This is a genomic window from Coleofasciculus sp. E2-BRE-01, assembly GCF_040221695.1.
Classification (GTDB): Bacteria; Cyanobacteriota; Cyanobacteriia; order Cyanobacteriales; family Coleofasciculaceae; genus Coleofasciculus.
On record NZ_JAVKEA010000200.1, the window covers coordinates 57672 to 115342 of the forward strand.

The 57671-nt window shown below is 43.0% G+C and carries 51 protein-coding genes (2 of these 51 cut by a window edge); 9 read left to right on the top strand and 42 right to left on the bottom strand.

Annotated elements, in window-relative coordinates; genetic code table 11:
- From RIG66_RS25495 to RIG66_RS25530, 8 genes are all read right to left on the bottom strand, one after another.
- Nucleotides 1-532, bottom strand: the 5' portion of a protein-coding gene (locus RIG66_RS25495; protein ID WP_446381865.1) for an enediyne biosynthesis protein UnbU. 395 nt of this gene lie to the left of the window's left edge; only the first 532 of its 927 coding nucleotides appear in the window; the start codon lies at nt 530-532; its stop codon lies off the left edge, out of view.
- 120 nt (nt 533-652) lie between these two features.
- A complete protein-coding gene (locus tag RIG66_RS25500) occupies nt 653-1528 on the bottom strand; it encodes a hypothetical protein (protein ID WP_446381593.1) in 876 nt (291 codons plus the stop codon).
- Between the two features lie 137 nt (nt 1529-1665).
- Nucleotides 1666-2433, bottom strand: a complete 768-nt coding sequence (locus tag RIG66_RS25505; protein WP_446381595.1) for a hypothetical protein — start codon at nt 2431-2433, stop codon at nt 1666-1668.
- Nucleotides 2434-2553: 120 nt separating this feature from the next.
- Nucleotides 2554-3357, bottom strand: a complete 804-nt coding sequence (locus RIG66_RS25510; protein WP_446381597.1) for a PEP-CTERM sorting domain-containing protein — start codon at nt 3355-3357, stop codon at nt 2554-2556.
- A gap of 414 nt (nt 3358-3771) precedes the next feature.
- Nucleotides 3772-4530, bottom strand: coding sequence for a PEP-CTERM sorting domain-containing protein (locus tag RIG66_RS25515; protein WP_446381599.1), 759 nt, complete (start codon nt 4528-4530; stop codon nt 3772-3774).
- Between the two features lie 165 nt (nt 4531-4695).
- Nucleotides 4696-6609 (bottom strand): CRTAC1 family protein, encoded by a 1914-nt coding sequence (locus RIG66_RS25520; RefSeq protein ID WP_446381601.1) that lies wholly within the window; start codon nt 6607-6609, stop codon nt 4696-4698.
- A gap of 124 nt (nt 6610-6733) precedes the next feature.
- Nucleotides 6734-7732, bottom strand: coding sequence for a DUF1702 family protein (locus tag RIG66_RS25525; protein WP_446381603.1), 999 nt, complete (start codon nt 7730-7732; stop codon nt 6734-6736).
- A 227-nt stretch (nt 7733-7959) separates the two neighbouring features.
- Nucleotides 7960-8778 (bottom strand): hypothetical protein, encoded by an 819-nt coding sequence (locus tag RIG66_RS25530; protein WP_446381605.1) that lies wholly within the window; start codon nt 8776-8778, stop codon nt 7960-7962.
- A gap of 507 nt (nt 8779-9285) precedes the next feature.
- On the opposite strand from RIG66_RS25530, the gene devC reads away from it, so the two are divergent.
- The 3 genes from devC (at nt 9286) to RIG66_RS25545 (ending at nt 10884) form a co-directional block, all read left to right on the top strand.
- Nucleotides 9286-10440, top strand: coding sequence for an ABC transporter permease DevC (devC, locus tag RIG66_RS25535; protein WP_446381607.1), 1155 nt, complete (start codon nt 9286-9288; stop codon nt 10438-10440).
- 88 nt (nt 10441-10528) lie between these two features.
- Nucleotides 10529-10729, top strand: coding sequence for a hypothetical protein (locus RIG66_RS25540; protein WP_446345940.1), 201 nt, complete (start codon nt 10529-10531; stop codon nt 10727-10729).
- On the top strand, nt 10726-10884 hold the full coding sequence (locus RIG66_RS25545) for a hypothetical protein (protein ID WP_446381609.1): 159 nt from the start codon (nt 10726-10728) through the stop codon (nt 10882-10884). The genes RIG66_RS25540 and RIG66_RS25545 overlap by 4 nt, the downstream gene beginning before the upstream one ends.
- Here RIG66_RS25545 and cphA read toward each other — a convergent pair.
- The 3 genes from cphA to RIG66_RS25560 all read right to left on the bottom strand — a co-directional run bounded on the left by cphA (nt 10845) and on the right by RIG66_RS25560 (nt 15062).
- Nucleotides 10845-13526, bottom strand: a complete 2682-nt coding sequence (cphA, locus tag RIG66_RS25550) for a cyanophycin synthetase (RefSeq protein WP_446381611.1) — start codon at nt 13524-13526, stop codon at nt 10845-10847. The genes RIG66_RS25545 and cphA overlap by 40 nt on opposite strands.
- Before the next feature lie 391 nt (nt 13527-13917).
- A complete protein-coding gene (locus tag RIG66_RS25555) occupies nt 13918-14772 on the bottom strand; it encodes a cyanophycinase (RefSeq protein ID WP_446381613.1) in 855 nt (284 codons plus the stop codon).
- A gap of 101 nt (nt 14773-14873) precedes the next feature.
- Nucleotides 14874-15062, bottom strand: a complete 189-nt coding sequence (locus RIG66_RS25560; protein ID WP_446381615.1) for a hypothetical protein — start codon at nt 15060-15062, stop codon at nt 14874-14876.
- Nucleotides 15063-15137: 75 nt separating this feature from the next.
- On the opposite strand from RIG66_RS25560, the gene trmD reads away from it, so the two are divergent.
- A complete protein-coding gene (trmD, locus tag RIG66_RS25565) occupies nt 15138-15857 on the top strand; it encodes a tRNA (guanosine(37)-N1)-methyltransferase TrmD (protein WP_446381617.1) in 720 nt (239 codons plus the stop codon).
- A gap of 44 nt (nt 15858-15901) precedes the next feature.
- A complete protein-coding gene (locus tag RIG66_RS25570; protein WP_446381619.1) occupies nt 15902-17050 on the top strand; it encodes a hypothetical protein in 1149 nt (382 codons plus the stop codon).
- A gap of 26 nt (nt 17051-17076) precedes the next feature.
- Here RIG66_RS25570 and RIG66_RS25575 read toward each other — a convergent pair whose 3' ends face one another.
- The 5 genes from RIG66_RS25575 to RIG66_RS25595 form a co-directional block, all read right to left on the bottom strand.
- Complete coding sequence (locus RIG66_RS25575; protein ID WP_446381621.1) at nt 17077-17496, bottom strand: ExbD/TolR family protein; 420 nt, start codon at nt 17494-17496, stop codon at nt 17077-17079.
- 252 nt (nt 17497-17748) lie between these two features.
- Nucleotides 17749-18171, bottom strand: a complete 423-nt coding sequence (locus RIG66_RS25580; RefSeq protein WP_446381623.1) for an ExbD/TolR family protein — start codon at nt 18169-18171, stop codon at nt 17749-17751.
- Nucleotides 18172-18255: 84 nt separating this feature from the next.
- Nucleotides 18256-18969, bottom strand: coding sequence for a uracil-DNA glycosylase (locus RIG66_RS25585; protein ID WP_446381867.1), 714 nt, complete (start codon nt 18967-18969; stop codon nt 18256-18258).
- A gap of 212 nt (nt 18970-19181) precedes the next feature.
- Entirely contained in the window at nt 19182-19571 is a 390-nt protein-coding gene (locus tag RIG66_RS25590) for a RidA family protein (protein WP_446381625.1), read from the bottom strand.
- An 11-nt stretch (nt 19572-19582) separates the two neighbouring features.
- Nucleotides 19583-20197, bottom strand: coding sequence for a class I SAM-dependent methyltransferase (locus RIG66_RS25595; protein WP_446381627.1), 615 nt, complete (start codon nt 20195-20197; stop codon nt 19583-19585).
- A gap of 225 nt (nt 20198-20422) precedes the next feature.
- Here RIG66_RS25595 and RIG66_RS25600 point away from each other — a divergent pair, with 225 nt between their 5' ends.
- Nucleotides 20423-21358 carry a DMT family transporter gene (locus tag RIG66_RS25600; protein ID WP_446381629.1) on the top strand — a complete coding sequence of 312 codons (936 nt, stop codon included), beginning with the start codon at nt 20423-20425 and terminating at the stop codon, nt 21356-21358.
- Nucleotides 21359-21397: 39 nt separating this feature from the next.
- Here the strand turns inward: RIG66_RS25600 and RIG66_RS25605 are convergent, their stop codons facing one another.
- Together RIG66_RS25605 and RIG66_RS25610 are read right to left on the bottom strand one after the other, a co-directional pair.
- Complete coding sequence (locus RIG66_RS25605; protein WP_446381631.1) at nt 21398-22138, bottom strand: PEP-CTERM sorting domain-containing protein; 741 nt, start codon at nt 22136-22138, stop codon at nt 21398-21400.
- Between the two features lie 536 nt (nt 22139-22674).
- A complete protein-coding gene (locus RIG66_RS25610) occupies nt 22675-23139 on the bottom strand; it encodes an ABA4-like family protein (protein ID WP_446381633.1) in 465 nt (154 codons plus the stop codon).
- Nucleotides 23140-23265: 126 nt separating this feature from the next.
- Here RIG66_RS25610 and RIG66_RS25615 point away from each other — a divergent pair, with 126 nt between their 5' ends.
- Complete coding sequence (locus RIG66_RS25615; protein ID WP_446381635.1) at nt 23266-23868, top strand: DUF1517 domain-containing protein; 603 nt, start codon at nt 23266-23268, stop codon at nt 23866-23868.
- A 165-nt stretch (nt 23869-24033) separates the two neighbouring features.
- On the opposite strand, the gene RIG66_RS25620 is transcribed toward RIG66_RS25615, so the two are convergent.
- The 10 genes from RIG66_RS25620 to RIG66_RS25665 all read right to left on the bottom strand — a co-directional run bounded on the left by RIG66_RS25620 (nt 24034) and on the right by RIG66_RS25665 (nt 41663).
- The gene (locus tag RIG66_RS25620) at nt 24034-24243 is read right to left on the bottom strand and encodes a glycine zipper family protein (protein ID WP_446381637.1); all 210 of its coding nucleotides are present in this window, start codon (nt 24241-24243) and stop codon (nt 24034-24036) included.
- An 85-nt stretch (nt 24244-24328) separates the two neighbouring features.
- A complete protein-coding gene (locus RIG66_RS25625; protein ID WP_446381639.1) occupies nt 24329-27253 on the bottom strand; it encodes a response regulator in 2925 nt (974 codons plus the stop codon).
- Nucleotides 27254-27388: 135 nt separating this feature from the next.
- Entirely contained in the window at nt 27389-28573 is a 1185-nt protein-coding gene (locus tag RIG66_RS25630; RefSeq protein WP_446381641.1) for a SpoIIE family protein phosphatase, read from the bottom strand.
- A 14-nt stretch (nt 28574-28587) separates the two neighbouring features.
- Nucleotides 28588-28971, bottom strand: a complete 384-nt coding sequence (locus tag RIG66_RS25635) for a response regulator (protein WP_446381869.1) — start codon at nt 28969-28971, stop codon at nt 28588-28590.
- A 251-nt stretch (nt 28972-29222) separates the two neighbouring features.
- On the bottom strand, nt 29223-34697 hold the full coding sequence (locus tag RIG66_RS25640) for a trifunctional serine/threonine-protein kinase/ATP-binding protein/sensor histidine kinase (RefSeq protein ID WP_446381643.1): 5475 nt from the start codon (nt 34695-34697) through the stop codon (nt 29223-29225).
- Between the two features lie 112 nt (nt 34698-34809).
- Nucleotides 34810-35901, bottom strand: a complete 1092-nt coding sequence (locus RIG66_RS25645) for an amidohydrolase family protein (RefSeq protein WP_446381645.1) — start codon at nt 35899-35901, stop codon at nt 34810-34812.
- 199 nt (nt 35902-36100) lie between these two features.
- On the bottom strand, nt 36101-36661 hold the full coding sequence (locus tag RIG66_RS25650; protein ID WP_446381647.1) for a hypothetical protein: 561 nt from the start codon (nt 36659-36661) through the stop codon (nt 36101-36103).
- Nucleotides 36662-36843: 182 nt separating this feature from the next.
- Nucleotides 36844-39132, bottom strand: a complete 2289-nt coding sequence (locus RIG66_RS25655) for a TOMM precursor leader peptide-binding protein (protein ID WP_446381649.1) — start codon at nt 39130-39132, stop codon at nt 36844-36846.
- A gap of 403 nt (nt 39133-39535) precedes the next feature.
- Nucleotides 39536-40672 carry a sensor histidine kinase gene (locus RIG66_RS25660; protein ID WP_446381651.1) on the bottom strand — a complete coding sequence of 379 codons (1137 nt, stop codon included), beginning with the start codon at nt 40670-40672 and terminating at the stop codon, nt 39536-39538.
- 280 nt (nt 40673-40952) lie between these two features.
- Nucleotides 40953-41663, bottom strand: a complete 711-nt coding sequence (locus tag RIG66_RS25665) for a response regulator (RefSeq protein WP_446381653.1) — start codon at nt 41661-41663, stop codon at nt 40953-40955.
- A 398-nt stretch (nt 41664-42061) separates the two neighbouring features.
- On the opposite strand from RIG66_RS25665, the gene RIG66_RS25670 reads away from it, so the two are divergent.
- Nucleotides 42062-42898 (top strand): Rpn family recombination-promoting nuclease/putative transposase, encoded by an 837-nt coding sequence (locus tag RIG66_RS25670; protein ID WP_446381655.1) that lies wholly within the window; start codon nt 42062-42064, stop codon nt 42896-42898.
- 284 nt (nt 42899-43182) lie between these two features.
- Here the strand turns inward: RIG66_RS25670 and RIG66_RS25675 are convergent, their stop codons facing one another.
- Nucleotides 43183-44088, bottom strand: coding sequence for a CoB--CoM heterodisulfide reductase iron-sulfur subunit B family protein (locus tag RIG66_RS25675; RefSeq protein ID WP_446381657.1), 906 nt, complete (start codon nt 44086-44088; stop codon nt 43183-43185).
- A 129-nt stretch (nt 44089-44217) separates the two neighbouring features.
- Between RIG66_RS25675 and RIG66_RS25680 the strand changes: the two genes are divergently transcribed.
- Nucleotides 44218-44412, top strand: a complete 195-nt coding sequence (locus RIG66_RS25680; protein WP_446381659.1) for a hypothetical protein — start codon at nt 44218-44220, stop codon at nt 44410-44412.
- Nucleotides 44413-44849: 437 nt separating this feature from the next.
- On the opposite strand, the gene RIG66_RS25685 is transcribed toward RIG66_RS25680, so the two are convergent.
- The 13 genes from RIG66_RS25685 to RIG66_RS25745 form a co-directional block, all read right to left on the bottom strand.
- Nucleotides 44850-44978 (bottom strand): hypothetical protein, encoded by a 129-nt coding sequence (locus RIG66_RS25685; protein WP_446381661.1) that lies wholly within the window; start codon nt 44976-44978, stop codon nt 44850-44852.
- A complete protein-coding gene (locus RIG66_RS25690; protein WP_446381663.1) occupies nt 44965-46104 on the bottom strand; it encodes a DegT/DnrJ/EryC1/StrS family aminotransferase in 1140 nt (379 codons plus the stop codon). Before RIG66_RS25690 ends, RIG66_RS25685 begins: the two co-directional genes overlap by 14 nt.
- A 46-nt stretch (nt 46105-46150) precedes the next feature.
- The gene (locus RIG66_RS25695; protein WP_446381665.1) at nt 46151-46747 is read right to left on the bottom strand and encodes a sugar transferase; all 597 of its coding nucleotides are present in this window, start codon (nt 46745-46747) and stop codon (nt 46151-46153) included.
- An 84-nt stretch (nt 46748-46831) separates the two neighbouring features.
- Nucleotides 46832-47710 carry a sulfotransferase family protein gene (locus RIG66_RS25700; protein WP_446381667.1) on the bottom strand — a complete coding sequence of 293 codons (879 nt, stop codon included), beginning with the start codon at nt 47708-47710 and terminating at the stop codon, nt 46832-46834.
- A 6-nt stretch (nt 47711-47716) separates the two neighbouring features.
- Nucleotides 47717-48940: a glycosyltransferase family 4 protein gene (locus RIG66_RS25705; RefSeq protein ID WP_446381669.1), complete on the bottom strand. Its 1224-nt coding sequence runs from the start codon at nt 48938-48940 to the stop codon at nt 47717-47719.
- A gap of 111 nt (nt 48941-49051) precedes the next feature.
- Nucleotides 49052-49894, bottom strand: coding sequence for a glycosyltransferase family 2 protein (locus tag RIG66_RS25710; RefSeq protein WP_446381671.1), 843 nt, complete (start codon nt 49892-49894; stop codon nt 49052-49054).
- Between the two features lie 223 nt (nt 49895-50117).
- A complete protein-coding gene (locus tag RIG66_RS25715) occupies nt 50118-51332 on the bottom strand; it encodes an O-antigen ligase family protein (RefSeq protein WP_446381673.1) in 1215 nt (404 codons plus the stop codon).
- 117 nt (nt 51333-51449) lie between these two features.
- A complete protein-coding gene (locus tag RIG66_RS25720) occupies nt 51450-52199 on the bottom strand; it encodes an FkbM family methyltransferase (RefSeq protein WP_446381675.1) in 750 nt (249 codons plus the stop codon).
- A gap of 45 nt (nt 52200-52244) precedes the next feature.
- A complete protein-coding gene (locus RIG66_RS25725) occupies nt 52245-53510 on the bottom strand; it encodes a glycosyltransferase family 2 protein (RefSeq protein ID WP_446381677.1) in 1266 nt (421 codons plus the stop codon).
- Between the two features lie 49 nt (nt 53511-53559).
- Nucleotides 53560-55083 (bottom strand): oligosaccharide flippase family protein, encoded by a 1524-nt coding sequence (locus tag RIG66_RS25730; RefSeq protein WP_446381679.1) that lies wholly within the window; start codon nt 55081-55083, stop codon nt 53560-53562.
- A gap of 53 nt (nt 55084-55136) precedes the next feature.
- Entirely contained in the window at nt 55137-55877 is a 741-nt protein-coding gene (locus RIG66_RS25735; RefSeq protein WP_446381680.1) for a cephalosporin hydroxylase family protein, read from the bottom strand.
- Nucleotides 55864-56937 (bottom strand): methyltransferase domain-containing protein, encoded by a 1074-nt coding sequence (locus RIG66_RS25740; RefSeq protein WP_446381682.1) that lies wholly within the window; start codon nt 56935-56937, stop codon nt 55864-55866. Before RIG66_RS25740 ends, RIG66_RS25735 begins: the two co-directional genes overlap by 14 nt.
- A protein-coding gene (locus tag RIG66_RS25745) for an NAD-dependent epimerase/dehydratase family protein (protein ID WP_446381684.1) crosses the window boundary here: on the bottom strand, nt 56934-57671 show its 3' portion. It continues 99 nt past the right edge of the window; 738 of the gene's 837 nt are visible here — the last part of the coding sequence; the start codon falls outside the window, past its right edge — the gene reads right to left on this strand; it ends in the stop codon at nt 56934-56936. Before RIG66_RS25745 ends, RIG66_RS25740 begins: the two co-directional genes overlap by 4 nt.

Genomic DNA, 57671 nt, shown 5'->3' on the forward strand with positions numbered 1-57671 from the left:
ACGTACCCGAAATTACAATAATTCCCGGTAAAATCCAATCCGCCGCCCCATCTAAATTTTCGGTGAATTGGTAGGGGGGAGCAATACCCACCCAGGGAAAAAGTAATAGGGTTAGGGTAATCCCAAAATTAGAAGGGTTGAGGAAATGACGGCTACGGTTGCCAATCGGGGCGTGAAAAATCGCTTTTGAACCAATCGCCACCGCTGTCGCAAACGCGATGGGGAAAAGTTGGTCATTAGCATAGAGTAACATAGCCACGGCTAACCCGGTAATATGGGCGGGGAGCAAGAAATCGATCAGATTTTGGACTCCGCCAGCAAAATGGAGAGGGCGCTGGTTAAGTTTGGCGTCAATTAGTTCTAGAATTAGTTCCGTACTGTAGGCGGTGAATAGAGCAATTAAAGGTTGCGCCCAGGATTGCTCAAAGCCTAAAACCGTATGTCCTAATAGGTTGAGAAAAGTAATCGCTATAGCGAAACGGCGTAATCCGGCGAGGCGGATTGATTTATACCAATTGTTGTTTGAATTCATCATAACGATTGATGGTTCAGTTTAGTCAAATGCGTGGAACGCTTAAATTAATAGATTCATTCACATCGTAGGGGCGCAAGGCTTGCGCCCTAAAAACCGCTGTAGTAATGAGATTACAGTTTAGTTAAATAGCCGTTTTTGCATACCCCAAACTCCAAGCAACCCCAATAAACCCAGAGAGACAACGGCTGAAGGTTCAGGGACTTTTTCCGCCACTGTAACATCTGAGCGACTGGTAAATTCGTAGCTATCGCCCCCACCTGAACCTGTAAATCCTAAGCTGAGTTTTACACTGCCACAGCCAACAGTATCACAGGTTAGTGTACCCCCTCCAGATAAAGGTTCATAGAGATGGGTATCTCCACTTCCGTCTGGCGCACCCGCCGGGAAAGATGCTTGAGAACCGAGATTAAATGAATCTACAACCGTACCCGTTGCATCCAAAAAGTCATACTGCAATAATCCTGGAGTTGTTAAACTTACCCCGTTCTTAGGTGTGCTACCATCAGTTAGCACACCGGATAGAGAACTCGCGATGGAAACATTTGGAGCAAAAGGAAATGACGTAAATGTCAGATTAAATGGACTCGGTTCGGCAAAATCTATGAAAGATGCCTCGAATTTCAAGACGGGATCGAGGAATACTGACACTTGATTAAGTTTAACCTGATCTCCATCTGCACCCGGTATGGTTACCAGAACTGGATTCAATAAATTGTATTCAACCTGATTTATATCTGAATGATAAGTCGTTGCGTGCAAATCTAACAGCAGGGGTAAACCGTTCACGCTTGTATCAAAATTTATCCCACAGATTTTGTTGGCTGGGATAAAAATATCTCCCTCTGGACAATATTGGGTTAATGGTTCAATTGTTATCCCCTGGGCTGCGCTGGCAATCATCACAGTAGCAGCCGCTAGGGTGGCAGAATGTCCAATTCTGTTCATCCTGATAGCATCAAAAATGGTTAAGGTTGAAAAATGTCTGGGTTTCATATTCTTGTCCCCTATAAATAGTGAATATACATGGGTTTAAGTGGTTTTACGGAAGCTCCCTTATTCACCCCGCCAGACAATACAGGGTTGGTTTATCCCTAATCAATTCAGTTAGAATACCGCTCGTGATATTAATCTTACTTCCGGGATGCTTTTTGCTTCAATCCCCAAAGTCCAGCTAGTCCAAATAAAGCCAGAGGTACGACAGCTGAGGGTTCAGGAACCGACTTAGAAACAGTAAAAGGAGGAAGCGGATATACCTCATGAATTTCTTGAGGATGAGGCTCTGAAAGACTCGGATCAGTAATAAAAGGTCCCGTAAATATACCCATAGCATCAAAGGGTTCAAGGGTGGTAAATGTGCCAGTTCCAATTAACTGTTCTGACTCAGCCGTGGCATAAAATTCTAGAGGACCAAAACCAGGTACTACGATGGGGGTACCATCAGGAAATAGGGCAATAGCTTCAACGGGTAAATTAGCCCTCCAAGTTTGGGAAGACTGGTTGATGGTAATATATCCTGTTTCTTGCTCTCCCTCAAGCCGAATGAGAACGATAGATGGATCAAAACCATAAGGGGATAAATCTACAGGGTCAACCGATTGCAGATTTAGTTCATGAATTAGGAGTGGAACGGTACAAGAACCTTCGACAAAAGTGCAGTCTTCTAGTCGCTCTAGGGTTGTATCAGAAAGGGAGAGTTCTGGGTAAACTGGAGTACCGACGAGAGGAACTATACCAATTTCCGGTAGAACTATTGAACTCCCACCATCACCAAAGGTGAGGAATTGGTCAAACCCTTTCTCCAAATCTACAGCCTTAGCAGATTGGGGAACACTCAAAGTCGCCAAAGCGCTTAATCCGACAACTCCCAAAACCGATGCAGTCTTACCCATAAAATTCATAACAATGCTCCTGATTGTTGCCAACAATTTTCTGATCAAACGCCATGTAGATAAAAATGGCATTTCTTTTTTGAGTAATTCTCTACATGACGCCGTAGCTTAACGCCTCAATTGACGAAATTAAGACACATCTTTTTTGTTACGCTTTCTTGAAGATTGTTTTTTGAAGAATGCACCAAATCCGAGAGCTGTGGCTGAACCAAGGATAGTTAATGGTTCGGGGGCGATTGCATTACTAGTCGGATGAATTCCTCGATGTGGAACCACACCCACCGTAAAGAAACCCTTATCTGGCTGTATTGCTGCGGATGGGGCTTGACTAGTCCACATTGCGTTGTCAGCTCCAAGAGATTGCGGGAAGTTACAGCTATTCAATAATTCAGGGCATATAGCATCTTCCTTTGTCCCACCTACTGGTACAAATAAAGCAGTGAAATTAAAAGTAAACTCGGAATTAAAGGTTCCTTTGGCAACATTCCCGTTCAAGCTGTCAAGGGTTATAGTCATCTTGCCGTCTGGTGAATCATCCGGTGTGACTTCAGTAAAAATGTCGAACTCCTCTTCCCCAATAGTGACACTTTGTTTACTCTTCAAGGAGAGAACCCTTACTTCAATGTCAGTCATACCGGAATCACCCACATTATCTAAAGTCACATCTTGTTTTCGCTGGACGATTGTATCGGCATTTCCTACATTAATTGTTTCAGATGAATCCGGCAAAACAAACGTACCGACAGGAACTCCCTCAAATTCAATTTCGCCAAAGCCATCAAATTCAAATTTAGCACCATCTCCGGTTTTAAAAAAATCAAAACCTGCCCCTACAGTTACAGCACTAGCAGACTGCACAACCCCCAAAGTCGCGATGCTCGCACTCAACCCAACAACCCCAAAAACCGATGCAGTCTTACCAATAAAACCCATAAGTCAACACTCCAAATTTATACAAACACTACTTGACACTCCCAAACCTAAAATCCAGTATTCCCAGGCTCAGACAGCCATTAAAAGGACTAACAGTCTGATATCGAGTCATCGCAAACTCATCCTTGGGCGTCACTTTCCGGGTGTCTTCCGGTAGCCGAATTATCAACCCATTATTTCCGCAGAATTTACGATACCCAAAAGCGAGTCGCGCTCAATCCGACTACTCCCCAAACCAACGCCACCTGAGCAACACAGCTTTTACCCAACGTAGTCTTACTGACAAAATTCATCTGTTTATTCCTGATTGTTGTAGTCAATTTTCTGATTAAACGCTATGTAGGAAAAAATATTATTTATTTTTTATGACAATTACCTACATAAAGCCGTAACTTAATGCCTCACTTGATGAGATTAAGACATATCTTTTTTGTTACGCTTTCTTGAAGATTGTTTTTTGAATAATGCGCCAAATCCTAGAGCAGTGGCTGAACCCAGAATAGTGAGCGGTTCAGGAGCAGGGGTATGAGTAGCATTAACTAACCGTGCCACCTCGTCGTCATTTTCATTAAATAATGAAATCGGATTAGGAATGTTATGAGTATAATCAATACCAATTGGAGGAACTCGATTAATCATCGCTGATTGGCGGAGCGGCACTTTATTATGCAATTTACCCAATGAGCTATCGATTTCAAAAAAGATATCAAAGTAGCTAATAGCTAATTTTGGATCATTTTCCTTCTCCATAATTTTTCCTGGTGAATATAACGCTCCATCATCATTCAAGTTACCAGTACCGTCACCTGCTTTAAGGGTGAATCCCCCTCCAGACAACTCTAAAGAAACAATCTCAGTATTAATTTGATTCAAGTGTGGGGTGAATCCATCAGTTCCATCTAAAGGATCTGGGGTATCAATTGGATCTCCCCGGAATATGGTAGTTGGACCAGACAAAACTATTGTCGAATCTACTTGATTATCAAGATTTGTATCAATTCCAATGGTTGCAAAAGAACCGAATGAATCAAAGCCACTCGTGCATGTATCTACCCAATGTTCGCCTGGTCCACAGGAATCTGCTGCAACCCCAGGTTTAGCGACACCCAAAGTCGCGATCGCGCTCAACCCAACAACCCCAAAAACCGATGCAGTCTTACCAATAAAACCCATAAGTCAACACTCCAAATTTATACAAACACTACTTGACACTCCCAAACCTAAAATCCAGTATTCCTAGGCTCAGACAGCCATTTACAGGACTTACATTCTGATGTCGAGTCATTGCAAACTCATCCTTAGGCGTCACTTTCCGGGTGTCTTCCGGTAGCTAAATCATCAACCCGTTATTTCTGCAAAATCACCTAGCACAACCTTATGCCAACCCGGTGATAAAACCAACCGTTCCTCATGCACATCACCCTTACTATCTCGCCACTTCAACTCAACCGGAACTACTGTATTCTTAGCCACTTCACCCAACCCAAAATGTAACTCCGGACTGCGGGCGCCAGAATGACCATTTCCCCCATCCACCTGCGCTACCAATTCTCGTCCATCTGGCAAATAAACCGTCGCCGCTGCACCAATTGCTGGAGAATTTTCCGTTGTCATTCCTGGAATATCTCGCACCAAATGCAACCCCAGAAACTCGCCTACCTTTTCACTCTGATTGCGATAGAAATAAGACTTATCCCATTGATTGGCAATAGCAAAATCCAAATCTCCATCCCCATCCACATCAGCCGTCGCAATCCCCCGCGTCACCTGGGGTTTATCCAGTCCCAAATCTGCGGCTAAATCATAATAACGACCATTCGCGGCTTGCACAAAAAACGGATTATGCTGATGACCACTTAAATCATCCCCAGCTTGCAACTGAAACCAACTACTCGGACGACTCAATAATTGGTCATTTCCCATCGCCAACTCCTGTAATTCGGGCCAGCGATTCACCTCACCTTTAGCAAAACCTGTCGCCTGAAGTGCCTCCAAATTCCCATCATTATCAAAATCGCCAAACTTGGTTTCCCAACCCCAACCACTGCGAGATAAACCCAAGGATTCACTGCTGTCAACGTAGGGGGCAATTCCTCGTTTCATCTTATCAGTCTTTCCCGTACTTGTAAACAGAAAATGACTTTCTTCCAACGCATATTCTGCGGCAATATTACTCACATAAATATCTAGCAAGCCATCTCCATTCACATCACCAAAATCGACACCCATCCCTTTAAAGCCATCACGCCCCAACACCTTAGAATTAGGCGTCGTCAACCCCTTCTGCCCATCCAAAACCGCAAACGCCAACTGCCCCGGTTGAGAACGATTATGCAGCAAATGATCCGGACCAAAATCATTAGCAAAATAGAGTTCTGGCAACATATCCCCATCCAAATCAGCCGCACCAGCCCCTAACGTCCAGCCATGAGCAATAATCGGATCAAATACTCCCTCAACCTCTTCAAAATTCACCGTTGGCTGAGTTCCTACGCTTGCCCCCACCCACCGCAAAATCCGATTTTTCCCCCCGTTATAAGCGCGAGTCATGGAATGCTGCATCGCCTCCACTCCCGTACCCTTGTGATTGAGAATTTCTGCCCCATCCTGGAAATAATTCCCAATAATCAAATCCTGATGTCCATCTCCATCTAAATCCGCAAAAGTCGCCGCATTCGTATACCACCGTTCACCCGTTGAAACGATTTCCTGTTGAACATAATTTCCCCCTTGTAACGAGGTACCTTGGCTCAGAAATGCAATCGGCGTGCGTCCCCAATAATAAACCAGAACATCCATCACCCCATCTTCATTTAAATCCCCTGGCAAACACCCCATCGGTACCATTGTTGAGGAATCGTAAGTTAAAGCAGGCTCCAATCCAAACGGTTTATACCGTTGAGATGTCCCCGGTACAGGAGCAATAATCGCTTGGTCAGTACGCGGATCAACATAACAACTATCATTGGATAACCCATCCCCATCCAAATCATTCAGCGCCACTGCTGCACCCACTGCCGAAATCCAGCCCGAATGACGTTCTAAACTGGGATGAACTGAGCGTATATATTTGCGGGGATATCCAGTTAATTCTGGTAATGGCGTAGTAGTGAAATTAAAATGAGATGCTAAAACATTCCGCTCAGTTGCTGACAATGCGGGTAAGCGAGTTAAGCCAAATAATCCGATAATTATCGTAATTGCCACTAATCGTTTAGCGTGGCGTTTAATAAACTTATTGAAAGTTCTCATAGTTTTATTCCACAGTTTTAAATTGAAACTCGCTTAAGTTTGTAGTAAGCGCTAAAGCGCTTCCAGAACCCATGGTGCGTTACGCTTCGCTAACACACCCTACGCACTACGAACGAACAAGGAGCTAAAATTGAGCTTGAATGCGTCGCCGCCAGATTTCATACGCGGGTAACATATCCCCTAGCTTTCCTTTCAACTTGGCTGGAGAACTTTTTGGTAAATCTTGAAGTGCAATATCTGTAATCTCAGCCGCTGCTTCCGCCGACATCCCCCATAAAACCTGACAAGCCATTTGGGTATGGGCAGTTAAATTCCTCGCCCGCAACCGAGTTTTTGCCGCAAACGCAGCGCCTTGAGCTAATTCCGGCTGATACTCTCCCGCCGCTATCTTTAATGCAGCAATCCCGTCACTGTCTACGCCGCCTGCATAAGTACAAGCCAAACCAATCCCACTCCACAAATCAGCGCGTCTCACCGGGGGGAAATTCTCAAGGGTTTGGGGAATGCGAGTCAAATCTGCCCCATTGACAAACCAAATACTACGACCTAAACCTTGGTCAAATACATTGCCAGCATACCCTGAAAGTCGTTTGGGAATGGCTATCCCTGTGACAAAATCTCGCCCGTAAAAATACCCTTGGTGAAAGCCGTACCCGTCAATGGCTAGCCAACTCAGCAAGGGGTCAAGTTTAGCTAAATACTCATCCCTCAACCAAGGTAATCGCGCGATCGCCCAACCCACACCGACATGTACCATGTAGGTATGATTTGCCCCAGCCTCTCCGAGAAACCGTTCTACGCGCTTCCCTTTCCAAGGCGTCAATCCATCCAATAGCGCCAAACCCATCGCCGCCCCTTCAAACGCAAACCCGCGCCATTCAGGGGAAACGGTGTTGAGTTGGGTGAGAAGAAGGTTAGAGTCGTCGTATGCGATCGCGCTATGGTAGCCTTGCAAGAACGTATGACCCACTCGTTCTAACTGTTGCTGGGTTTGAGCATCATCACATTGAAACCCACGACGGGCAAACGTAGCTTCCTCTGGGGAAATACTCAAGAGAGACTTGCGAAGAGAGTTCAATGAAGGAACTCTATCGGTTCTGGCTTTTGTTAACGTTTGCAGCATACAATATCCCTGACTCCTGTAGATATAGTCTTTGAAGTTAATATCTGTCAGTCTGAACCGCTCAATGAACTAATATCTTGGACTCGTCTCAAGCCGACAATTTTATGTAGGGTGGGCAAGAATTACAAACCTTGAAACGCTTATATTATCGTTGGTTGCTCTTGCCCACATCACGGTAACTTCCAGTCACCATACATACAGAGGTAGAGAACTCCTTCTATTACCAGTTACTTACCCTGCTTCGGTAGCCGCTTCTTGGTAAATCCCAGCATTGCCCCTAGTCCAAAAATAGACGCGATCGCTGTTGCAGGTTCTGGAACTGGATGAACGATGTGAGTTTCATTTAATTGACCAACCTGATAAACAATGCCATCTACTTCTGTAAAGAGTAATCCATCACCACAATAGGTAATTGCTGCATCGGGAAAGAGCTCAGCATGAGGGCATTGCATATTTACAGCACCATTTTCTACCATGTCTGGAGAAACCCCCTTCAGCTTGCGATCGCCAACTATTGTCGTACTGCCGAAGAGAGACAAAGCTCCCGCATCGATTGAAAAATCAACATCAAAGAAACTATCCGCCATGCCATCCCCATCTGGATCTTGAATTTCCCCTGTTCCCGATGCTGAAAGGCTGATGTCTCCTAAAAAATTATCACTACCGGTTAAGGTATGATTGAGTACAGTTTTAATTATCCCATTTTCTCCTTCGTCTCGATCAACCACAACTGGACCAGAAAGCATTAGTGCATTATCGCCGACACGATGCCCTGTGAAATTCTCAGGAAAAATGTCTTGTTGCAGAATTTCCTCTAACAAGGGTACATCCAGCCACAAATCAATGAAAGCCCAGCTATTGGGGAAATAATCACGTCCCTCTGGACATTCATTAACCCAATTCACGCCATCTTTGCCTAAGCTACAATCAGCTGCTGCCTGCGCCGACTCCGGAACTCCCACCAGCGCGATCGCACCTAATGTTACTGCTCCAACTATCGGTGTCGCTTGGCTAAAAATTTTTCTTGACCATGAAGTAATTGCCATTTGAGTTTTCCTTTTTTGACTTTTCCTTTTCGCTTAAACTAATGAGTAAAAATACTTATTCAGAATAATTCTCGTCTTGGCTGACAATCTCTAGGGTCTATTTAAATACAGATTCAAGAAAAAGCAATCGTCTTTAAAGAATCTTCATAAAGTTACATTTACTTTACATTTATGGATGTAAAGACATGTTAAGTGTAAAGGTTTCATCATGTAACGTTACACCCTAACGACTTGATAAAAGTCAACCTATTTTTTGTATAAGAATCAATAAATATAAACTTTTTCAAAGATATAGCCAAAAATCCTGATCATAACCTATGCTTGACTGTTTGGGCTTCACGGTCAGACGTGAGCGATTCATCAGGAAAATTAACTGAACAGTTTGACGCAATCTTTATACTTAGCTTTACTCAATCTTCATATTCTACCATGCTGGACTAAGAATGTTGCCACAAGTCTACATTCATCAAGCCGTTCGTACATTCCCCAACGCTCCAGATATTGAGAATGATTCTGAAAATTCCTCTCCCTTGGTTGCAACTCACCTATAAAAAGATGCGATTTTTCGTCGCACTCATGGGAATTGGCTTTGCTGTGATGCTGATGTTTCTGCAACTTGGACTGCGGGATGCCCTCTTTGACAGTGCGGTGCGCCTGCATCGGAGTTTAGAAGCTGACATTATCCTGCTGAGTCCCCTCTCCACAGCATCCATTGCCATGGAAAGCTTCTCCCAACGCCACTTATATAAAGCCTTAGGATATGCTGGCGTCGAGTCAGTCAGTTCTGTTTATGTCGATTTTGCCGTCTGGAAAAACTTAAAAACTCGTCGCGCCCGTCTCATCTTTGTCATTGGTATCAATCCCACCGATCAGGTATTAAATTTGCCTGGAGTGCAACAGAATATTGATCAAATTAAACGGGAAGACGTTGCCTTATTCGATCAAGCCTCTCGACCCGAATTTGGACCTATTGCCCAGGAATTCAATCAGGGAGAAACCATCATCGCTGAAGTTAGGGGTCATCGCCTGAAAATCGGCGGGTTATTCAAACTTGGCACCTCCTTTGGTTCCGACGGCAACTTAATTATGAGTGACTACACCTTCTTACGAGCCTTTAACAATCGCTCGGACGGATTAATTGATATCGGCTTAATCAAACTAAAACCTAATGCCAATCAAAACCGTGTGTTAAACCACTTAAAAAGCAGTTTAACTGATGGCGTTAAGGTTTTCTCCAAGCAAGAGTATATTGACTTTGAAAAAAACTATTGGAATACCAGTACAGCCATTGGGTTTATTTTCGATCTGGGTGCAATCGTCGGATTTACCGTTGGCACAGTCATTGTCTACCAAATCCTTTATGCGGATGTCTCAGACCACCTTTCAGAATACGCCACACTAAAAGCGATCGGTTATACCCACAACTATTTATTAAAAGTAGTTTTTGAAGAAGCTTTGATTTTAGCCAGTTTTGGTTATATTCCAGGTCTTGCTATTTCTTTAGGTCTCTATAGCCTAGTCAAAAGTGCGACGCTTTTACCGATTGCGATGAACCTGAGTCGCGCTGTATTTGTTCTTGGCTTAACCACGTTAATGTGTTTAATTTCTGGGGCAATTGCGATGCAGAAACTGCGAGACGCTGATCCGGTTGATAGTTTCTAGTGCAAAAAGGTAGAATTTCTGCCTTGCGATAGTACAGTTTTGCCGATGAAAGGGGTTAAGGTAAAGCTGTTGAAACGATTAGGCTGTAATGAGTTCAGACCCAAATAACACATCGCCGGAACAGGAAAAGGCTCCAGAGCAAACTCCAACCGTTGACCCAAAGGATTTAGCCATGAAACCCGGTTATATTGCCGATCGCGATGCTGAGGAAACCGTAGACAATCCAGCCGTAACACCGCAAATGCCCAATGATCCCAGTGATGACCGAGGAGATTTAAGGCGGGATTGACAACGACGAAAAAATTTCAGCCGTTCATTCCTGTGCTGAGGCGATCGCAAAACTTGGGCAAGGGGAATCCGCGATCGCATCTACTTCTACCTTGCCCAACCAACTCAAATTCCCATCACCTAGGATTCGCCACCGATGGCTTTAAATCCGCTTGAGTCTCACCCACAGGCTGATAACCATTTTCTGGCAGAGGGCGTCGTTCCTCAATCAAGCTAATCGTCCCACTCACCTTTTCCGGGAAAATCACCACCAAACCCCCGGACGCCACGCCGTCTAACGCCGTATTAATTGCGTCGGTTTCATTGAGAATAATTTCATACTCCCGATCCGGATTCGTCTCCAGAATTCCCTTGCGAATCAACTCCGCCGCGTCACCACTGGGACGTCCCCGTAAATCCGCATCTTCTTTAATAATGATCCGGTCAAAAATTTCTGCGGACAGTCGTCCCAGATTAATGAAATCCTCATCCCGGCGATCGCCTGGTCCACCGACAACACCAACCCGTTCCCCAGACCAATTGCGAACAAAGCCACCCACGGCTTCATAACTGGCAGCATTATGGGCATAATCAACCAAGGCATGGTACTCACCTAGGTTAAATAAATTCATCCGTCCCGGTGTCTGCGCCACAGACGCCCGGAATGTGGTCAACGCATGACGAATTGCCTCAATCGGAACCCCTTGAGCAAAGGCGGCGAGACTCGCGGCTAAGGCATTCGCAATTTGAAACGGTGCCATTCCCCGCATGGTCACAGGTACATGTTCCGCCTTCTCAATCCGCAGCGTCCATTCGCCTCGGATTAAGGACAGGTAGCCATTTTCATACACCGCCGCCAAACCCCCCTGTCGGGTATGCGCTTTCACCACCTCGTTGTCGGGATTCATGGAGAAAAACGCCACATGCCCTTTGACCCGCTGTGCCATCGCCATGACTAGAGGATCTTCAGCATTGAGGACGGCATGACCTGCTGGACTCACGGATTCAGCCACCACACTCTTGAGATGCGCCATCTGGTCAAGGGTATCAATGTCACCAATGCCCAAATGATCCGCCGAGACATTTAAGACAACGCCCACATCACAGGTATCAAAGGCTAACCCCGATCGCAGAATTCCACCTCGTGCTGTTTCTAATACCGCCACCTCAACCGTGGGATCTTTGAGAATCACTTGAGCGCTTTGGGGTCCAGTCGTGTCTCCTTGTTCCACCAGATGATCGCCAATGTAGATCCCATCGGTGGTGGTATACCCAACCCCATGACCCGTTTGCTTATAGATATGGGCAAGCAAGCGAGTGGTGGTGGTTTTCCCATTCGTCCCTGTCACCGCCAGGATGGGAATTCGACTGGCTTGTCCCGGTGGAAACAGCATATCCATCACCGGGGCGGCGACATTGCGCGGTAAACCTTCCGAGGGACAGACATGCATCCGGAATCCTGGCGCAGCATTTACTTCCACTACCACACCATCAATGTCCCGTAGGGGTTGGCTAATATCGGGGGTAACAATATCAATGCCGGCAATATCTAGACCAATAATTTTCGCCACCCGTTCCGCTAACCAAACGTTTTCCGGGTGGATATCGTCCGTGCGATCTATCGCAATACCCCCCGTACTCAGATTAGCCGTTGCCCGTAAATAACAGACTTCATCCTCTTTGAGAACCGTATCCAAGCTATAACCCTGACGTTCTAAGATGCTCAGACTCGTATGATCAACGATAATTTTCGTCAGGACGTTATCATGACCCTCTCCTCGATTGGGATCGCGGTTCGTCCGTTCAATCAGTTCCTCAACCGTGGACTTACCATCCCCAATCACACGGGCGGGAATCCGCTGGGCGACGGCTTCAACTTTGCCATTAATCACCAAGACGCGGTGGTCAAAACCGGGATAATAGCGCTCGACAATCACCGCACGGGAAATATCTTTAGCGCGATCATAAGCTTTTTCGGCTTCGTCCCAGTTGCGAATGTCAATCGTAATCCCCCGCCCATGATTACCATCCAGGGGTTTAATCACAATCGGAAAACCGCCTACATACTCGATCGCGCTGTCTAATTCGTCCAGATAAAGCACCGTTGTGCCTCGGGGAACCGGAACCCCCGCATCAAGCAAAATCTGCTTCGTCCCTTCTTTATCACAGGCTAATTCCACCCCTAAAATTCCGGAGTAATCACTCAAGGTGGCTTGAATTCGCTTCTGATGCACCCCGTAGCCAAGCTGAATCATGGCTCTGGCACTTAGGGGAAGCCAGGGAATGCCTCGGGCGTCGGCTTCTTTGACCAAGGCTTCTGTACTCGGTCCTAACGCCGCATCGCGAGCGAGTTCGCTCAGGTCTTTTAAGTCTTGATCTAACTCCCGTTGCGGATAGGTTCCGGTATCGATAATACTTTGGCACAAGCGCACAGCCGCCCTAGCCGCATAGCGACCCGCCTGCTCGTCAATGTACTCGAAAACAACTTGATAAATTCCGGCTGTCCCAGTTTCCCGAGTCCGACCAAACCCAACGCGCATTCCCACCAGTTCCTGAAGTTCCAGCGCCACATGTTCGATAATATGCCCCATCATCGTGCCTTCTTTGACCCGACTTAAGAACCCACCCCGAACACCCGGAGAACAGAAATGCTCTTCTAGACTGGGTAGCGTCTCTACCAGTCCCTCGTAGAATCCCAGAAGTACATTGGAGGGTTTATCGATGAGTTCCTCCAAATCAAGACGCATGACAATGAGTTTGTGGCGTCGAATGCTCCAGTAATTGGGACCGCGTAACGTCTGGATTTTTAGAATTCTCATAGTTAGTGATGAAATCGGGGATGGTTCACAATGTCGGCTTTTGAAGCACAAACTAGCGATTGTGCAAAATCTATTTTAGGAATTTCTTTAACATTACGTGACATCCTCCTACCCTGGATCTCCAGATTAAAGCGTAGACTTCTCAAGTATCGCGACTTACAGTGTCTCAACATTTTTGCCAGTTCTCAGAAGTCCTCCAGGTAATCGGGGGAGTAGTCTACTCTTGCCCTGATTGGATTCACCTGTTTTGAGTGGATGGGACATCTTATCTAGTTTCCGACTGTTCAAAGCCATCAAACTGTTCACTATGAACATTTTGTGGAAACGATTGGCGATTTTTGACCTTCGTAGAGACGTAGCATATTACGTCTCTACATCCCTGCTCTTGCCGTCATACATTATTGATGGGCATTAATGCTCGTTTATAGACATGATAGCGATCGCCATGACACAAAATATGGACTCGGAGGTTATGTAGACTAATGGGATCGGTGCTGCCAATATCCACCTGATTGGTGTGAGACAGTTCTCCGGGATCAATAATCGTCACCGTACCTTTGCCCATCACCTGTAACCAACCATCTCGCTCAAAGATGATACAAGTATCTTCATCGATGCCGATCCCCAAGCGATCCGGGTGAGTGGCGATCGCACTAATTAAGCGGGCGATGCGATTCCGATTCAGAAAATGCTGATCGACGATCACTTCCGGAATAATCCCCAAACCTGTTGCCATATCCACTAAAGAGCGATTCGGGGATTCACCACTCCCGCCGCCAGCAATCATGTGATGACCCATCACCGCCGCACCTGCACTTGTTCCCGCTAAGGTAATCTCCCCTAAATGCACCCGTTGACAGACTTTTTCCATTAACGGGGTATCCGAGAGTAAACCACACAAACGCAGTTGATCCCCACCGGTCATGAATACACCCGTACAGGTTTCCACATACTCTTGTAAATAGGAATCCGATCCTTGAGCGCGATCGCGCACATCCAGGACTTTAATCTCCTTAGCCCCCATATCCTCAAAAATCCGCTGATAGCGATCGCCAATAATCGCGGGTTCTCGCGACGCCGATGGAATAATCGCAATTCGCGCCTCACCTGCACCCGACCGACGAAAAAAGGTTTGCAGGATCTCCCGTCCATGAACTTTATCTTCCGCACCACCAATAACAATGATGGCGGTTTTCGTCGATTGAGGCATTGTCGTCGCTTGGAATTGAGAGTCTAACTGCAGCATACTGTCGATGTCGAGTTCGGGCATAAGGTGAGTTCAATACTTTAGTGTCGCGCTAGGGCTAGAACTGTCACTTTATTACGATTTTGACTCTAGCTCAACTCCTAGTCTCGGCTGTCTTTGACAAGCTTCTCCCCAACTAAACACCATCGCGCTTGGCTTTGATTCAGATGCACTCTACATCCGCCTCGATACGGTGAATCGATGGAAATGGTCACTTGTTTAGCTGCCAAAGAAGGCTCACTCACGACACTGAACCATTCAGAGGAAATCGGCTGTTTCCCCATCATCATGGCAAATTATATCAATAATTACCTATACTATGAGTTACTATTGACCCTTTTTGTCTTAACAGCTACCCAATTCTTGTGCGCTTTGATGTTGTCACCCTGTTTCCGGATTTCTTTACCTCTCCCCTGGCGTCAGGACTGCTGGGTAAGGCATTGACCAAACAAATTGCCCAAGTGCACCTACTCAACCCTCGTGATTTTGCCACCGATAAACACCGAAGGGTTGACGATGAACCGTATGGGGGTGGGGTGGGGATGTTAATGAAACCCGAACCAATTTTTGCGGCGGTGGAGTCGTTGCCCACATTACCTCGACGAGAGGTGATTTTAATGACGCCCCAAGGACAACCGATGAACCAGCCTCTGTTGGTGGAGTTGGCGACGGGTTATGACCAGATTGTGATCATCTGTGGACATTATGAAGGTGTCGATGAACGAGTCTTACATTTAGTGACGCGAGAGGTATCGTTAGGGGATTTTGTCTTAACCTGCGGTGAAATTCCCGCACTCGCCCTAATTAATGGGGTGGTGAGATTACGTCCTGGAACCGTGGGGAAAGTGGAATCCCTTAAATCAGAGAGTTTTGAAGCCGGATTATTGGATTACCCGCAGTGGACACGCCCTGCTGAATTTCGCGGTTTGCACGTCCCAGATGTTTTATTATCGGGCAATCATCAGGCAATTGACCAGTGGCGCAAAGACCAACAGATTCAGAGAACCCGGGAACGTCGCCCTGATTTATACGACAAATGGGTTAAGCAGGCTGAAAATCCGCCGAGTTCCAATATGTCAAAATGAAACTCAATTGAGATTAAATCCTTGCTGCTTTTAACTAGGCTTGTATGAAATCGCCTGAGTTGCTGAAAAACTTACCGACTTCTGTACAGAAGGTGTGGCGACCTATGCTGCTGATTTCTGTGGTGTTGCACGGTATTGTGCTAATTTTACCCGTACCTTCTACCTGGGAAAAGTCGGAACCCGAAGAACAAGTGAAGGTGACACAGTTACCTTCTCTTTCTACATCACCTGAGTCTTCAGTAAATTCCGCTGAGGAACCCACAGGAGAAACGAGTCCAACGCCAAATCAACCGACTCCTTTCGTCTCAGCCTTTTCTAGTCAACCTACGATTAACTCATTTCCTGACCCTATCCAACCGACTCCTGATCTCAGTCCTACGGTTGAATTTACTCCAGAAATTTTGGAAAATCCTCAATCGTCACCCTCTCCATCACCCTCTAGTTCTAAGGATGAAACTCAGACGATTGAAGAAAAAAATACAAAAAATACTGATCAGACCATAGATTCTGGAATTGATACCAATGATGTCAATGTGGAAGATCCGCTGAAAAAATTCCTCACAAATTTTCCGTTTCCTGAAGAGGCTGCCATGGGTTCGTTAGGTGAACTTACTGGAGAGGCAGATACATCAGCTCGTCATATCCAGCAACCCTTAGGGCAGGTTATTAAATACTATAGCAAGGAACTACCTGAGCGCAATTATACTCTAGCTAATCCGAGTATAGATGAACCTGACTTCAAGGTTTATCAAGTGTCTCAAGATGATATTTCTCAATATCTGCACTTGATTTTAAAGGGGGAAAATACGATAATTTTCCTCTCAAAAACACAACTTGATCGGGCAGACTTACCTGAGTTAACAGCGGAAAAAGCAGAAGAACGAGAATTGCAAAATATTCTGGAACAGATTATAGTAGCTGGTGAGCATACAAAAGAGCTGAATACAGAAATTAAACAAGTATTGGCTGAGGGGGTTGAGGAAAAATATAATTATTTGGGAACTGTTTATGAAAGAGATAAGGAACAGTTAATTTCTCAGTTTGTCAGTCAACTTGAAGAGAAAGAGTTTACTGTTATTCCTTTAAATGATGATGATGGACTATATTACAGTGTTAAAAAGAATGATTTTCAGGGTATTATTCAACTTATACCAACACAGTCAGGACTAGCCATTATTAGCTTAGAGTTTTAGATTGTTTTTGGTTTGAGGAGTTGTTGTTAAGCGCCACTATCAATAGCTAAAGAAACGCGATCGCCTCCCACATCCCGCATTTGAGCCAATACCTGAATCACTTGCTCGTAGGGCAATTGACTATCGGCTTGCAAGAATACAGCCCCTTGAGGATTTTGGGATAAATAGATTTGTATTTGCTCAAACAATTGCTCTTGGCTGACCGATTGATTACCGATGATCAGTTGTCCTTGTGGCTTCAATTGTACGATTAAAGGAGTGGGCTTTTCCGGCGGCTGAGTTTGACTATTTTCAGTGTTAGGAAGTTGAACATTGACACCTTCTTGAGTAGTTAACAGCATGGAAGTCATTACAAAAAATGCTAGAACTCCCATGATCACATTGAGCATAGGGATTAATTGAATGGACGGTATTGATGATTGGGTTCGCTGGGTTCTAAAACGCATTGTTTAACGATTTAAATCTCCCCTCTTGCTCCCCTCTCCCAAGCTTGGGAGAGGGGCTGGGGGTGAGGGCTGGCATGGGAGAGGGGTTGAGCTTAAGTTGACACCAATGGTAGGCAGGTCGCCCCTACAGGTTGTTTAAGCTGCTTGGCATTTAAACCTTAATATTAGTAATAGCGAAATCCCTGTAGTGCGAGCATCTTGCTCGCTACCCATTCCCAATTTAAATGCATGACAGCTTATAGGTAAATTATTTTAACGACGTTCAATAGCAAGAGAGACGCGATCGCCCCCAATTATTGTCATTTCTTTTAACAGTTTTTGTACATCTTCATAAGGTAAGTCTCGGTCTGCCTTTAAAACAACTGTAGCATTTTGATTTTGCTCTAGGTATGACTGGATTGTTTCAGACACCTGGTTAACGGTAATCACTTGATTATCCACTAAAATTTCGCCTTGGCGATTTAAGCCAATAACCAGAGTGTTTCTAGTATTTGACTCACCACTAGCGGTTCCAGAACCCGGTAAACCAGGTAGCTTAATATCCCCTAAGCGCTGACCTGTATAGCTCATTGATGTGATAATAAAAAATGTTAGCACTGACATCATCACATCCATTAAAGGAATCAGATTAACTTCAGGGATTGATGAGTTATTTTGCGTGTTTCTAAAGTGCATAAAATTCTAGGCGAGACTCTCCCAAAACAAAAATGGAATAAAAATTAAACAAATCTATTTTGTATAACCGTTTACTGGGGTTACCTAAACGGCATTTTCGGATTGCAGTTCATCTAATTTGGCACGCACTGCCTGGATGTCTTGCCACATAAACCACTTTGGCTTACCCTGCTCTCGTGACGGATTTCGCAATAGGTAGGCAGGATGGAAGATTGGCATACACAGTCGCCCCTCCCATTCCATCCAAGTGCCACGAATCTTAGTAATGCCGCGCTTTTCAGCCGTTAACCCCTTAACCGCCGTTGCACCTGTGAGCAGAATAATTTTGGGATCAACTAAGCGAATTTGTTCTAATAAATACGGTTTACAAGCTGCAACTTCGTCAGGAGTCGGTACTCGATTACCAGGAGGGCGGCATTTATTCACGTTACAGATATAGACATCCCGTTCACTATCCAGTTTGACGGCGGCGAGAATCTTCTCCAGCAATTGTCCGGCTCTACCGACAAACGGTAAACCTTGCTCGTCTTCATTTTGTCCAGGGGCTTCCCCAATGATCATAATCGGAGCATGAACATCACCCCGCCCTACTACAGCATGGGTGCGAGTGGCGGCTAATTCACAGCGCTGACAATCATTACAATGATCCGCCAAAGACTCCATGGAGTCGTAAGTGCCAGGCGGAATCGGAACCTTGGCATCTGTCGGAATTAACTCCGGTTTGAAGTCATTAGGGGTAGAAGATGTCAGCCCTGACTGGTCAAAGAGACTGAGTTGTTCTGAGGACTCGTGGGACATAAATTTACGCTCGGACAATCCGACTGCTTGTTGAATTTTCTCATATCCTGTGCGGAATCCCTGATTTAATACCAAATCCGGGTTAACTACTCCCTTTATGAGTAGGGATAAGGCAACAGGCACTTAGGGGGTGACGAGATAGCTAAAAAGGAGACAGGGTATAGGGTTTGGGGTGGGCATTGCCCACCACCCTTAAGTCAGTACCATTCTTCCTAAGCTGGGCAAACCGCGTCCACCTCAACTTCCACCAGCATCTGCGGATCAACTAACGCCTGAATGCCAACCATCGTATTCGCAGGTGGATGTTCGGCAAAAAACTCATAATGCGCTTTAGCGTACTCAGCACTACGGCTAATATCAGTCACATAAAGGCGAGTTCGGACGACATCTTGACAATCCGCCCCTAAATCTTGCAAGGCTTGGCGAATTTTTTGCAAACAGTAGCGAGTTTGAGCATAAGCATCGCCAGGAGCAAACACTTCGCCATCGGGTGCAATGGGTGCCGTTCCTGACACATAAATATGATTGCCCACCCGGATAGCGCGGCAATACCCCGTTTTCGCTTCCCAACTCACTCCAGAAAAAGTGCGACGACGTTCCATGTTCAGTCTCCTCAACCAATGCGTTGAAAAATCGTTAGCATCACAGGTCCTAAAAGAAAATGATGTCCCAAGTATTCCATCCCGGCTACCCGACCAAATTGTTCGCGTTGCTCTCGACTATAGAAGCGAAGGTTATTAGAAAATAAAGGAATAGAAAGGGTCACTGTTTTTTGGTGTCCGATGTAGTCAACCAGATAAAAATGTCCCCCCTGTCGCAGAACTCGATTCACCTCGGAGAACACCTGTTGAGGTTGAGGGTAATGCAGAAAACTAATTGTATTAAACACCGCATCAAATTGACCCTCAGCAAAGGGTAAAGACTCAGCATTTCCCTGTTTGAAAATAAGTCGCGGTCGATGCTGATTGCGCTGTCGGGCTTGACGCAGCATTTGGGAGGATAAATCAAGTCCTGTACCCTGGAGAGTCGGGAACTGGGTGGCAAGGCGATGCAATAATCGACCCGTACCGCAACCGAGATCAAGCACATTCGGATTTTCCGGTAGTTCGACGTACTCCAACAACCGTTGGTGAACGGCTTGGTAGAAAATTGTGGTAAACAGCAGGTCGTAGTTTGGTGCCCACCGATCAAAGAGCTTTTGCTTATGCCGATAAACGTCGCTTGTCACTTGAGTTCAGATAGATTACTCACACTCATTCAACGGTATAACACAAGTTTAGGAATGGGTAGCGAGCAAGATGCTCGCACTACAAGGATTTCGCCATTATTGATATTAAGGTTTAAATGCCGAACAGCTTATTGCTGCCCTGACGCCTTCTGCCTTTTGCCGTAGATGCCAAAAAAGCGTCACTCTTGCTCTAAACTCCAAGTATGGAATCGGGAGCATCAAATTGTGAAAACGTCCAAGCAACCGTTACCGTGGCAGGTGGGACTGGTGTTAGTCGCTGGTGTCTTGGCAGTTTCCAGTGCCGCCATTTTTATTCGTTTAGCGAATACGGCGGCTGACTTGAGTGGCGTTGGATTTAGCCTGTTTCTGTCGGCTTCTCGACTAACTCTGGCATCTTTATTAATAGTACCCGCTTGGCGAAACCTAGGATCTAATCAGCTTAGTCCCGGTGCCTTCCATTATGCTGTGGGGGCTGGGATTTGTCTTGCCCTGCATTTTGCCGCCTGGATTACGTCTCTATCCTTCACGTCAATTGCCGCTTCTACGACTCTAGTCACCACCAATCCCATCTGGGTAGCTTTGCTATCTTGGCTATGGTTTAAGGAAAAACCTTCTCGGTTAACCCTACTGGGAATTGGTATTGCCTTTATCGGCGGTGTCCTCATTGCATTAGGGGATCAAGAAACGGTTAACGTGAGTTCTAATCCCGCCTTGGGCAATAGTCTTGCCTTAATTGGTGCTGTAATCGTTAGTTTATATTTATTGTTAGGTCGAGAAGCACAGCGGCGTGGTTTGGGAATTGGTAGTTATATAGCCATCGCCTATAGCACTGGCGCACTGGTTTTATTGCCCCTACCCTTAATCTTTGGTGTTGGCTACCTTGGCTATCCGCGTGCCGTTTATCTTTATGTTTTGCTAATGGCAGTATTGCCTCAATTAGTTGGGCATACTAGCTTTAACTGGGCAGTGCGCTGGGTGTCTCCCACCTTGGTTACCCTAGCGATTTTATGGGAACCCGTTGTCTCTAGTTTTTTGGGGTATCTCGTTTTTCAGGAACTCCCCGGACGCTTTGTGCTAGTGGGTGCAGCCGTTCTATTAGGAGGCGTTGCGATCGCGGTTTTTGGCGCTAGGACAACTTATGTTGAAGATGGGGGAACTTAAGGACAAGAAAACCAGTACGTTACTTGATTGGTCTATGCCTTAATTCTTGGACTGGGCTTTTTGGCGCTTTCTGGAAGACTCTTTTTTAAACAAGGCGCCAAATCCTAGGGCTAAACCTGAACCCAGGATAGTCAGCGGTTCGGGGACGGTAGCGACAAGAGAATCTGCCGCAAAATCAACCTCTTGGGGTCCTCCAACCGTCAAGGATACTGATTCTGCCCTACTGAAATCTGTAGCCGCAAAATTGTTAAACGCATTGAAATTGAAGATAGCACTCCCTTCACTCAGTCCTGTCTTCGTCAGGCTTGCCATATCACCTTCACTGTCTATCACGTCTAATGCTAGCTTTGCCGTCAAATCGACACTGTCAATATCTAAACGGAAGAACTGATTCATACCTCCCCCAGTTAGATCAGCATTCAGAGGACTAGTGTCGGTTCCATCCCATGTAAACACCGTCGTACTTTCAATTCCAGCATCGTTACTAATGGTTGCAAAACCATCTACTATGCTTACAATCGCACCCAGCTCCGGGTCGTCAAACTCATTCTCATCTATTGTTAATTTGATCTTGCGCTCTCCACCAATTATGTTGTTGTCTCCATTCATCATAGTGTTCATCGCCATAGTATCAGGACTACCCAGGACTTCGACACTTTGATCAAACGTGTTAAAATCATCAATCGTCACTTGGGCGGCTTGAGCTTGACCCACACCAAACACGAATGCCCCAAGTGCAAAACTAGGAATAAGGTATCTATTCATTTTTTGCTGCTTCATGAGATTTTGAAAAATTATCAACTCATACCGCTGCACGGAATTCAATTTTTAAAATGCTTGTCTTACCGATATTTCATTTATTTTGATATAGTTCCGCCGCGTTGTACTAATTCGATTTAATCTAAATCTTCGGCATAAGTGATCCAACTTTAGTGGCATATAGACGAAAAATATACAATAAGTTACAAACCTATTCGTTCAAGAATAAAGAAAAAATACGACCTTAGGAGGTTGAAGCCAGGTAAGAATTGGGATATGAATGGAAGAATTAGACGATTTTCAAGAAAGCACGTCACCTATCATTCGCTTCATTGCTCCGTTTCCCTCATCTCTTCATCACCTCATTAATTGCATGATGCAATGAAAATGGGATTATGTCTCTCTGATAGGGATTATGTCTCTCTGAAGTAGTCCGACAAAAGTAAACGGTGCGCTGCGGCAACTTTTGCAAAAATCAGCGATCGCTGAAAGCGCACCGATTGGGCATGTTCATGAAACTTAATACAGTTAACCTTATTGATGTACGACTACTTAATCTATGAACTAGGCGTTGAGGCAGTCGTCGATTCTGTTTCCGAACCCGTCGATAATTTTTGGGTAATCCAAACTGTCAAAATATGAGACAACAATCCAATGGGTCCAGCAAATAAACAGAGAACCAGAGAATGAATAGTCCACAACCCAGTCCGTTGCCCTTCCCAGTAAATCCACCGCCCCACAAACAAATCCAAGACTAAAAAGTGAGTCCATCCGGCGGCGGCGATGATTTCGTCTCCAAAGAAGCGGGCAATATCAGCAAGCTGGGGATTGGATAAGGCTTGGGCAGATTCGGGTGTAAGGCTGTTGGCAAAGAAGTAGATGTACAACCCCACTAATGGGACAAACGGCAGATAGGATTCCATAACTTTTCGGGTAATCCCCCAGTTAGGAAGCAGAATCATCAGTAACCAGAAGGGTAAAACGAAGAGATTCGCGATAGTAAAGAGTAGACTCGGTGTCATAGTGTTAAAACAAAAGAGGCTTAATAAATAATACGTTATAAAATGGAACAGTGGGCAGTTTATGTTACTATCTTAATCGATAAATGTTACATGTAATTTCCTGTGAAGTCGGTAGAGGAGCAGTCTATGAGTTCTTGGCGCGATCGCTTCAATAAACTGAGTGGCAAAACCCGACTGGTTGTCTGTCGGTTGTTTGTTCATTTAAATGGTACAGAAGTCGCACCGTTATTGGGAGTGCTGAATCGGGCGGCGCGAGATGCGGTTGAATCCGACGGAGACTTAGGCGTTCTCGGTGAAGGACTGGTGGATATTTGCCAGAACCTCTTACAGTACAATACCTATTGGCAATCGGCGGCGAATGAAGGGGATGTGTTTTGGGATGAAGGGGAGGCGGGAGATTTTGTGAGTGAGTTATTTACTGACTCTGCCCAACGGTATTTGAGTGAGCCTGATTTCAATGGGTGTTCATCGGAGAATGAAGCGCTATCTTTGCCCGTCACTCGTAATTTAATTGTGATGATTACTGTTGCGCTTGAGGGAGAAGTGCCGGAACTGGAAACCAATTTGGCAGATATAGAGGCACTAGAAGAGGGTCTCAAAGCGTTAATTAATCTCCATTACCAGGGACGCTTGCGAGCGATCCAAGTTCACTTTTCTCCGGCTCAATTTGGCGATAAATTGACCGATGAACAACTGTTGGTGAATTTTCCAGAACTGATTCCTCTGTAAGGCTGAAATCGGTTCTCTGTTTCTTTTAAGTGGGTGGACAAAATTCAATTTAACGGTTGAGATTAGATTATACATAAAGGCGGGTTTTGTTTTTCCGTTATTGGTGAGGCAGGGCGGGTTTTGTTTTTCCGTTATTGGTGAGGCAGGGCGGGTTTTGTTGTTCCGTTATCGGTGAGGCAGGGCGGGTTTTGTTGTTCCGTTATCGGTGAGGCAGGGCGGGTTTTGTTTTTCAGTTATTGGTGGATAGCTGTCTTTAGTCCCTAAACCCGCCCCTACAATTGTCCCTAAACCCGCCCCTACAATTGTCCCTAAACCCGCCCCTACGATTGTCCCTAAACCCGCCCCTACAGTCCCTAAACCCGCCCCTACATTCAAAACTCACGCGCCATGCCCTCGAAGGTCGTGAAGGGTTCTGCTCAGAATGACAGATTCTACCTTAGACTGCAACTTGGTATTAACGCTATTGTGGTCGTGTCCTTTTACAAAGTTTAATGTAATTAAGCGCCGCTCTATCGCGCCAATTAATTGCTACAATATGTTCAAATATTTTCAAGGCTACATCAATTTTATTTTGATTAAAATTAACGATTCCTGCTTCAAATGTGGTTTTAGTATTTTCTTTGAATTGGATAATATACTCCGGTTCTGCATCAAAAACTTCAAAGACTGGAACCAAATGTTTTTTGCCTTTAACCTGTACCTGACCGATAAATCGATAGTGATACTGACTTTGATCCTCTAAACAAAACAAAGTATAACCACTAATTAAAATTGATGCCCCGTAGATTTTGGTCAAATCTTCTAAGCGTGACGCTAGGTTAACCGTATCAGAAATTACTGTAGTTTCCATGCGTTGCTGTTCGCCAATGGTTCCTAGCATCAAACTGCCTGTATGTAAGCCAATGCCAATGGTAATCGAGGGATACCCTGCTTTTTCGCGATCGCGGTTATAGCGTGTCACTTGTTTTTGGATTTCAATCGCCGCTTTTAAGCCATCATCAGCAGTCTGGGGAAACAGTGCCATGATTGCGTCGCCAATGTATTTATCAATAAATCCCTGATGCTTACGGATAATTGGTCCCACTTGTTTTAAATAAGAATTGAGAAAGTTAAAATTCTCCTGGGGAGACATACTTTCTGATAGAGTCGTAAAGTTGCGAATATCCGCAAACATAATCGACATATCCTGCTGCACCTGATCCCCCAACCGCACATCCACAATGCTTTCATAGCCCAAAAAGCGGAGAAATTCCTGGGGAACAAAGCGCCCATACGATCTATTGATATTCGATAGATGTAGGTGAGTCTTAATCCGGGCAATCAGTTCATGCTTGGAAATCGGTTTAGTTAAATAATCATTCGCTCCCAGACTCAACCCTTCCACTAAATCTGAGACTTGTTCCTTCGCCGTCAACATAATAATTGGCACCTCAGTGGCTGGGAAGCGTTGGCGGATTTTTTGGCAGACTTCGTAGCCTGACATTTTGGGCATCATAATATCTAGAATCACCAGATCTGGTTTAAATCCCTGCTCAATTTTAGCTAAAGCTTCCATCCCACTGGTAGCTTGAACAATGGCATAATTGTGTACAGATAAGTGATTAGTCACCACCTGCAAATTAATCGGTTCATCGTCCACCACTAAAATCGTGAACTCGCCAGTTTTAGACATCAGGGGCAACGGTTCACTGGGAAAAGGATTGCTATAGTCCCGCACTTTAGTGATGTCCGTCCTGTATTCTGATGAAGATGCAATCGGTTGGGAACTGAGGGGAAGTGTGAAAATAAATCGCGACCCTTGACCCAATTCTGACTCAACTCGAATGGTTCCGCCGTGAAGTTCAATCAGTTGTTTGGTAATACTTAATCCTAATCCTGTCCCCCTAGAGGGATGGGAAACCGAGGCATTAAGTTGTTCAAAGGATTTAAAAATATCCTCGAATTTATCCGGGGCAATACCAATCCCCGTATCCGCCACCGTTATTTCTGCCATATTTTGCTGCTGGGTGGCTGACACGGTAATAGAACCTGATTCGGTAAACTTAATTGCATTTCCCACTAGATTGTACATGATTTGTTGCAACCGATTCTCGTCGCCATCAATGCCAGGGAAATCTGTGGAGATTTCATTGTTTAATTCAAGAGATTTACCCTGAATCAGGGGGCGAGATAGGGTAAGTACCACTTCCGTGATTTGGCGAAAGTCCACCGATTTGCGGTGTAATTCGATATCGTGGTTTTTCAGTTTGGCGAAATCCAAAATATCATTAATTAGGCTTTGCAGGCGCTTCCCACTAGAAACAACCATTGCCAGATTCGCGATTTGCACTGGAGATAGGGAACCCGCCGCCCCGTCGATGAGGGATTCAGTAATACCAATAATGCCATTCAGGGGAGTCCGTAGTTCGTGGGAGGTATTGGCTAAAAACTCATCCTTGAGTTGGTCTAGGCGCTGCAACGCCGCATTTTGTTGTTCTAAGGCTTGGGTAAACTGAATCCGTTCTGCTTCAGCTTGCTTGTGGAGACTGATATCTTGAAAAGCTGCGATCGCGTAAACAATTTCACCCTGTTCATTATAGATGGGAGTTGCCCAGACTTCCAAGGGAATCACTTGATCCCCACGATGAATTTCTAGATTATCCACAGTGACTTGTTCCCCCTGTAAGGCTCGCACGATGGGGTTTTCCTCGGTGGGGTAGAGTTGATTGGTTCCCGCGACGTAGATTTTATAAGCTTGGGACAACTCTTCAACCGTTATACCAGGTATCATCCCTTTTCCGACAAGTTGTTGCGCCCGTTGGTTTGCATAGTGGGATTGACCCTCAGCATCAACGACAAATAAGCCTACGGGTACAGCTTCTAGAAATTGTGCCAACTGTCTTTCACTCGCCCGTAACGCCTCTTGGATGCGCTTGCGCTCAATGACTTCTTGGCGTAGATTTTCTAATAAGTCGGCTTGTGCCTGCTGTGCCAAATACTCCTGCTGTTGCGCGGCTTTGAGCTGTTGCACATGGTTTAGGGTTTTATGGGTGGTAATGTCTAAATCTTGGAAATCAATGGGTTTAGTCAGGAAGTCAAAGGCGCCCAGATTCATGGCTTTGCGGATATTTTCCATATCCCCATAGGCAGAAAGAATCACAGCTTTAGTGGTGGGATAATCTTGGGCGAGGTGTGTCAGCAAGGTTAACCCATCCATTTCGGGCATATTAATATCGGTTAAAACCATATCAATATCCGGTTCAGCTTGCAGTTTTTCCAAAGCATCTACACCATTCTGGGCGAAAATAAACAGGAGTTCCTGACGCCGAATTTTTTTTCTAAACTTCTGGCGGATTAGGAGTTTTAAATCAGGTTCATCATCGACAACCAGTATTTTTGCTGGCATTGTTTTTGCCTGATAAGGATGGACTCTAGAGACGCTGGCGGAGATGGGGGAGTTATCAGTTATCCTGTGGACTGTTAACGGTTAACTGTTCCCTGACAAATGACCAATGACAAATGACCAATGACAAATAACCAATCACTGCTGCTTAAGAATAAGTAAGGTAATATCATCATGAACTTTCTGGTTTCCAATATGCTGCCACACTTGGTCAATCACTGCCTGTTTAATCTCACAGGCTGACTTGTGCCAGTTGTTGCTTAAGACTTGACACAGCCGTTCTAGTCCATATTGCACCCCATTGATATCTTCGGCTTCAGTAATCCCGTCGGTGTAAAGGACAACTCCATCACCGGGATACAATTTTACGGTTGCTTCCGCCACAAAGTCGGCAATCGCCTCTGCCAAACCAATGGGGAACCCCAAATCAATCGTATCAATTCGCTCAATCCTACCCTCAGAGCGTAGCACAATCATTTGTTCATGTTGTCCACTCACCGTTAGAGTCCCCTGATGATAGTCAATTAAGGCGAGGCTTAAGGTCTTATCGCAGCGCATTCGGTGCAGGTTGTGGTAAATCGTTTGGTTGAGGGTACTTAAAAAATTAACCGCGTTTGTCTCATTATTCACCAGCAATGTCCGCACCGCTGTTTGTACCATCAGCATCAGGACACCACTGGCTAACCCATGACCGGTGATATCGCCGATGCCAATTTTCACCTTGCCATTGTGTTGCAGTACGTCGTAATAGTCTCCCCCGACTTCATCTGCTGGTTGCATATACCCAGCGATATCGAGTCCCTGAATTTGACGCAGTTCTGTCTCTGTAGGCAACAGCATTTGTTGCAGTCGTCGGGTAATATCGAGTTCGGTGCTAAGGCGGAGGTTTTCGGCTTCTAAACGCTTGAGATAATTTTCTTGGGCTAATGCTTGTTTGATTTGCTGAACGTGCTGAAGGGTTTTGTAGGTGGTAATTTCTAAGTCTTGAAAATCAATGGGTTTGGTGAGAAAGTCAAATGCCCCTAAATTCATCGCCGCTCGAATATTGTCCATATCTCCATAGGCGGACAAAATCACGGCTTTAATCATAGGATAGTCCGCCGCCAGTTTCATTAGCAAGGCTAACCCATCCATGTTGGGCATATTAATATCGGTTAAAACCATATCAATATCAGAGTCAGCCTGTAGCTTTTCCAGGGCGTGCAAACCATTACAGGCAAAACTAAACTGGAGTTCTTGTCGCCGAATCTTTTTTCTAAATTTTTGACGGATTAGGGGTTCTATGTCGGGTTCATCATCGACCACCAGTATTTTGGCTGGCATTGGTTTTCAGTCTGCTAATTTGTGGATAAATTAAATATTTTTTCTTTGAGTTGGTCAAAGTCAACGGGTTTATGAATATAATCATCGGCTCCGTATTCTTGGGAAAGGCGATAGTTTTCGTCGTCGCCGTAAGCCGTAATCATAAAAACTTTTAAGTTGGGAAATTTTGTTTTGATTGTTTTAAGTAATTCTAAGCCGTTTATCTCCGGCATATTAATATCTGAAAGAATCAAGACAACACAATTTTGTTTTTTGCTTTCCATTTCAAGATAGTAGAGGGCTTCCTTGGCTGAGAAAGCAAAATTAAATTCAATTTTGCCTTGTCTGATCTCTTTTCTAAATCGTTGTCTAAACAACAGCAAAACATCTTTTTCATCATCGACTACCATGACTTTCATCATTTTTACCTCTCAATCAATATGGATTAAGATAAGCTGTTCGGCATTAAACCCTTAACGTCAAGAATTACGAAATTCTTGTCTGTCTTGGGATCATCTTGATCGTGACTAAACATCTTGCTCACGACCTCTACCCACTTTAAATACATAACAGCTTAAAGGCTGAGAGTAAAGGACAACCTGAATTAATTATAGGGTAGTTTGGGTTCGTAGTCAGGGCTTTAGCCCTTCAAGACGCGCCATGGCTAGACTTATCGCGGCAAAATCAGCTTAAACTCGGTATACTCGCCCAATTCAGTGGCTACTTTAATCTCCCCTTGATGCTCTCCCACAATGATATCGTGACTAATGGATAATCCCAAACCTGTTCCTTGACCAGTGGGTTTGGTGGTAAAGAAGGGGTTGAATATTTTATCTTGGATTTCTGCTGGGATGCCATTGCCATTATCTCGGATACAGATTTCAATGGTATCGCCTAGATTTTGAGTGGTAACGGAGAGTGTGGGGGGAAATCCTGCGCCAATGGCTTTTTTCTTGTCATGGGCAGCATAACAGGCATTATTGATGACATTGAGAAAGACTCGACTAATATTCTGTGGCACAATATTAACTTGACCAATGGTAGGGTCATAGTGGGTTTCAATCGTGATATTGAACGAGGAGTCTTTGGCACGCATACCGTGATAGGCTAGATTAACATATTCTGCTAGAAGTGTGTTGATATCGGTGAGTTGGCGTTCGTTCCCTTGACCCCGTGAATGCATCAGCATCCCGCGCACAATATTGTCGGCGCGTTTGCCATGTTCGTTAATTTTTTTCACGTTTTGCCCCAAGTCACTGAGAATTTCTTCGATGTATTCGGTGCTTTCGGGATCTAATCGTTCTTTTTGACTGTCGAGTTCTTCTAAGAGTTCTTCGGTTAACTCAGCCGATAGTTCGGCGAAGTTATTGACAAAGTTTAAGGGATTTTTAATTTCATGGGCAATCCCGGCGGTTAATGCACCGAGGGAGGCTAGTTTTTCTTGGGCGATAATTTGAACTTGGGTGGCTTTTAGTTTTTTCAAGGTGACGGAGAGTTCCTGGTTTTTCTCTTGGAGTTCCTGGGTTCTTTCATCAACTTTAATTTCCAGATTACGGCTATAGGCTTCGAGTTGTTGGTAGAGGCGGGAGTTTTCGATGGAGATAGCGGCTTGGGCGGACAGAATTTTTAAGGTTTCGACTCGTTCGGGTGTAAAGGCGTCGGTGGTGAGGTTGTTTTCTAAGTAAAGAATACCTATCAGTTTGCCTTGATTGAGGAGGGGGGTACAGAGGATGGATTTGGGGTGAGTGGTGACGATATAGGAATCGCGGGTAAATTGTCCTTCATGGGTGGCGTCATTGAGGACAACATTTTCCTTGGTGTGGATGACGTAGTTAATGATAGCGGTTGACAGTAGGGGCAATTGGGTGTCAGGATCAACAGCATCTACAGGACGCGATCGCAAAATATTAACGGCTTCTGAATCCACGATACCTTCGGCTTCAATTACCCATTCCCCTGGCTCACTCTCTGGCTCAATTTGGGATTGTAAAATCAGAAACCCTTTTTGTGCGCCAGCATTCTCTATGGCAATATTCATCAGTTTAGCCAGTACCTTATCCAGCAGAATTTCACTGGTGAGGGTTTGCGAGGCTTTCATCACCGTTGACAAATCCAAGGCTTGAGCACTACTCCCCGATGTAGAAATTCGGGTGCTAATCCCTTTACTTTCAGTTCGATGGGTTGCACCAACTAAAATTTGCGGATAGTCTGCTTCCAAGGCTTTAACTTTAGCTTTAGCACCCCAGCGCGTGTAGCAATGGTGGGCGTTTTTTAGGTAGAGTTGACCGATTTCGTCTCTACCTAGGCAGAAATAGAACTCCGCCGCACGTTCATAAGCAATGGCTTCTTCGTGGATAAACCCCTGTTCCCTAGCCCCACGAATCGCGCGATCGTAAAGTTTCATTGCTTGGGTTTGTTTACCCAAAACTCGCGACTTTTCGGCTGCTACTAAATCATATTTGTGCTGATAATTTTCCGGGCAATAAGCTGCCCATTTTTTCAGACGCCTTTGATTTATGTTAACTTTATTAATTAATTCTTTTTTGTCTAAACTCTTGTTTTTAATATATAACCCAAAATTGCCCATTGACTCGTAAAAATTAAGCTGAACGAGGGCTATCATTCCAGCAGCAGAACTGGCGTAGGATTGACCTAAGCTAATGTTTTTAATGACCTGCTCATAATGTTTAAACAAAAAAGACAATAGTGCTTTATTGGCATACAAATGACATAATGTACAGTAATTCTTGCCTTCTATTAATCTAGGGATAGATTGGGTTTCATTAAAAGCCGTGCCACTTAAATGTAATTTCTCTACAGAGGTATTGAGTAAATTTAATACAGTTTGATGAAAAACCTGGGAATATTGTATAGAGTATACTAGCTTTAACTTGATCATTAATTCAGTATACTTTGCTGTCTGTTGCTCCACTTCATCCAAATTGTTGCCAATAAAGAACAAATTGGCACAATAGGAATTTGCCGCCATGCCAGCATACTCCAAATCCCCATGTTCTAATCCGGTATTTAAGCCCTCTCGTAAGGGTTTTATTGTTGTTCTAGTGTGTTCTTTCCAATGTTTAACCTGAGTATTATAGATTAAAGGAACTCTTGCTGTAAATTGCTGGGCATTAAACTTTTCCAGTAACTGCAAAGACAACTGACCAAAATAATAAGCATCTTCTTGATAACCTTCGACTCCAGATAGATACAGAGCATAGTTAATATAACCCCCCACAGCCAAACTAGAATTTCCATACTTGACACAAAGAGTTGCTAGACTATGGGCAACCATCGCAAACAAGGGCGGATTAGTAATATAAGTAGGCGAAGCGATCGCAAGTAAGATTCTCATTGCTGCAAGTTTATCAGCAGCCGTCATTTCGGGTAGATTAGCTAAGTCTTTGATCGGCTTATCACTTAAAAGTAACTTGAATGCATTATGTTCTTTTTTTATTCGGCTTTGGCTTGGTTTTTGAGGTAAAACTATTCCCAGTTTCATTAAAATCTCAAGTCCTGTATTTATCGCTGACTGGAATTGTAGTTGCGAGTAGTAGGATTGAAGCTTTATTTCATACATCTTAACTTGATCAATCAGGGTTTTGGTATGTTTCAGAACAACCGCAGAAAGCTTTTCCGCTTGTTCAAATTGCGTACTTAGATATTGAGCTTTAATCGTTTCTATATGCAGTTCCAGTGTTAAGTCATACTTATGCTCCCAGCTATCTGAGGAGAGGAGGTCTACCCCTATCTTTAGGTACCGAACAGCCGATTCATAAGCTGTTGCTTCTCTGGCTTTCTTCCCAGCTATCAGGTTTAATTGAGCCAACTCATCTCTGGCTGACTGCTCGCTAATTAATTCGGCTCCGATATTTAACTGGTTAACAATGTCGAAAATATTTTCATCGAGTTCATTTTCTTTAACATTCGCTAGCAATAATTGACCAATTTTGAGATGAACTTCTTTTTTCTGGTTATCGGGGATCAGAGCGTAAGCAGCTTGTTGAACTCGGTCATGCAAAAATTTATACAAGATAGAATATTTCTGATCAGGAAAGAGAGAGGGGGCTGGTTGACCAGAATCAATTAACTCGGTTTCTTTCTGCCAAAGCAAGGGGATTTTGTAGTCATCACTTAACGGAATAATTAACCCTTCTTGTATAGCTGACAACAGTTCGTTAGCCGTGTCTGACAAAGATTTGGCGTTGACGACAGAGAGAACATCCAAATTAAATCGGTTGCCAATACAGGCTGCCAATTTCAACACATTTTGTGTTTGAGGATCTAGCCTTTTAATTTTCCTGACCATTAATTCAACAACATTGTCAGTTATGGCTACAGTTTGGATCTGGTTGATATCCCAATGCCAACACCCTGTACTCTGATCGAATGAAATTATTTTTTCTTGATATAAATTTTCAAGTAACTGGGTAACAAAAAACGGATTCCCATGCGTCTTTTTAAAGATTAAATCAGCCAAAGGTTGGGATACATCTCTTGAGCAGTTTAACGTATCAGCAATCAATTGGTTAACACAGTCTATTTTTAAGGGCTGAAGAGTAATGGTATTCACATTTGTATTAGTCTTTCGAATTTGCTCCAAGGTGAGCATCAAAGGATGTGTGCCACTGACTTCATTATCTCGATATGCCCCAATCATGAGTAGATATTGGATATCGGGTTCAGTCATGAACAACTGAATTAACTTCAAAGAAGCCAAATCTGCCCACTGTAAATCGTCCATAAAAAGAACTAAAGGATGTTCTTTTTTAGTAAAAACGCCAATAAAATTTTTAAAGACTAAATTAAATCGATTTTGAGACTCAGTTGAACCCAGTTGTGGCACGGGTGGCTGTTTACCAATAATTATTTCAACTTCAGGAATAACATCAATAATGACATTCCCATTGTTTCCCAGTGCAGCTAACAGGTATTGCTTCCAAGTTTGCAGACGCGCTTCACTTTCTGCCAGCAATTGTCGAATCAATTCTTGGAAAGCCTGAATGATAGAAGCATAGGGGATATTCCGCTTAAACTGGTCAAATTTACCGGAAATAAAATACCCATGCTGTCGCACGATAGGTTTATGAATTTCATTCACTAAAGCTGACTTGCCAATACCTGAATAGCCAGCAACAAGCATCATCTGAGTCGTACCTTGGCTCACTTGAGTAAAAGTTTCTATCAGTGGCTTGATTTCTGTTTCCCTACCATAGAGTTTTTGCGGGATTTTAAACTTATCTGAAATATCTTGCTGACCGAGAGTGAACTCTAAAATCGTTCCTTGAGTTTGTAATTGACTTAAACAGGTTTCTAAATCGGCTTTTAGCCCCCAAGTACTTTGATAGCGATCCTCTGCCGTTTTTGCCATCAGTTTCATGACGATATCAGAAACCGTTTTAGGAATCTCGTTGATCCCCCTACTCTCCAGTTCACTTGCTCCTCCTCTCAAGCGATGAGGTGGGATCGGTTGTTTAGCGATATGACAATGCACCAACTCCATCGCATCAGTCGCTTTAAACGGAAGTTGATAGGTGAGAAGTTCGTAGAAAGTAACCCCCAGAGAATAAAAATCAGTGCGGTAATCAATCACCCTATTCATTCTGCCTGTTTGCTCTGGGGAAATATAGGCTAAAGTTCCTTCCAGATGATCCGGATTACGAATGGCTGGATTCTCCCGCGATAAAACAGAAGACATGCCAAAATCGATAATTTTTAATTGTCCTGTTTTTGGGTTATAAACAATATTTGATGGATTAATATCTTTGTGGATGATGTTGGCAGCGTGAATTCCGCCCAAGCCCTCGGTTATTTTTATCGCAATATCGATAAATTCTTTCAGATTCAACTGAAATTCTGCCATCCATTTCTTTAAGGATTCCCCGCCAAAATCTTCCAATAGCATAATCATGCTATTTTGATATCGCTGTAAGTTGTACGATTTAACCACACCCTCCAGATTTAAGGAACGGGTTATTTCATATTCTTGCTTGTATCGATTGAGTTCTGCTGGAGTGGGATAGTCTTCTTTAAGAATCTTAATAATAATGGGTTGATGATTTTGGACGAGAATCGCTCTATAGACTAATGAATTATTGCTTTCGTATATTTTGGCAAGAATTTGATAGTCAGTCGTGAAGTTCATTTTTTTTCAACAGAAGTAATTGTTATTCAGTTGGACTGTTGTTTTATATTTTATATATTACCCAATACATTTTCGTGCTTTTTTCTCTTTTAGCCATAATTCACTAAAATAGCTACAATCCATAAAAACGAACAGGGTTATGCCAAAGAATCTTTCGCACCGTTTCCTCACCCAGTTGTGCCTGAAGTGCCACGGCTCTTTCCACAATATCCTGCTTATGATCCATGTGAGGATAGTCAGAACCAAAGATCAAGTTATCGGCACCAATATCCTGAATAACCCGATCCAGATAAGGCTCAGAAGGCTCAATCGTGATAAAGCACTGGCGACGGAAGTAGTCGGACGGCTTCATTTTAACGTTATTCTTCACTTCCCAACCTAACTCCTCATACTCTTCATCCAGACGCCACAGCCAATAGAGTAACCAACCACAGCCAGATTCGAGAAAGCCAACTCTCAGGTTAGGGTGACGCTCTAACACCCCACCTTCAATCAGCGCTAACAATGCCATCATCTGTTCCATCGGATGAGAGCAGGCGTGCATCCCAAAACGGGTGTTAAAGCGATCCGCGCCAGTGGTTGGTAAACGACTGTGACTACCACTTTCATGAATCCCCACCGCTACCCCTAACGCTTCGCACTCCGTCCAAAATGGCTCGTAGGCGGGATCACTCAGCAGTCGTCCCTTAACGGGGTTGGAGCGCAAAAAAACGGCATTCCAACCAAAGGCTACAACTCGGTGCAATTCAGGAAGCATTTCTTCAGGATCGTGTAAGTTGATTGCTCCCACCCCTTTGAGAATTTGCGGGTTATAGCTACAAAAGTCATGTAACCAATTATTGTAGGCTCTGGTAAATGCTCCAGCCAGTTGCGGTGTCATGCTATCGATTCCCATCACCCACAATCCCAGGCTGGGATAGAGAAATGAGATATCAACTCCCATCTGCATCATTGCCCTAACTTGAGATTCTGAGTCAAAACCATTAGGTATACCCAATGCCGGGTGATTGCGTCCAATATTTTTTACAGCATAGTTGTGAACGTCATTAGAAATTTTGCTGTAAATTTTTTCGCCCTGAATTGTTATATCTGGTGGTGGCGTCAGGGCAAACCGCTTTAACCCAGGATCTAGGTAATTTTGCCAAAGGTCTTGCGGCTCAAATACATGAGCATCTGCATCAATAATTTTATATCCGTTAAGCATAATTTTTGAGTCTTGGATTGGCGGCGATACAGTTACGGTTGTGGAATCCTTATCTCAACTGGGATACTGATGATACGAAATCCCCCATCCTTTGGGCGGGGGATTCGTTGGATTGGAAAATACAGAGCGTTACACCCTTACCACTGTCATGACTAAGTGTATATAGTTTGAACCCTAGGTAAATTTCCGCTGTGTTGCATTAGCAAGATGTCAGTGGGATATAGGGGTAAGGAGGAAAGGGATTTTTGATTAAACCGTCCTCTTCTTCTATTGTTGCCGTTGTCCATTCTTCTATTTGCTCGTAAGTTACCGTAAACTCTCCGAGGGCAGGGCGTGGAGGATAAGGCAAGATCATTGTAAAGTAAGGAGGTGTCTGTGACATAACGGCTTGTGCATTCTCAATTAATTTGCCTTCAAAGGAATTCCAACTAATCTTGAATTCATATAGTTCTATTTCTTCATCATCAAAAATAGACTGTTTCCACAAGCTTGGTTTCTTTCCAGTCAACAACTGCCTCAATTCTGAATCATCATGACCCGTAGCTTGGGTGAATATTTCCCTGATCTGTTTGGCTTGGTCACTATTTAACCATGAGGTAGCAATAAGTTGGGATAGTAATCTACATTTTTTCAGTAACTGGTTGGCAAATGTCTCGTAGTCACAAGGATGTTTTTTAGGTTTTGGGGATAGTGTGGATTTGGCAGTAGTAGATTTCGAGCGATGCCACTCCACTAAGTCTGTTACGTCCCAGTCTTTCATCAGTTAGAATCTCCAATTGTATTTTCGTGGATTACACAAGCGGTAAACGTGATTACACTATTTATTTTTTTACCGAATATTATTAACGACATGGGCTGCAAACTCAACGGTTCTACATCATTCTTAATAAACCAAGTGGCTCATTTTTCAGGATGGGTTATAGCCAATCTAAATCTATGGGATCACATCCACATCGGGAATGGATTCAGTTCATTTTCCCGAAGCGGCGCTTTCAGCCACCCCAATTCTACGGGAACCTGATATAACCGTCCCGAACCCAGCCGTTTCCAAAAGTGGCGCATTCCGGGAACAATCACCTTGACAACCTTGAGTCCAATATCGGGACGAGTCTGATCCAGCACCAGCAGTTCCATCCCCCGATTTTCGACAAGTTGCTGACAGCGAATCACATCATCTTTGAGGTCATCACTCCACACTTGCGGATAATCTGACTGTACCTTTACCGCCATACTCTCATCCGCAACTAAATACGGCTGATTCGCCACCGTTGCCATTTTCCACCAGTCCAGCGCCATCGGATCAGCCCCAGGATTATAGAATGTACTGCCATCAGCATTTGCCCTTAACACCGAAGGAAGAATCTGGTTCACCTCCGTCAACGCCCGTTGAATAGCAATTTTCGGGTCAAAATGAGCGCCATACCCCAAAACGATATCTTCCACCGCGCGATCGCACCGCCGACTAATCGCCGCAAATACAGGAATACTCAAATCACTGGTAATATCCAGCACCCAGAGTTCCCGATGTAGGCTTTGGTAATACTCGTTTAACTGATGAAAATAGGGGTGATCAAAACTCTCTAAATCAACCTTGGGGCGTTGAATCTGGTTATACCACCATAACGCCACACTATCCCGTTCCACTAATTCCATAAACCCTTGCAGGATAGCTTCTTCTATCGTATTCCCAGCGGCACACCCATTAGAATCTGCCCAACATTCCGCTTTTTCGGCTTGGGGATAGCCATAATAACAATAAGCTGTGGGCAGATACTTAAACCCTTGCTCCGTTAACGACCAAACTGGCGTCCATTCTCGCTCTCGTTCCTCATCAAAGGGTTCTGGAACCTTTTGAAACCACCCCACACAGTTACTATTCCAATCCTGACGAGTTTCATATTGACTAGGGCTAAAATTCATACAGCTATTCGGATGAATCGCGCGATCGCCCAGCCTGTGATAACTCCCGTTTTCGCGAATTTCGTCCCCCTGAAACACCCCAGAATAGCGTTCAATCGCCTCACAAAACCCACTCGCTTTTGCTTGAGCATCCGTGCGACCTTTTCCCGCACTGCGACCCCCAAGATTTTGGCGTAACGTGTTGAGATCATCAAACAATGTGGCGAAATGATGCTTGGCGAGATAAGTATGAGTTAAATGATTAACCCCTGTCTCTAACCGAGTCAATTCTCGCACAACACCCGTAATCGGACTCAGGTGATGGTGATAAGTGTTCAGAGTTTCTTCCGGTGAACAATAACGATGTCCGCCATCTGTAGTAAAACTCTTCTTCCGGTGTCCCAGAATAATCGGTAAGGGTTTACGATTCAACGTCTGCGTCAGTCCACAACTGGGACATTGCGGACGCTTAACTAAACGATGATTTCGGGTGTCTAAAGATAAGGTATCGTGAGTAACCAAAACCCCTGTTAACCGTTGATTTTCGCCCTGAACAATCCATTTAAAGAGTTCCGTTGCAGCCATTCCCAAAGCAGTTTGTACGCTAGCCGGAAAAGACGTTAAAGGAATCGGTATCGATGTAGAACGGTGCTGCTGTTTTTGAATAAAGTGTTCTATCGGTCTGTTGTCCCGTAAGCGTTGCGCTAAACAGTGCCAGCAGCCCGTTTTTCCTGGCTCAATAATTGGTCCTAGCCAAACCACCGTCCCCACAGGTTTAACCAGCATCCAGGGATGTTGAGATTGTAAGGCATTTTGATTAAATGCGTCTAAATCAACGTGCAAGTAGTCATCGGTTAAAACGACATCAATATCTCCCTGATCTGCCACTTGAATCTGTAGCGACTCCAGGATAGTTAGGAACTCAGAAGTAGACAGAGAACCCAAACATATTACTGCCACTTTTGTCGTTTGTAATCGCTGGTAAGCCGGCTGAACTTCAACATTTAGCATCTCGCAGAAGCTGGCTAAATGGTCGGGCAATAGAGACTCACTTTCAACAATATATCCCTTCTGTTCCATCTGCATCAGGGCGTGTCGCGCCATGACGCTAGTATTGAGCATCTCTTGAAACGAAATCGTTTCCGCAGATAGATACTGGAGAATTTGATCAATAATGTCCTCAACCGTATGATGCCCATCGATTAACGGCACTAATTGTTGATAGAGATGGCGATTGAGTTGAATCGAACCTCGCTCCGATAACAAAAATACTGTTTCTGGTTCGACTATTTCCACCTGAAAGCATTGTTTAAATCTGGGCTTATTCAGCATATTTATTAAAGATAACTGTGGCTCTTCCGTACTTGGGCATGAACCTACAAATCCGCACCATGAACGCTCAGGATTCGAGGTGTTTACCCATTAACTGCGTTAATTATTAGATGGCGAAATAAATTTTGTCAAGAAATACCTTCTGACACAGGACGTTAAGGAGAGGGCGACCCGAGTAAATTAAGTGAACTAGAGTTGCTAATTAGTGCAAGCGGGTCGCCCCTACACGGAGACTACAGGTATTTTTTTGATCATCTCCAGGGAAATTTATTAACCGGTTTTCCGTTTTATAGCAATCGCCATAGCGGTTAGGACGCATCATTTTGTAGAGACATTGCATGCAACGTCTCTACAACTTAAATGTAGCGAAAGAACTGAATCTCTGTTTACCGTGACATAAAAGTTATGCTAAGGGCAGATAAAACCGAAACGTACTGCCAACCCCTAACTGACTTTCCACCTCAATCTCACCCCCTTGCAATTCCACCAACCGCTTCGAGATAGCTAACCCTATCCCCGTTCCCCCAGTGTGCGGATTGCGCGACTTTTCTGCCCGCCAGAACCGTTCAAACACATGAGGGATATCCTCTGGGGCAATACCCATACCCGTATCGGTTACTGCAATCCATAACCGAGGAATAATACCTTTTCGTCCATCCCGTTCTACCCATACCCTAACCGTAATCGCACCTGTTTGAGTATGTCGAATCGCATTGCCTAAAAGATTTACCAGTACCTGTTCTAATCGGTCACTATCTGCCAAAATTTGTGGTAATTTATCCGGACAATTTAAATGCAATACCGGACCTTCTTCCAACACCTGATCCGCAAACTTTTGTACCAGTGATTCTAACAGGGGACGCACATTTACGGGTTCCACTTTAATCGGCAGATAACCCGCTTCCGCTTTCGATAGTTCCTGTAAATCATTAATTAATCGTTCCAACCGTCGCGTTTCTTTTGCCAACTGCTGATACATCGCAGGCGTTGCGTCCATCCGTTCTGTAGCCAGTTCTTCTAAATAACCCCTTAGTACCGTCAGAGGTGTTCGCAGTTCATGAGTCAAATCACTGACTAAATCTCGCCGCCGCTGTTCCACATCTTCTAAACTCACTGCCATTTGGTTAAAACTGGTGGCGAGTTGATTAATTTCAGGAATTTCACTGGGCGGAAGTCGTTCATCTAGCTTACCCGCTGCAAATTGTTGAGTAATATCTTCGATTTGAGTCAGGGGTTTGACGATGCGACGAGATAACCAATAACTGAGTCCCCCAGCCGCCGTCGTGCCAACAATAACCGACCAAAATGTGCCGCGATTCCAAGCCCTTTGAAATCCTTGTAATAGGGAGGTACGGGCAACGCGAAAGATAACGCCTTTGCCTTCTAATTGTTGCAGATGTAAGATAAAAAAGCGCGGTGAAGAAACTTTACTAATAACTAACAGGGAACCCACGCCGACAATCATCACCAATAAATGGGAGAGAAACAGGCGCGAGACTAAGGGTAAGGATTTGCGGCGGCGTAAACCAGTTTTACTCATGGGGTTCGATAAAATGTGGGCTTTGCTGGCTTGGCTTAAGGCTTAAGTGAAGCCCTGAACTAAAGCCCTGAACTAAAGTTCGGGCTAAAAGCTAAAACCCGTTAAAACGGGTTGAAAGACCCTAGCCTATAGTAATCCCAGATGATTTTGGAGAAAGGATCTGTATCAATCCCTTGCGCTGTTTAGAGTGCTTCTCTATTTTCATTTAGGATTGCTATAGTAGGTAATTCTTCATGAAGAGTCCCTTACAGACGGTCGGATCGCCCGCTTTGGTGTTTCTTTACAGGCTGGGGCTATCTTCAAATTTATAACCAACACCAATAACGGTTTTAACAAAGGTCGGATTACTGGGGTCTGGTTCTATTTTTTTCCGCAATCGGGCGACATGGGTATCAACTACCCGTTCATCGCCAAAGAAGTCATTCCCCCACAGTTTATCAATCAGTTGAGTACGATTCCAAACTCGACCCGGTTGACTGGTAAAGGTTGCTAACAGATTAAATTCTAATGTGGTTAAATCTAGGGGTTCTGATTCCTCAGAATCGAGTTGGCGACTGGCAGTATGTTGATCTACATCCACTGTAAAATGTTGGGTACGATAGACGAGGGACTGTCCACCGTGACGCAAACTACGCCGCAATAACGCCCGGACTCTAGCCACCAATTCGGTAGGGCTAAAAGGTTTGACCAGGTAATCATCGGCACCTGTTGATAGCCCAATTACGCGGTCAATTTCCTCTCCCTTCGCCGTCAGCATTAGAATATAGGGGTCTTTGGGTCCCGGTTTTTGGCGAATTCTGGCGCAAACTTCCAGTCCATCCAATCCAGGTAGCATTAAGTCCAGAATAATCACATCCGGTTGCTGGGTTTGGAAGGCTTGCATGGCGGCTAGTCCATCGCGACAGGAGTAGCAGGTGAATCCTTCCCGTTCTAGGGTAAGTTGGATGAGTTTGGCGATTTCCGCTTCGTCTTCAACGATTAAAATATCCATACAGTATCCTGGCGAGGAGGAAGTATCCTGGCGACTGGAAGTCACAGCTACACAAACAAAGTCCGCCTGCGCGGACTGAATTATAAAGCTGTAGATTGGGTTGAGGAACGAAACCCAACTGACATGCTCCCATAAAGTCCGTCTACGGGGACTAGATTATAAAGGGGGTAGTCAACCCGGATTTAGGCTTAGACGCCGGATTGGGATGGCTTTTGCCTGTGCTTATTTCTACCATACCTCATCCCCATTCATCAGACGACAGCGAGGAAGCCCAAGTTAAATTCATAAATCGTTGTTTTTGTCAATACAAAACGAATAGGATCAGGGCTGATTTTTTCAGCTTATTATATTTTTATCTAAATCGGGTTCAACAAAATTGTTGTTTAGGTGGGAATGCCATGATTTTTATTAATCCTAAGACCGATTTTGCCTTTAAAAAAATATTTGGTTCTGAGCAAAGTAAAGAGATTTTAATTAGTTTTTTAAATGCTCTCCTTTATGAAGCGCGTCCTGTCATTAAAGATTTACAAATCCTTAATCCTTATCTAGCGCCCAGAATACGTGGTGTCAAAGATACTTACCTAGATGTTAAAGCTAAGCTCAAAGACGGCACGACTGTGATTATCGAGATGCAGGTGTTGAATGTGGAGGGATTTGAGAAGCGGATTTTGTACAATGCTGCCAAGGCTTATTCAATTCAACTGGATAGTGGAGAGGATTACAAGCCTTTAGAGCCAGTGATTGCTTTGACGATTACGGATTTTGAGATGTTTGATAGTCTGGAGTCGGCGATTTCGCGGTTTGTTTTGAAGGAAAAAGAATTTCTGGTTGATTATTTAAGTTATGATATCGAGTTGGTCTTTGTGGAATTACCTAAATTTAATAAGAGATTGGAGGAATTAGAGACACTCACCGATAAATGGATTTATTTTATCAAGAATGCCAGGAGTTTGGATAGTGTACCGGAAACTATGGAGGAAGTCCCGGAGATGAAGCAAGCCTTTGCGGTAGCGAATCAAGCGAATCTGAGTCGGGAAGAGTTGGAAGATTTGCAAAAGCGGGAAATGTGGATACATGATCAGCGGAATGCGATTACCAAGGCGGTTAATCAAGCGGTTAAGCAGAAACAAGTAGAAATTGCGCGGCGACTACTGGATGTGTTGGATGAAGAAACGGTTAGTCAAACGACAGGGCTGAGTCTTGAGGTGGTGCAGCAGTTGAGGCGCGATCGCTAAGGTTGAGTAAAGGGCGACCCGACCCCATTGAATGGACTGGTGTTGTGAATTAGGTCAAGCGGGTCGCCCCTACAGCGTTTTCCCAGGTGTTTTGTTCATCCGTTGCGGATGCGATCGCGAATTTAGATCGAATGGCACTCAAATAAGCATTGTGATATCGCCAAAACCTTTGATATACCGTAGGGTGGGTTTCGACTTCGCAAGGGCCCACCAGCATACCAGTCAGTGACATTCAATTTAGATCCCCAACCTTCAAGAAGTCGGGGATCGGCTAGGGGAATGGATTAGAAACCCAATTTCTCTAAAACAGGTTTGGTGGAGACAATATGCTTACTCAACCCCAACTGCTTTGGTGGAATCCCCAGCGCCAAAGCCACCAATTGCGGTAAATGCAATACAGGTAATCCCAGCTTACGCTCAATTACCTTTTCCACTTCCGGTTGACGAGAGTCAAGATTCAGGTGGCACAATGGGCAAGGCGTTACCATACAATCTGCCCCCGCGTCAATGGCTTCTTGGATATTTTTCCCCGCCATTTGGAAGGATTGCTCAGTCGCATAACTGGCAATGGGCCAACCACAACATTGGGTTCGTCCCCGATAATAGACCGGAGTTGCGCCAACGGATCGGAATACATTTTCCATTGATTCGGGGTGAAACGGGTTGTCATAGGGTATGGTGGTTTGTCCTCGGAGCAAATAACAGCCATAGAAGGCGGCACATTTTAACCCGCTTAATTTTCGGGTAACCCGTTCTTGTAAGGCATCTAGTCCATAATCGGTGACTAACGCCCACAGCAAATGCTTGACTTCGCTGTTTCCTTTATAAGGAGAACAACCCTCTTTTTTCAGTAAGCCATTAACTTGATCAATATAGCCCGGATCAGTCTGTTGAAAGTCCTTCAAGCGCTCATCAACATGACCAATAACCCCCTGACAGGTGCTGCAATGGGTTAACAGAGGTAGATTAAGTTCCTCCGCCAAGGCAATATTACGAGCATTTACGGTATCTTCCAGTAATCGGGAATCTTCCTTAAATGTGCCAGAACCACAACAGGAAGCTTTTTTCAGTTCAATCAGTTCAATGCCCAAGGCTTGAGTCAGGGCGGCGGTGGATTGGTACAATTCTCGGCAAGCGCCTTGGGCGACACAACCGGGGAAGTAAGCGTATTTTAGGGTTTGAGATGGCATGGCAGTTAATCTGGATTCTCAGGATCAATTATCCCATTGCTCATCCTAATGGGTAGCGTGGGCAATTTTGGAATTTTTGGTTGAGTAAAGGGCGACCCGATTCCATTGAGTGGATACAGGCGTTGATTGGTGCCGTGCGGGTCGCCCCTAAACGAACTGTTGGGGATCGCCTCCACCCTTGATATACCGCCTTACTTTTCACGGGATCTGGAAAACCTCTCTCCAAACCTCTCTCCTGAAGAGAGAGAAGGCTTTGAATTCTCCCCCTTCCGTGCAAAAAAAAGTGAAAAGTCAGGATATACCGTAGTGGCTTGGCAAGCTTAAAATTGTAGGTAAAGATGATGAAGTTTCATCCGAGCATCTTCGGTTGTGAATTGCCATTTAACTTTCGTATTTTCCTGATTTCGTTCTTCTTGCCAGTGCGCCAATTCGGTTTTTAAAATATCCGCTGTAGCTATCCGCCTATCTAGACATTGCTGGGGAGCAACGTTTCGCGATCGCGAGATAGACCGTAGTGGCGTGACACAGCTAAAATTGTGGAATAGATTTGACGTTTAAACCGGGCGCACGCCATGCGCCCCTACAATTCTAATCCACCAAATAAGGTGTGCCACGCCAGTAGGGTGGGCATTGCCCACCAGCCTTAATCAGTATGCCATTCGACTGAGAACAATGATTTTGCCGACATTATACTGGGAAGCAACGTTTCGCGATCGCGAGATGATGGATTGAGCCTGGAATCACTCGTCTGATTATGTGAGTTAGATCCCCGACTTCTTGAAGAAGTCGGGGATCTGGTAGGGGCGGCGCTCTAAACGATCGCCCTCGTCGCCTGGAGATACATTTCCGCGATCGCGATCGCCATGAGTACCCCAACTAAACTGAACCAACTCCCCAGAGTCCCTTAATTCCATGGATAACTCGCTCTAAGTCTTCCGATGTCAGGTTAGAGCCAGAAGGTAAACACAGACCCCGATTAAATAAATCTTCGGCAACTGCCCCGCCGATACATTCACAACCCGAAAATACAGGTTGAAAGTGTAGGGGCTTCCAAACCGGACGGGCTTCAATTTGCTGTTGAGCAAGGGCAAGGCGGATTTCTTCTCGGTTTGAACCAAAGCGGGTTGGATCAATGGTCAGACAAGTTAACCAGCGGGTGGCACGTCCAAAAGCCGCCTCTGGCATGAATTCAAGTCCTGGGAGGTTGCCTAGTTCCTGTTGGTATACTTCAAAGTTATGTCGTCTGGCAGCAACTCTATCTTTAAGCACTCGCAATTGACCGCGACCAATCCCAGCTAAAATGTTGCTGAGGCGATAGTTGTAGCCGATTTCTGAGTGTTGGTAATGGGGGGCAGGATCACGAGCTTGGGTAGCTAGGAAGCGGGCTTGATCCACTAGGTCTGGGTCATCTGAGACCAGCATACCGCCGCCAGAGGTGGTGATAATTTTATTGCCGTTGAAAGAGTAGATCCCAATTTTGCCAAAGATTCCTGGGGAGCGACCTTTATAGGTGGCTCCCAATGCTTCGGCAGCGTCTTCGATCAGGGGAATTTCGTAGGCGTTACAGGCTTCTAGAATCGGGTCAATATCGGCGCTTTGACCGTAGAGATGAACTAGAATTATAGCTTTGGGCAGTTTGCCTATCTTAGCGCGGTGATCCAGGGCATCCTGCAATAAGTCAGGGTTCATATTCCAGGATACGCGATCGCTATCAATGAAGACAGGTTTCGCGCCTAGGTAGGTAATTGGACTTGCAGAAGCAATAAACGTAAGCGTTGAGCAAAAAACCTCATCCCCAGCCTCAATGCCAATGAGTCGGAGAGCAAGATGCAAAGCAGCCGTACCCGAACTGACAGCAGCGCCATGGCGAGTACCAACAACTTCACAGAATTCTTGCTCGAAGGCGTTAATATGGGGTCCAACCGGGGCAATCCAGTTCGTGTCAAAGGCTTCTTTGACGAATTCTAGCTCCTGGTCACCTATATGAGGCGTTGAAAGGAGAATGGGTCTAGGCACTGTCTAGCTAACTAACTGAGTAATTGAGTAGGGTGAAATCTAAACTCTATTTCGCAAGAGAGAAAGTCTTCCAAATGTAGTATAGGTCTTTTGAGAAAGAGCAATGATCAAGATACTCTAAATTCCTACGAACTTTGTCTGGGTAAATGACTTCATCGTTGTAACGAATAGGGTCATCCACTTGGGCAAGAATCGTTTCCTCGTTACGGTAGGCTAGGGTAGCTGGACCCGTAATTCCAGGTCGCAGCACGAGGAGACGGCGGTAATTCCCCTGTAGCTTGTCAGCATAGCCAGGTACATCGGGTCGTGGACCAACTAAACTCATTTCACCCATAAGCACGTTCCACAGTTGAGGGAGTTCATCCAATTTCCAGCGTCGGATAACTCGTCCAATCGGAGTAATGCGTTGATCGTTAGCGACAGTAATTGAACTTGTGCTTCCTTTTTCCACAGTCATTGTGCGAAACTTTTTAATCCGAAAAATTTTGCCGTTTTTACCTACTCTGTCTTGAGTGAATAGAATCGGACGCCCTGATGTTACCCCGATAAGAAGAGCAATCAGAGCCATTGGTATGGCTAAGATTAAAAGTCCAATTAGAGCCGCTATCAAGTCAACAACTCGCTTCCATAATTTAAAATACATAAATTCACACACAACCTCACACACCATAATTTATGGTACAATTTTTTCCGAAAATAATCAGGAAAAATCGGTGGTTCAACAAATTTAAAGATAGCCGTAATGCTTTAGAGTATCCTGAATTAGCGGTTGGATTAACTTCAATGTATTTTGATTCAAGTCCTTTTTCCACCGACCTACACTGTCGGTTGATATCCCCTGAATTAGCTTTTGGCTGTACTGTGCGGAAATATCAACCTTTAAAAAAGTGCTGATGCGGGATAATTCTTTGATCGGATTGGCAACAAAGTCTTCATATCTTAACTGATGTATACGTGTTGATTCGATTTGGTTCAGGTCATGTTCTGCTATTTTTAAGCATCGTTGCCATTGAAGAGCGCAAACCTCAGGTAAAGAATACTGTTCTAATGCCTTTGTCATACCTTCAAAGCGAGGTCCCCAAAATGCTAGTCGATGTTCTCGTGACAGCAAACGATAAACTCGATTCCAGAGATATTGAGAAGCATAGTAGGGGATATCTTGAGGTGGCACAAAACGCGCTTTTCGTAAGATATAAGGAATATCTAAGGAGGCTACCCATCGCTTTTGAGCCGAAGCGACTACATCCCTACCATCACGAACAATAAAGATAAATTTAGCATTGGGCAGAACTTGATTAACGAAGGCAACACGAAGGGAGTTAGCACAGGTTTTTTCAACAACATAGGAAAGAGCTTGCTTTTTAGCTAGTTGATCGAAGGCTGTGCGAATGAATGATTGTATTTCTTCTGTAGCCAGTTCAGGGCTAAATTCATCAGTTACTTCTCTAGGGTTACCATGTCGCCAAATATAGTTAATTTCATCACAGGGCCAAGTGCCAAAGCCTGGTAGCTGTGTTAGTACATCGCGCAACATATTTGTCCCGGAGCGAGCCGCACCGATTATTATGATTGGACGATAAAAACTTACGTTATTTTTGACATTCATCTAACTTTATAATATATTTTTTATAGTTTCTTCAAATCTAGACATCATAGTATGAATAGTTAATTCTTTCTGGATATATATGTTGGCACATTTCCCCATATCTTGCACCTCATTGTAATTATTGTAGAGATACATGATTTTTTCCGCCATAGTTTTATAATCTTCAGATGCAACACATATCCCACCTCTTGATTGTTTTACTAAACAACTAACATCTCCCTCAGGTCCTGAATAAATTACTGGCAGTCCATTCCCCAGATAGTCAAATATTTTATTACCCAGTAAAGCGGCTACAGCTTTACCCCCTTTTAAGGGATATATACCAACATCTGATTGAGTACAAAAAAGAGGAATTTCGAGTTTAGGACGTGATCCCAAGAAAATGCAGTTGAGATTCTTGTTATGGGCAATTTCTTTGTAGGCTTGTAAACGTTGTCCATCACCGACAAATAAATACACTATGTCCGGTATGTTAGCTGTCTGTTCAGCAGCAGCAAGAACTGTTGGAATATCATAGACATAACCTAGTGAACCTGCATACAGGACAACAAAGTTACCAGTTAACCCCAACTCTGATTTGATATCACGGTTCCAGTCAATATTCTGATTGTAAACTTCTCCTTCATAACCAATTGGCACAACAGTTAGTTGATTAGGATTAACCCCCTTTGCCTTGAGAATTTGTGCCATACCCTCGGAAACTGGAATCAAATAGTTAGCTCGCTTAAAGATAAATGTTTCTATTTTCAATAGAAAATTAGTCAAGGTACTTGTCGAAAAATATCCTAAATCAATTGCTGTATCTATGGTCAAGTCTCTAACATCGATAACGAACGGAATGTTTCTCAGCTTGGCGGAGATGTAAGAAAATACAACCGATGAAAGAGGCATGGAAGTAGATATGATCATATCTACTTCTTTTACAAATAGCATGGCTAGTGATTGTATAGCAGATAGGCTTAGGTAATAGAAAGCTCTACTTATCTTAGAATTGCGATTATTAGTTGTCGCGTTTACTCGAATGATCTCAACACCATCGATAACTTCCTTGCACCATAGTTTTCCTTGAATATCTGGATGTTTTTGTCCTGTCAAGGTGTCCACTCCTGGAACAATAGCTGTTACGCGATAACCTTGTTTAGCTAAATGTGTTCCAATATGCCAGGAGCGTAATCCTCCAAGTTGTTTTGGTGTTCGATAATGATGAAAATTTAGTAAAATGTGCTTCATTACTTTGCTCTTAAGAATAGCTGTTACTAAGTTTTAGAGTAATAAACGACCCGTCAAAACCGTTGCATCTGTAAAAAATAAGGGTATATTTATTCAGGTACTTTTCTCTTCTCATCCAAAAGATATAGATAATAGTTTATGCTTTAAAGTAGCCAACCACTTTAAAGTTACAGAAAAGTTATTAAAGCCAATAATTTTATTTACAATATATTTAAGAATAAATTTTAACGCCCTTAATTTTAGTAGTGGATAAAATATCTTTTTTTTGTAATGAATATTTGCCATTAGGAGATATTCTTTGACTTGTCTAACAACTGTTTTCCAATTGTTACAACTAGACGATACACCTCCTAATTGAAAACTTACTAATACAGTATCTATAAAAATTAGATCATTGTTTTTAATGGCACGAATTTTATAGTCAGTGTCACCAAGAATTTGAAATACAGGATCAAACTGGTTAAAGGTATAAAAACTTTTAGGAAAAAGCATCGATTGATGGTTTGGCAAGTATTTATTAGCCCATTGTATAGCACTTTCCGAATTATTAACTGTATTGGGTGGATAGAACCAAATTATTTTATTATTTTGAATTTTAGCTCTTCCAAAATAGATAGCATTAGCATCTATTATTTGACTAACAACCTCAGAAAGCGCATGGGGTGAAGCGAAGTGGTCACCTGCATTTAGGAAAAGTACAAAATCACCGCTACAGTAGTTAAGTCCTTTGTTCATTGCATCATAAATTCCCTCATCTTGCTCACTTAAATAAAAATCTATACTATTTGTTTCGTTTTCAATAACTTCTATTGTACCATCTGTTGAACCTCCATCAATAACAATATATTCAATGGAATTATAATTTTGTTCTTTGATGCTCTGAAGAGTTTTAGTCAAACCCTTGGAGTCATTAAAAACTATTGTTACTATACTTATTAGCCAACTATCTATCATTGTTTATTTTGATTTATTGTAAAAAATATTTTTAAAATGAATTTTGTATTTCATAAACATTTAAGTTATAGTAAAATACATCCTTGAGTTACACAAACTTAATAGTTTTCCTGAAAAATATTTTTGATACTTTATGAGTATCTCAAAACATAAGTCATTAGTCAAATAAATATTTATACTTACTGTTCACGATGCTAAACCTTGTCATGTCTGGATTCGATCTTTATAGTTTATTTGAAAGATGAATAGATATAGCCCCAAAAACCATATAAGAATCTTTGAGTTCACCGACCACATTCCACATCAGTAAGTAAAAGATAGCGTATAGAGAAAAAGCAAGAGTAAATGAGTTGTCTGTAGAAAAAATGATAATCATAGCCTTACAGATAAATTGTACCAGTATTGTGCTTAATATTATTAGTCCTATTATACCTGTAGAGAACCATACTTCGAGAAAAATGTTGTGAGGTATACTATTGAATATTGCTTGATATATATGTAACCCATGACCAAACAATGGTTTATCTAAAATTACTTGGAATATATCAGTATATATAGTTATCCTTGGTTCTTCACTTAAATTGGTAAATAATCTTGTTAATCTAGATTTTAATATTTCAGAACTAAAACTGTTTAATAAGTAGAAACAACCCAACATCATAAACATTGATATAGAAATAAATTTTAATCCTATTGCTTTTTTCAGGGCTTTATTTAAGCTAATAAGAGACAATATTTGTTTTACAAAAACGAATATAATGTAGCATAATATAATTAGAATTGGAAACAGTATTGCTCCTCTTCCAGGCAGACTTAATAATGCTCTTAGGTTAATCAAAAAAAGACAAGTCCAACAAATTTTACTTATCAAACTTGATTTTTTAACGAGTACAAATGCAAAACAGCAAACTAGGCTAGCTCCAAGAGGCATACTGAGCGGAGCATAATTTCTTCCTTGTAAGATACCATCGATATTTATTACCATTAATGACAAAATACCACCCCAGGAAACTTGTAGATATATAATAATCGGTATGTGTTCCTTTTGGGTAAAAAATATTAAACCTAAAACAAATAGAAAGACGCTCAAATACTGCAAAGCTGGCTCTAAGTTAAGTATTGCTATATAGTCGTTCCACAATCCCGATGCCACTAAAATAGTATATAAACTAAGCCATAGTAAAATAAAATCTATTTTTTGTCTACTTATTTCAATACTTTTTAAAACTGTCGTGAGACGATTTTTGTATGTATAATTTAACAAGCCCGCCATATACAAACCAATTAAAGCACATAAGTTGAATAAAGGGCTAGATATCGTAAAGTAAACTTTAAAGATAGCCTTTATACTAGGAAGATTTAAAATAAAGAAACTAAAAAAAGATACACATACAGATAAAAAATTAGATAATTTAAAAATAATAATTTTATTTTTCATGATTAATCAATGTTATCTGTATATAGATATTATTATACAATTTTATCGAAATAATGTTTTCATAATAACTTACTTTGTTGTGTTCATGCAATTGAGTAAGTGAATTAGTTATTCAAATCAAACATATCGATGGATAAATAGACTATCCTGTTGTAGGATTCGTCCATTGGCGGCACTGTATAATTGTCCAAGTGAACCGGCATACATAAATCCCCAGCTAGTCAGTTTCTCGTATATATCATAAAATAGTGGCTGACATTTGTATAGCTCATTGAAAGATGTTTCTACTATAATTATTTTTGCTCTTCTAATAGTTTTTTCTCCACCTTGCAACACTCTATCTTCATAACCTTGAACGTCCATTTTAATGCAAAGTGGGTCACAAATATTGATTTCTTCAGCAATAGTATCTAGTTTTCTGACCTCCACTTTGAGTGGCTTGCTATGAGCAGTCTGAGAAAACTCGGTTTTATGTAGTTCAGTCATCTTCAAAAGGGATGATGATTGAGAAAAGTTATTTTCCTCCATTTCTAAACTTCCTTCATGATTTCCAACGGCTATGTTAAACCCTTTGAATTTATCTACATTTGCCATTCTGGATTGAAGCTTTGAAAAACAGTCAGGCAATGGCTCAAATGAGTAAATTTTAGAGTTAGGGAAAGCTGAATTAACCGTAACAGTGAACTGACCACAGTTAGCACCAATATCAATAAAAGTTTTTATGTCTAGTGATTTAAACCAAGTTTGATTGAGTGATATAAATATATGAATTGATCCACCTTTAAGCTTGAGCAATAATAATTTTGGATTTTCAATTATGCAGGATATTCTTTCTATGTTTTGAGCGATCTTAGTGATTGTAGACATAGCTATGTGTGTTGTCAATTTGTTATATCTTAGGCGGCTTATCTATTACTTAGATTTATTACTTAGAGTATTGTAATTTTTCGCAAAAAGGCTTTTTGTCTTGTATAAGATTTTACGAATGCGACTGTAACCATATTTATTTTCAGACATCCATATTGTCTTTGCTACTATAGAAGCTTCATAAACATTAGATAATTCCATGTCAAAAAGATTAATTCCTCTAGTATTAAAAAAAGTGTTAATTATAAACAAAATTTGTTTTGTTTTATAAAAAATACGTAACATTTTTAATGTATTAGATTGCAATAAATTAAGTTTTATTCCATGTTTTTCAAGTATCAAATTTACCCATTTTTCTACTTCATCGTAGTGCTGATCTTTCGCGCTTATAAGTGCTAAGTTTAGTTGCTTATTCATGTTTATTTTTAAGTTCTTTCTATAGTGTAAAAATGTGGCTTGTAAATAAGATTCATATACCATTACTTGGAGAGATTCTTTAAACTCTTTAGTACATTCTAATTGAAGAGATTTGTGTATAGGTATATTACCTTCTGAATAAAATTTTTGTACAGGAGAGTTGTAAGTATTTTTATTTTTGAAGTGTGATGTTCCTGTGCTGTGGTGGGAAGCACCATTAATTGCTAATGGTTCATATAAGTAAAGATACTTGTCTAAAAACAAAGCTAATGCAATTGCACTATAAACATCAGGAATCATGGATTTATAAAAAATACCTTTAGCATCCTCTTTTTTTAACTTATTAATAATATCCATCCTAACAAAGCCACCCTGGTAAAGCATTGGTAGTTGATCGTAACTAGCTGTCCCATTCATCACTTTCAACAGCCACTTTTTACAATCTCTTATCTCATAACCTTTTTTTATTGGCACAGTAAAATAAGAATTGCGATTTGAGTTCAAGGATGGCCAGGAATATTTACATAAACTCGATTGAACAGCATATACATTATTATTATTTTGGATAATAGAACTTACTCTTGAGATTGCTGAAGGAAGCAAGGCATCATCATCACCAATAATGGTAACCCAGCCATCTTTGACATGAGATAAAGCAAATTCCCAATTATGAGACATACTTACTCGTTTGCCAGTATTCAGGTATTTAATGCGTGAGTCTTTTTGTTGATAACTTCGTATCAATTTATCGGTATGATCTTCACTGAAATTGTCGCTTACAATGATGTCGAGGTTATGATACTTTTGGGCAGTTACTGTTTTCAGACAGTGTTCAAGAGTATCTGGTCGCTGCCGCGTTGGAATTATTACAGAAATTTTAAGTTCAAAATCCATATTTTTTTATTTCTATTTTACACCTAGTTTTAGCAAATATTTAAAAAACTTATTTTTCTATACTTTTCGGTGTTGAAAAGACCCAAAAATTAAGGATAATTAACCCAACCCGTTCCCGTACTCTGTTCGCGGCTAAAACTGTCGCGGTGAATGTACAGATCAAGGCTACTGCCAACGTCGCCAGTTGAGGCATAATTCCGACCCAATCAGGCAATATCCAGCCGATTGTAGCGGCTACAACCAAAGCTGCCAATAGCGGGTACAGAACATCCTGCCGATACCAGCGCCACTTCTCGGTTTTCAAAATGCGACGGTACATGAAATGTATCCCAATCAGAACGTAGCCTAAGTTCAGGCTGACCCAGACCCAAGCAGCCCCCACAGCACCATAGCGAGGGGTTGCCCAAAAAATAGCCGGAACGATCAGCAAAACAGATACAATGTTAATACACACCGTAAGCTTAGTCCAGCCATGGGCAAGTTGGGTTTGGTAGGGAATCCACATCAGACCATTGAGTAAATTGCCTATTACCAGTAGTCTGAGCAAGGGAGCCGTGTTCTTAACAAGTTCGGGATTCTGAGTCCAAAGCTGGAGAAAAGTCTCCGAGAAAACTATAAGTACTAGGGCAGTACTACCCAAGGTCACCGTAACCAATTGTGTTCCTTGATGATAGGTACGAATTAGACCAGGGGAATCTTGTGTTGCGTATAGCTGAGTGAGGCGAGGAAACCAAGCCTGGGTAATTGGGGAAACCAGCATATACAAAGCCCCAGCCACTGATGCGGCTAGAGTGTAGTAGCCATAGTTAGTCAGCGTCAGCAGCCTAGCGAGAAGAATTTTATCAATCTTAGTCAGCAGTAGAGCCAGAAAAGTGATTCCCATCATACCCCCAGCAAATTGCCAAACATTACGCAGAACTAACCATGAAAACCGACCCGGACGCTTGCCTCTGGGCAAGATGTTGTAGATAGTGAAAGCGAGAATGGAGAGAGTGGCGATTGAAATTAATCCTTGCCAAAGGAAGAATGCTTGGATTGTTGGTGAAACCCACGCCAGAATAGCCACTGCACCAAAACCACGCAGCGTTGCCATGACACCGTTGATGGTGTTGAATAGCACCTGTCGCTGTAAACCGACGATGCTGCTACGGTACAACCCTTCGATAAACCGTAGAGCCGTGACCATACCCATAATGCTAAACGCCTGAGCCACCACAGCCACTGGTAGTTCCTCTGCCCTAAGCCAAGAATTGGCTAGCCATTGAGAACTTAGGGCAATGACACCTGCGAATAAAATCGCAATCATTAATGCAATAGTTTCTATGGTGCGTAGTAAATCCCGGATTGACGTTGCTGTGTGTTCGCCCCCTGTAAAGCGAGCCATCTCCCGCGCCAAGGTAGGGGTCATCCCCATATCGAGCAAGCTCAACCAAGCAGTCACCACTGCAAATAGACCAATTAGGCCATAGGCTTCAATCCCGATAAATCGGATATAGAGGGGAATGAATGCAAAACCCATCAAGGCGATCCACCCTTGACCAAGGTAATTGGCGAGCAGGTTTCGTTTAAGCATTATGCCTACTTGAGAATTCTAGCTTCATAACGTTGCAAAAACTAAGGAGGTATTCAACTAACTCGTTTCAAGTAGCCATCGGGGGCAACTGTAATCAAAAGCTTGTGTTGAATGTTTTTATCGATTTTAAACTCAGGGTGGGTTTTGAGGTATTCCCAGACGGCAGTTTTGGGATTGTTCCCCTTACCCCAAGGACGATCAGGAAACATATCATCGGGTAAATCTTCAATGATGGTATCGAAGACAACGCAGTAACTCCCCACAGACGTTAATAGTGCATAAGCTTCTAGTTCAGCCAGAACGTGGTCGTGGGTATGATTACTATCCAGACAGACTAATATTTTATGCTTATTCGCGGCTTTCTCCTTAACCAGATCAACAACTTCTGGGGCAATACTAGACCCTTCAATCATTGAGATGCGCTTAAACATGGGATGCGCTTCAATGGCTTCTCGGTTGTGGCTACGGATATCAATATCAATCCCTATCACCTCAGCATCTTGAGAACCACCACAAATAGCATTAAGCTCTAACATTGAAGCCGAAAAAATAAGTGATCCCCCGTGAGCAATACCTGTTTCTATAATCAAATCAGGTTGGACAAACCAGATTAACTCCTGGGTAGCAATTATATCTTGAGGATACTGAATGATGGGACGACCAAGCCAAGAAAAATTGTAAGAGTATTTTTGATAATTTGATGATTTTATGAAAGCATCCGTACTAGCCACTAGATTGAGGTTTTTTATGTTAGCCATGATTCGTTGACGCTGCTCTTGTTCAAATCGTTCCATAATCCACAGTTAAATAATTGTATTGATTGCCAGTCATATCAATTATCTCAGACAAATAGTTACTATTCATAACTAAAATGTCCGCCCCTTTGCTAAGGTGTTTCATTGCTTCCGTTGGGGAATGAACCTTAATTCCTGTAGCTGCTAAATACTTCTCTTGCTTGGCAGGGTTTATGTCAATAACAATTTTTAAATCAACTCCATGACGTTGCATAAATAAAGAAAAGATGACGCCCTTAGATGCACCTCCCCATACAGCAATACTTTTAGATGCTTTATGTTTCAGTATCCTTGCATATTGACTGACTGTATCAATAAAATCCTTAGGAAATGTAATCACATCATCAGCATCTCTTTGGGGAACTCTGAGTGTACTTAGATCGGCTATCACATATAGATATTGTCCACCAAAAATATACCCTACCTCATAAATTTTTTCAAACATTCTATAAAAGTCTAATTCTCTGAAATAATTGACATGCTCATAGAATATATCAAACCAAGCTCTATGTTTAATAATCCATTCAAAACATGGAACTTCAATGTAGATCTTACCACCACCATTGGCATCACGAATTTTAGAGCAAAATCTAATTGGGTTTTGAGTATGTTCAAGGACATGCCTTAGTATAACGCCATCAAACTTAATTCTTATATTTGGAGTGAAGTAGTCCTTGATGATAGAATTATTTGAACCTTCGTAGGTTGGATCAATACCTAAAACATTCAATCCAGATTCTTTTAAAAGCTCAACAAAATAACCCTTACCACAGCCCACTTCAATCAATGAATGTCCTTCAAAGTGCTTTTCAATAAGTCTCTTAACAGAATTTAAATGCTCTCGAAAAACACGGCTACCGGCTTGTTCATTCTGGTAGTCAGTATCATACAACATTAGTTCCGGCTGAAAAGCTTTATTAAAAACCAAACCTGTTTTTAGGCTTTGAACCAAATAAATGTCGCCTTTTCCACAATTTATTGCTTCATATTCTGTATTAAACATCCGATTTTGAAAAACAGGTAGTTGTTCTACTCTGTAAATTTCTCGATAGTGCTTCAAAATTCCTCCAGAAATCGATTAAGTTTTCTTCGAGTACCCCAAAATGCCATAGGTTCATGTTCAGGGTAAGGATAATAGCCAAGGTTTAACTGAATTTCCCAGCCATGAGTTTCTATCCAATATTCGACTAATCTGCGAATAGAGATAGGATTGCCTGAGCAAATATTCACAATACCTATATTTCTGGACTTTAAGGCAAGTTTTACCAAAATTTTTGCAATCTCGCTCACAGGTAAGTAATCGCGTAACTGCTCACCTCCTGACATGTTAAATACATCATGTCTATTTTCAATGGCACTTTTGAGTTGAGAAAAAAGCGTAGTTTGAGGCTGTCCATCACCGTACATATAGAATAACCTTGCCCAAGCCAACTTAAATGGTTGCTGAGATTGAAGATATTCAAGTTGACAGCGCAAAGCATTCTTGGCATAGCCATAGGGAGTACAGGGACAGGTTACAAGTGTCTCTTCTAAAGCTCCTGATTGCATACCATACTCAAAGCAAGTTCCAGCAACAATAAGATTAGATAAGCCTGATTGTATCAGTTCTTTTAAGAATTGGTATTGGCAAGGCAATTCTTGTTCAAAGTGATGCAAAGATTGGTAATTAGGTAATCCTCCCCATGCGAGATGGATTAATATATCTGGGGAACCCAGTAAATTAAATAGGTCAGTCGGTGGCTGACATAAATCAACAGTAACTACTTTTCCAGCAAAGTCTTTGATGATATTGCT

What these genes read in the sequence shown, in the direction of transcription:
- RIG66_RS25500 (WP_446381593.1), bottom strand. Translation starts at nt 1,528, where the DNA reads ATGAAACCCAGACATTTTTCAACCTTAACCATTTTTGATGCTATCAGG.
- RIG66_RS25505 (WP_446381595.1), bottom strand. Translation starts at nt 2,433, where the DNA reads ATGAATTTTATGGGTAAGACTGCATCGGTTTTGGGAGTTGTCGGATTA.
- RIG66_RS25510 (WP_446381597.1), bottom strand. Translation starts at nt 3,357, where the DNA reads ATGGGTTTTATTGGTAAGACTGCATCGGTTTTTGGGGTTGTTGGGTTG.
- RIG66_RS25515 (WP_446381599.1), bottom strand. Translation starts at nt 4,530, where the DNA reads ATGGGTTTTATTGGTAAGACTGCATCGGTTTTTGGGGTTGTTGGGTTG.
- RIG66_RS25520 (WP_446381601.1), bottom strand. Translation starts at nt 6,609, where the DNA reads ATGAGAACTTTCAATAAGTTTATTAAACGCCACGCTAAACGATTAGTG.
- RIG66_RS25525 (WP_446381603.1), bottom strand. Translation starts at nt 7,732, where the DNA reads ATGCTGCAAACGTTAACAAAAGCCAGAACCGATAGAGTTCCTTCATTG.
- RIG66_RS25530 (WP_446381605.1), bottom strand. Translation starts at nt 8,778, where the DNA reads ATGGCAATTACTTCATGGTCAAGAAAAATTTTTAGCCAAGCGACACCG.
- devC (WP_446381607.1), top strand. Translation starts at nt 9,286, where the DNA reads ATGATTCTGAAAATTCCTCTCCCTTGGTTGCAACTCACCTATAAAAAG.
- RIG66_RS25540 (WP_446345940.1), top strand. Translation starts at nt 10,529, where the DNA reads ATGAGTTCAGACCCAAATAACACATCGCCGGAACAGGAAAAGGCTCCA.
- cphA (WP_446381611.1), bottom strand. Translation starts at nt 13,526, where the DNA reads ATGAGAATTCTAAAAATCCAGACGTTACGCGGTCCCAATTACTGGAGC.
- RIG66_RS25555 (WP_446381613.1), bottom strand. Translation starts at nt 14,772, where the DNA reads ATGCTGCAGTTAGACTCTCAATTCCAAGCGACGACAATGCCTCAATCG.
- RIG66_RS25560 (WP_446381615.1), bottom strand. Translation starts at nt 15,062, where the DNA reads ATGATGATGGGGAAACAGCCGATTTCCTCTGAATGGTTCAGTGTCGTG.
- RIG66_RS25570 (WP_446381619.1), top strand. Translation starts at nt 15,902, where the DNA reads ATGAAATCGCCTGAGTTGCTGAAAAACTTACCGACTTCTGTACAGAAG.
- RIG66_RS25575 (WP_446381621.1), bottom strand. Translation starts at nt 17,496, where the DNA reads ATGCGTTTTAGAACCCAGCGAACCCAATCATCAATACCGTCCATTCAA.
- RIG66_RS25580 (WP_446381623.1), bottom strand. Translation starts at nt 18,171, where the DNA reads ATGCACTTTAGAAACACGCAAAATAACTCATCAATCCCTGAAGTTAAT.
- RIG66_RS25585 (WP_446381867.1), bottom strand. Translation starts at nt 18,969, where the DNA reads ATGTCCCACGAGTCCTCAGAACAACTCAGTCTCTTTGACCAGTCAGGG.
- RIG66_RS25590 (WP_446381625.1), bottom strand. Translation starts at nt 19,571, where the DNA reads ATGGAACGTCGTCGCACTTTTTCTGGAGTGAGTTGGGAAGCGAAAACG.
- RIG66_RS25605 (WP_446381631.1), bottom strand. Translation starts at nt 22,138, where the DNA reads ATGAAGCAGCAAAAAATGAATAGATACCTTATTCCTAGTTTTGCACTT.
- RIG66_RS25610 (WP_446381633.1), bottom strand. Translation starts at nt 23,139, where the DNA reads ATGACACCGAGTCTACTCTTTACTATCGCGAATCTCTTCGTTTTACCC.
- RIG66_RS25615 (WP_446381635.1), top strand. Translation starts at nt 23,266, where the DNA reads ATGAGTTCTTGGCGCGATCGCTTCAATAAACTGAGTGGCAAAACCCGA.
- RIG66_RS25625 (WP_446381639.1), bottom strand. Translation starts at nt 27,253, where the DNA reads ATGCCAGCAAAAATACTGGTTGTCGATGATGAACCTGATTTAAAACTC.
- RIG66_RS25630 (WP_446381641.1), bottom strand. Translation starts at nt 28,573, where the DNA reads ATGCCAGCCAAAATACTGGTGGTCGATGATGAACCCGACATAGAACCC.
- RIG66_RS25635 (WP_446381869.1), bottom strand. Translation starts at nt 28,971, where the DNA reads ATGAAAGTCATGGTAGTCGATGATGAAAAAGATGTTTTGCTGTTGTTT.
- RIG66_RS25640 (WP_446381643.1), bottom strand. Translation starts at nt 34,697, where the DNA reads ATGAACTTCACGACTGACTATCAAATTCTTGCCAAAATATACGAAAGC.
- RIG66_RS25645 (WP_446381645.1), bottom strand. Translation starts at nt 35,901, where the DNA reads ATGCTTAACGGATATAAAATTATTGATGCAGATGCTCATGTATTTGAG.
- RIG66_RS25650 (WP_446381647.1), bottom strand. Translation starts at nt 36,661, where the DNA reads ATGAAAGACTGGGACGTAACAGACTTAGTGGAGTGGCATCGCTCGAAA.
- RIG66_RS25655 (WP_446381649.1), bottom strand. Translation starts at nt 39,132, where the DNA reads ATGCTGAATAAGCCCAGATTTAAACAATGCTTTCAGGTGGAAATAGTC.
- RIG66_RS25660 (WP_446381651.1), bottom strand. Translation starts at nt 40,672, where the DNA reads ATGAGTAAAACTGGTTTACGCCGCCGCAAATCCTTACCCTTAGTCTCG.
- RIG66_RS25665 (WP_446381653.1), bottom strand. Translation starts at nt 41,663, where the DNA reads ATGGATATTTTAATCGTTGAAGACGAAGCGGAAATCGCCAAACTCATC.
- RIG66_RS25670 (WP_446381655.1), top strand. Translation starts at nt 42,062, where the DNA reads ATGATTTTTATTAATCCTAAGACCGATTTTGCCTTTAAAAAAATATTT.
- RIG66_RS25675 (WP_446381657.1), bottom strand. Translation starts at nt 44,088, where the DNA reads ATGCCATCTCAAACCCTAAAATACGCTTACTTCCCCGGTTGTGTCGCC.
- RIG66_RS25695 (WP_446381665.1), bottom strand. Translation starts at nt 46,747, where the DNA reads ATGTATTTTAAATTATGGAAGCGAGTTGTTGACTTGATAGCGGCTCTA.
- RIG66_RS25700 (WP_446381667.1), bottom strand. Translation starts at nt 47,710, where the DNA reads ATGAATGTCAAAAATAACGTAAGTTTTTATCGTCCAATCATAATAATC.
- RIG66_RS25705 (WP_446381669.1), bottom strand. Translation starts at nt 48,940, where the DNA reads ATGAAGCACATTTTACTAAATTTTCATCATTATCGAACACCAAAACAA.
- RIG66_RS25710 (WP_446381671.1), bottom strand. Translation starts at nt 49,894, where the DNA reads ATGATAGATAGTTGGCTAATAAGTATAGTAACAATAGTTTTTAATGAC.
- RIG66_RS25715 (WP_446381673.1), bottom strand. Translation starts at nt 51,332, where the DNA reads ATGAAAAATAAAATTATTATTTTTAAATTATCTAATTTTTTATCTGTA.
- RIG66_RS25720 (WP_446381675.1), bottom strand. Translation starts at nt 52,199, where the DNA reads ATGTCTACAATCACTAAGATCGCTCAAAACATAGAAAGAATATCCTGC.
- RIG66_RS25725 (WP_446381677.1), bottom strand. Translation starts at nt 53,510, where the DNA reads ATGGATTTTGAACTTAAAATTTCTGTAATAATTCCAACGCGGCAGCGA.
- RIG66_RS25730 (WP_446381679.1), bottom strand. Translation starts at nt 55,083, where the DNA reads ATGCTTAAACGAAACCTGCTCGCCAATTACCTTGGTCAAGGGTGGATC.
- RIG66_RS25735 (WP_446381680.1), bottom strand. Translation starts at nt 55,877, where the DNA reads ATGGAACGATTTGAACAAGAGCAGCGTCAACGAATCATGGCTAACATA.